The sequence below is a fragment of the Sporosarcina sp. BI001-red genome, from assembly GCF_003384035.1.
In the GTDB taxonomy this organism is placed as follows: domain Bacteria; phylum Bacillota; class Bacilli; order Bacillales_A; family Planococcaceae; genus Sporosarcina.
The window spans coordinates 403,699-461,369 of sequence record NZ_QQAK01000011.1 but is presented as its reverse complement, the minus strand read 5'-3'; the positions used below and the strand labels follow the sequence as shown (position 1 = coordinate 461,369).

Here is a 57,671-nt window from a genome sequence, read left to right as displayed (position 1 = left end):
TTTTCCACATGTGCATAACCTGTGTATGCACATGCACTAGTTATTCCGGGTTATCCACAGTTGCGTTAACTTCTTCCTAGTGCTGCTTTAATGTCTTGTACGTCTTGTTGGAGTAATTTATCCTCTTTAAGCATCTTGGAAATCTTCTCATGCGCATGGATGACCGTTGAGTGATCACGCCCCCCAAACTCCGAACCAATCTTAGGTAAAGAGGCATCCGTCAGTTCACGAGAAAGGTACATCGCAACTTGACGCGGAAATGCAATGGCGCGAGTCCGTTTTTTAGCCGAGAAATCCTCTAAGCGCACACTAAAGTGTTCCCCCACTGTTTTTTGAATATCAATAATGGTTACCATTCTTGGACGTGCATTCGGAATAATATCCTTCAATGCTTCTGCAGCAAGGTCCGGTGTGATATCCATATTGACGAGTGAAGAATAAGCAACTACACGAATCAGTGCGCCTTCAAGCTCACGGATATTCGTGTAAATTTGGTTAGCGATGTATAGCATCACTTCATTTGGGATATCAATAAGACCGTCTGCTTTAGCTTTTTTACGTAGAATGGCAATCCGTGTTTCTAAGTCTGGCGGTGCAATATCGGTGATTAATCCCCACTCAAACCTAGATCTAAGCCGATCTTCCAATGTAGGGATCTCTTTCGGAGGTCGATCACTGGAGATGACAATTTGCTTGGATTCTTCATGCAACGTATTAAAGGTATGGAAGAATTCTTCTTGCGTTTGTTCTTTTCCAGCAAGGAATTGAATATCATCAATTAGCAGCACATCTACGCTTCGGTATTGGTCACGAAATTCCCCTGCTTTGTTGTCTCGAATCGAGTTAATGAATTCATTGGTGAACTTTTCACTCGATAGATAGACGACTTTAAGCGCAGGGTTTTGCTCCAATACATAATGTCCGATTGCATGCATAAGGTGGGTTTTTCCTAGCCCGACGCCACCATAGATGAATAGAGGGTTGTATGACTTTGCAGGCGCTTCTGCTACTGCAAGCGATGCAGCATGTGCAAAGCGATTTCCTGATCCAATAACAAACGTATCAAATGTATATTTAGGATTCAGCATCGCAGCGGTCGTAGCAACAGCTGATTTCTCAGCCTTTTTAACGACTGGTTTTGGCACAGCAAAGTCTTTCTCAGCCATGTCTTCAGGAACTACAAATTGAATCAACCGGTCTTCACCAGTCAACTCAGAAAGAATTCCAGTTATTAAATGTACGTAATGACTCTCCAGCCATTCTTTTGAAAATGAATTTGGAACAGCAATTGTCACATTTTCAGATCCGTACGATAAAAGTTTTGTCGATTTCAGCCACGTTTCAAAACTGGGCCGGGAGATTTTTTGTTCTACTTTCGACAGAACTTCCTGCCAAAGGTTTTCTAAATGCTCCACAAGTGAACCTCCTTTTTGCCGAACTAAACCCGGAAGTATGTATTATACACAGTTTCCATGCTTGTGGGTAACTATTATTCAAAGTTGTTGAAAAAATTATCCACAACTTATTAACAATTGTGGATAAGAGTAAACGTATGAAATTATATACACAGCAAAATCTTTCTCATTGTATCAGCAATTCTCTTTCATCGCAAGGGATTGCATGAGTTATGCACATTGCCGGCAAATGTGGACAGGATTGTTATCCACAAGGAGGGATATGTGAAAAAGCTGTCGACAAATGTTGATATTTGAAAAAATCAGAAAGGGAAAGATCCACAGAACAAAAATTCGTTTGGGGAAGAAGTTGTGGATAACTAATATCGATGACGATTGCAAAGTAAAACCAAATCATTAGGTAGAACGCAGTTGTTGATAGAAAAACCGTTTGACATTGTTCTTTCAGACAGCTATACTTGTCAAGACTGTTATATGTAACATGTAATTGAGTCAGTAAAGCAGGAGGTGTCTTCTAATATGAAACGTACATTCCAACCAAATACACGTAAACGCGCAAAAGTCCACGGCTTCCGTGCACGTATGAGCTCGAAAAACGGACGCAGAGTCCTTGCAGCCCGTCGCAGAAAAGGAAGAAAAGTTCTTTCAGCGTAAGCCACTGACATATTCAGTGGTTTTTTTTTATGTCAAAGTCACATTATTACTACAACCCACGTGATGGAGCAGGTGCCAAATGAAAAAGAGACAACGCATTAAAAAGAACGAAGAGTTTCAGCGAGTTTTTAAACAAGGAAAGTCATTCGCTAACCGACAATTTGTTGTATACGTTTGTAAAGCTGAAAACCAGCAAAGCTTTAGAATCGGACTTTCAGTCGGTAAAAAGATCGGTAATGCTGTCATGCGTAATCGCATTAAGCGATGCATCCGGCAAGCCTTTTTAGAAATAAAAGAAGATCTTCGGCAAGACCAAGATTATGTCATTATCGCCAGACATCCGGCGGCCAATTTAGATTTCCATGAAACAAAAAAGAGTTTACAGCATGTGTTAAGAATCGCACGCGTGTTAAAGAAGAAGTAGAACTCAAATCACCGTTCGTGATACACTGACACTACGAATAACTAGAAAAAGAATGAAGGTTTGGGGGAACTATATTGAAGAAAAAGGCAGGGTTGCTGTTCATGCTAACAGCAGTGTCCGTTTTTTTAGCGGGCTGTTCAGATTTTAAAGATCCAATATCTGCTTCCAGTGAAGGTGTTTGGAGCAAATATATTGTTTGGCCACTCGTTTCCTTAATTGAAACGTTTAAAGAATTACTTGGCACATATGGACTTGGAATTATCGCAGTAACGATTATCATTCGTCTCATCTTATTGCCGCTAACATTGAAGCAAACTCAAAGTTCAAAGCAAATGCAAGCAATTCAACCAAAACTGAAAGCTTTAAAAGAGAAATACAAGTCAAAAGATGCAGTGACACAAGAGAAATACCGTGAAGAAATGCAAGCTGTCATGTCGGAAAACAAAGTAAATCCAGTTGCTGGGTGTCTTCCTGTAATTGTTCAAATGCCGATATTGATTGGTTTCTATCATGCAATAAGCCGTATGAATGCAACACCAGAAATTCCACTAGGTAAATTTCTCGTGTTCGATTTAGCTGCGCCAAGTATTGCGTTGGCTGTTTTTGCGGGGATTATGCAATTCTTCGTATTACGTACGGGACCAGCAATGGATAATCCTCAGATGAAGATTATGATGTATATTATGCCATTTTTCATTATGATATTTGGATCATTTTTACCTGCCGCACTCGCGTTGTATTGGGTTGTCGGAAATACATTCTCAATCGTGCAGAACTTCTTCATCTATAAACCATTTAAGAAAAAAGAAGTTGTTGTTGAGCAACCTAAAGGTAAAGGGGGAACTAAGCGGAAATGAGTGAGATCAGACAGACTGGTAAGACCGTTGAAGACGCAATCGCCTCTGCGCTAGAGAAATTGAATACTTTGCGGGACCAAGTCGATGTCCAAGTGATCACCAAAGGGAAAAAAGGTTTTCTTGGCTTCGGGGCAGTACTTGCCGAGGTGGTAGTTCGACCTATTCCCGAAGAGCCAGTTCAAAGTACTTCATCGATCTTAGATTTTAAGGAAGAGGTCGTTGAGGAACTTGCGAAAGAACGGGCATCCGTTCAAGTTTCCGATAATGAACTTATCGTAGAAAAAGTCGAAAAGCCAGATACTATAGAAGAAGCAGAGTCAAAAAATCTATCCGAATCCACTTTGACAGACGATGAAATCATTGCAGAAACCAGTGAATATATCGTTCAGATTGCAAGAGATATGGGCGTGGAAGACCTACAAATTAGCTACGAAACTGATGGTAAGGTCATCCGCTTTCAATTAGAAAGTGAAAAAGCGGCATATTTAATTGGTAAAAGAGGAAGTACACTCAATGCATTGCAGCAATTAGCACAATTAGTTGCCAACAAAGGCACGGGAACTTATAAAGTAGTTCGGGTCGATGTTGGAGATTACAGAGTTCGTCGTGAACTGGCACTTGAGCAACTTGCAGAGCGAATGGCCGATAAAGCTATTCGGAGTGGAAGAAAGGTTCAGTTGGAACCTATGCCTTCAAACGAACGAAAGGTCTTGCATCATGCATTAGCAGATCGGCTTGACATTGAAACATACTCCGAAGGTAAAGATCCACGTCGTTACTTAGTAATTGAACCGATTGTTTAAAAAAAAGGGCTGAAAAGCTCTTTTTTTTATGCGTTTTTTAGCTAGAAATCTCTGAAATGACTTTGAAAACCTAAGTTCCTGCATTCTCTTTTATGGAATTGTCCCGTGTAAAACCACCTTAACACGATTAGTTGTAACCCGATTAGTCATGTAAAACTTCCAGTTTCTTGAACCCTTTCAAATAGAAATAATGAACTTTTATTTAAATTTACTTTACAGAAATGCTGTTGTTTCGACATTAAAGAAGAGCCAGCCACAAAGTTTTCAAGTTATCCACATTTTTTCGTTCCACATGCTAGGACAACAGACCGATTTGTGATAAAATTTACTGTTAGATAGTTACGCCGGAAAAACAGTTGTACACATGTGGACAACGAGAAATAGGAAGGTGAGTCAGCGTGCAATTTGATACAATAGCGGCAATTTCAACGCCGATGGGAGAAGGAGCAATTGCGATAGTCCGAATCAGTGGAGAGGAAGCTGTTGAAATTGCGGACAGACTGTTCCGATCACCGTCAGGGAAACGTTTAGTAGATTCATCTTCCCATACGATTCATTATGGTCACTTAGTGGATCCATCAACTGATGAAACTGTTGAGGAAATCATGGTTTCTCTAATGAAGGCACCAAAAACGTTTACACGTGAAGATGTAATTGAACTAAATTGTCACGGTGGACTAGTATCGGTAAATCGAGTGCTTCGTCTTGTACTTCAGTACGGGGCAAGATTAGCTGAACCCGGTGAATTTACGAAACGTGCCTTTTTAAACGGTCGGATTGACTTGTCTCAGTCTGAAGCTGTAATGGATTTAATACGAGCGAAAACCGATCGGGCTATGAATGTTGCGCTGAATCAGATGGACGGAAAATTATCTCGTTTAATTGGCGATTTGCGTCAGGCACTTCTTGAAACACTTGCACAAGTCGAAGTGAATATAGATTACCCAGAATATGACGATGTTGAAGAAATGACCATTCCGCTAATGATTGAGAAGGGAGAGTGGGTGCGGAGTGAGATTATTCGTCTCCTTGCAACCTCTTCTCAAGGTAGAATTTTACGTGAAGGGCTTTCGACAGTTATTATTGGACGGCCAAACGTAGGGAAATCTTCCTTACTTAACAGCCTTGTCCAGGAAAATAAAGCGATTGTAACTGACATAGCGGGGACAACTCGTGATATTATTGAAGAGTACGTGAACGTAAAAGGCGTACCGTTAAAATTGGTCGATACAGCGGGAATTCGGGAAACGGAAGATTTAGTGGAACGAATTGGTGTTGAACGTTCTCGACAAGTACTAAAAGAAGCGGATCTCGTGATTTTGCTGTTAAATGGTGCAGAAGCCTTGTCACCTGAAGACGAACGGTTACTTGAAACAATTCGTCCAATGGATGCAATTATTGTCGTTAACAAGACCGATCTTCCTCAGCGAATTAATATAGAGTCCGTCAACCAACTGGCGGGTCAAAAGCACGTCATAACTACATCTATCCTTCAAGACGAAGGGGTAGATGAGCTGGAAGAAACAATCGCCGGTCTATTTTTCGGTGGGGGCATCGAAGCGGAAGATCCGACTTATGTTTCAAATGAGCGCCATATTGCTTTGCTGCATCAAGCGAAAACGTCTATTGAAGATGCTATTCAAGCAGCAGAAGCACGTGTTCCAATTGATATGATTCAAATCGATATTACACGTACGTGGGAACTACTCGGTGAAATTGTTGGAGATACCGTTCAAGATAGTCTCATTACCCAGCTATTCTCTCAGTTTTGCCTCGGGAAATAATCAATTGAACGCATGGTTACAGCCATGTGATTCACATATAGGAAGGATGAACGAGCATGCCACAATTTGAAGCAGGCACGTTCGATGTTATCGTAATCGGCGCCGGTCATGCAGGCGTAGAAGCAGCATATGCATCAGCAAAAATGGGGGCGAGTACGCTCGTACTTACCATGAACTTGGATATGATTGCCTTCATGCCTTGTAATCCATCACTCGGAGGTCCTGCTAAAGGGATTGTTGTCCGGGAGATTGATGCACTTGGCGGAGCGATGGGTAAAGTAATCGACAAAACACACATTCAGATGAGGATGTTAAATACAGGGAAAGGTCCTGCAGTGCGCGCACTTCGAGCTCAAGCAGACAAAGTCCTTTATCAGCAAGAGATGAAACGTATGCTAGAAGACGAGGAGAATTTGTCTCTTCACCAAGGTGTGGTAGAAGAATTGATTGTGGAAGACGGAGAAGTAAAGGGTGTGCTTACCCAAATTGGAGCCATCTACCGTGCAAAAACAGTTATTGTTACAACAGGGACGTTTTTACGGGGAGAAGTCATTATCGGGGACTTGAAATACTCTAGTGGTCCAAATAACCAGATGCCTTCTATCAAATTGGCGGATAGTCTTCGAGAACTTGGCTTCGATACGGTCCGATTTAAGACTGGAACCCCTCCGCGTGTGAATAGCAATACGGTTGATTATAGCAAGACTGAAATTCAACCTGGCGATGATACACCGCGTGCATTCAGTTTCGAAACTACTGAATTCATAACAGATCAGCTACCGTGTTGGTTAACATATACATCACCGTTAACCCATCAACTTATTAATGAAAATCTTCATTTATCGCCAATGTATTCAGGTGTCATCAAAGGTAAAGGGCCAAGCTACTGTCCATCAATTGAGGATAAAATTGTCCGCTTTGCAGATAAGTCTAGGCATCAAATTTTCCTTGAGCCAGAAGGACGGAATACACGCGAGATGTACGTCCAAGGATTATCTACAAGTTTACCTGAGCATGTCCAACGTAAAATGATTGAGAGTGTCCCAGGGCTAGAAAAAGCTCAAATGCTACGTGCAGGTTATGCGATCGAGTATGATGCAATCGTACCTACACAGTTATGGCCAACACTAGAGACGAAAAAAATCAAGAATTTGTATACAGCAGGTCAATTAAATGGAACATCCGGATATGAAGAAGCTGCTGCGCAAGGAATCATGGCGGGCATTAGTGCTGCAAGTCATGTACTAGGAAAAGAAGAAGTGGTTCTTGGACGTGCGGATGCTTACATCGGTGTCCTAATCGATGACCTCGTAACAAAAGGAACGAGCGAGCCGTATCGTCTACTCACATCACGCGCAGAATACCGCCTATTGCTACGCCATGACAATGCGGATTTACGTCTCACTGAAATTGGCCATACACTTGGAATGATTTCTGAAGATCGTTATGCGAAATTCTTAGTGAAAAAACAACAAATTGAAGAAGAAATTGAACGGTTACGGAAGGTATCCGTGAAGCCGGAAGAAGCAGTCCAAGCAATCATTGAGGCCGCAGGGGGAACACCTCTACGCGAGCCAATGAAAGCAGCCGATTTGCTGAAACGTCCGGAGATGAAATATGAGGAAATCAGTAAAGTCATTCCTCAAGAAACACCTTGTACACCGGAAGTAGCAGAACAAGTTGAAATTTCAATCAAGTACGAAGGTTACATTGAAAAAGCGATGCAACAAGTGAATCGCATGAAGAAGATGGAGAACAAGAAAATTCCAGAAGGCATTGACTATCACGCAATTACTGGACTTGCTAAAGAAGCAAGAGCGAATCTAAGTGATGTACGTCCATTGTCCATTGCACAAGCTTCTAGAATTTCAGGAGTGAATCCAGCAGACATTTCTATTCTTCTTGTTTACATTGAACAAGGTAAAATCGCTAAAATATCCGGCTAACCCCAGCTAATACGGATATCAAGTCCGTATTAGCTTTTTTGAAAGGTGGATTTCATTGAACGAAGAACAATTTATAGAAGCTCTGCAGGAAAAGGGAATATCCCTTAATGAGCAGCAAGTTGCTCAGTTTAATCTGTATTTCAAACTGCTAGTAGAATGGAATGAAAAGATGAACTTGACGGCGATTACCGATGCACCGTCTGTTTATCTTAAACATTTTTATGATTCAATTTCCGCAGCTTTTTTCACGGATTTGACACAGGAGCTTACACTTTGTGATGTAGGAGCTGGTGCAGGTTTCCCAAGTATACCGTTGAAGATTTGCTTCCCGAACCTGCATGTAACAATTGTGGATTCATTAAATAAACGTATTAATTTTCTGAATGAACTATCAGAAAAGTTGGAATTGAAAAATGTTCGGTTCGTCCATGCACGTGCTGAGGACTTTGGACAAAACCCATTATATCGAGAACAATTTGATATCGTAACAGCACGGGCAGTTGCAAGGCTTAGTGTCTTAGCGGAGTTATGTGTTCCAGCACTGAAAGTAGAGGGACGCTTTATCGCTATGAAAGGTGCTGCTGCAGCTGACGAAATGTCTGATGCAAAAAAAGCACTTGAAACTCTTGGCGTTGTGTTAGAAGATAAACATACATTCTTTCTTCCACTCGAAGAGAGTGAACGAACAGTATTTGTTTTTTCGAAGGTTAAAAAAACGCCTAAAAAGTATCCACGAAAACCGGGCATGCCAAATAAGACGCCAATCTGTTGAACTGTTTCACGTGGAACATTGTAGGTCAGAAAGAAGGAGAGTGAAAGTATTGCTCTCTTTCTTACATAGGTTTTCAGTCCATTTCAAACGAAGTGAACTGCCGTCAAAACGTTTCAATTGATAAATAAATGGAACGAATGATGGAAGGAAATCATCCTCTCTGCAGCTACTGAGCGTGTTCACAACAGAGGATAGTCTTAAAAAGGTGGTGTCTGGAATGAAAAATACGTTCTCACGTTTTTTTGGGAATGGAGAAAAAGAACTCCCCCCAATAGAAGATGCGGAGCCTATGATGAACGAGTCCATAGAACAAATTCAAATCGATCGTATTAAGCCGAATCGTTTTCAACCGCGCACCATCTTCTCTGAAGAGAAAATCGAGGAGCTGGCTCGTACGATTCATACGCACGGGATCATCCAGCCAATCGTAATACGACAGACTGAAGAAGATTCTTATGAAATTATTGCTGGGGAGCGACGTTACCGAGCAATGAAAAAGCTTGGATGGGAAGAAGTTCCTGCAATTGTCCGTAACTTGGATGACAAAGAAACAGCTTCTATAGCCCTGATTGAAAACTTACAACGAGAAGAACTTACTGCAATTGAAGAAGCATATGCGTATGAAATGTTGTTGGAGCTTCATGCACTGACGCAAGAAGCATTAGCTCAACGCTTAGGAAAAGGCCAATCAACTATTGCGAACAAAATGAGGTTACTGAAATTACCCGAGGAAATTAAACAAGCAATATTGTCGAAAGAGATATCTGAACGTCATGCTCGTGCACTTATTGTCTTAAAAGATCCTGAACTTCAGAAACAAGTATTTCAGGAAGCGATAGAAGATGGGCTCAACGTCAAACAATTAGAAGCAAGAATCAAAGAAATATTAACACCTCCTGAGCCAAAAGAAAAAAGGAAAGCTCCACGTAGGAAATCAGTGAGTAAAGACGTCCGCATAGCAGTCAATACGATTCGTCAATCGCTAACGATGGTAACTAAGAGTGGAATTGACCTAACAACCGAAGAGGAAGACTCTGAGGACTATTACACATTTACGGTGAAAATTCCGAAATCTAAATGAAGCTCGTGTAAAATGACTCTTGCTTTCAGTTGGCAAGAGTTTTTGCTATGTTATTCGTACCATTTGTAAAGCTTTTTTGGTAAACTGATAGATAGAACACGTATGCAAGGAACGAACAGCATGTATGGAAGAAAGCAGGTGCTCGTTTGGGAAGAATTATCGCAATAGCCAATCAAAAAGGCGGCGTTGGAAAGACAACTACCTCGGTAAACCTCAGCGCCTGTCTTGCACATATTGGAAAAAAGGTATTGTTAATTGATACAGATCCACAGGGAAATGCAACAAGTGGGGTAGGTATAAACAAAGGAGACGTCCAAAATTGTATTTATGACATCCTAATCGATGACGTTCCAATGAAAGACGTGATTTTGCCGACTAAAGTACCACTATTGGATTGCATACCCGCAACGATTTCATTGGCAGGAGCTGAAATTGAATTAGTATCAACTATTTCAAGGGAAGTTCGCATGAAACATGCCATCCAAGAAGTGAAGGCTAAATACGATTACATTATTATTGACTGTCCGCCTTCGTTAGGGTTGTTAACGATTAATGCACTGACTGCGTCAGACTCCATTATCATTCCAGTACAATGTGAGTATTATGCGCTAGAAGGATTAAGCCAGTTACTCAGTACGATTCGTCTTGTACAAAAGCACTTGAACGAAAACCTTGTGATTGATGGTGTGTTACTCACGATGTTTGATGCGCGTACGAATTTAGGAATTCAAGTTATTGATGAAGTAAAGAAATACTTCCAAGACAAAGTATACAAATCGATTATTCCACGAAATGTAAGGTTGAGTGAAGCACCGAGTCATGGTGAACCAATTATTTTATATGATGCACGTTCACGTGGGGCGGAAGTTTACTTAGAGCTGGCAAAGGAAGTGGTTCACAATGGCTAAAGGTCTTGGTAAGGGAATTAATGCATTGTTTCCAGGGGAGTCGCTAGTAAAAGCAGAATCAATAGAGCAAATTAATCTTAAAAGTATTACTGTAAATCCATTTCAGCCGAGGAAACGCTTTGATGAGGCGGCGATTCAAGAACTCAGTGCTTCCATTAAAGAGCATGGCGTTTTGCAACCCATCATTTTACGTAAAGTCGGATCTGCACATGAAATTGTAGTAGGAGAGCGTCGATTCAGAGCGGCAAGGCTTGCCGGATTGAGTGAAATTCCCGCAGTCGTTCGCCAGCTTACAGATACCGAGTCAATGGAACTCGCAATCCTAGAAAATCTTCAGCGTGAAGACTTATCACCGATTGAAGAGGCGGAAGCCTACCAAAACTTAATGGATAGTTTGGCGCTTACACAAGAACAACTTGCATTTCGCTTAGGAAAGAGCCGTCCTCATATAGCCAATCACATTCGTTTATTGGCACTCCCTGAAAAGGTCCGTAAAGATATTACGGAAGGGAAGTTGTCGATGGGCCATGGGCGTACGCTACTTGGTTTGCGTAAAAAGGAACAAATTAGTATTATTGCTGAAAAGACGATGAAAGAAGGCTTGAATGTTCGTCAATTGGAAGCGCTAGTACAAAAATTAAATGAACATGTTTCACGTGAAACAAATAAGAAGAAAGAAAAGAAAGATTTGTTTCTCGCTGAACAGGAGACAACGTTACGTGAACACTTTGGCACAAATGTATCTATTAAAAAGACGAAAAATAAAGGGAAAATTGAAATTGAATTTTTCTCCGAAGAAGACTTTGAACGGATACTTGATTTACTGAATGATTGAACGTGTACCTATTTCGCACTAGCGGAATAGGTACTATTTTTTAAGGGTCGGGAAGTGGTTTACATGGTGTTTTACGGTACATTAGTAAACGTAGCACTAATTGTTGCAGGTTCTTTAATAGGTAGAGTTTTTAAAAATATTCCTGACCGTATGAAACAGACAGTTATGTATGGAATTGCACTAGCCGTCATGGCAATTGGGATCCAGATGACATTTGAGAGTACACAGTTGCTCATAGTAATTATTAGCATTGTGATTGGCTCGGTAATTGGGGAATGGATAAACGTCGATAAAATGATGGAACAGGCAGGAAAGTGGTTGGAATCAAAAATGCCTGCCCAGAAAAGTGGACAAGGCATTTCTCAAGGATTCATCACCGCAACAATGATTTTTGTCATTGGGTCTATGTCGATAATCGGGGCAATTGATAGTGGGTTACGAAACGATCACGATGTGTTAATGATGAAAGGGGTAATTGATGGATTTACATCAATTATCCTTAGTTCCACACTTGGAATTGGAGTCATTTTTGCAGCAGTACCTGTATTACTATACCAAGGACTGATTACATTGTTTTCTACACAAATCAGCCGTTTCGTTCCGGATGAGCTCCTGGAGCTTTTCATATCAGAGATGACAGCGACAGGGGGTCTTATGATCTTGGCAATTGGACTTAACTTAATCGGCTTGACTAAGATCCGAGTAGCCAATTTCATTCCCGCTATTCCGGTAGTGGCTCTGATTGTAAGTATCATATACGCGTTTTGACTGTAGTCGTCCATGCGCAAGTTGTAGTGCTCGTGAGATAGTTCGTCCCATTTCATAAGTTAGGTGTAGTCTTGTGCTTTGAAGGACAGAATGTTCCATAAAGCCACCGATATTAACGACACCCTTAATAGCAATTTCCCCAACGGAAGGGAGCTCTTTGCCTACTGCCTTTCCTGGTTGTAAGGGACCGTCTTGTACAAGAAGATGACCCACTGAATCACTCTTGCCAAGGCAGGCATCGACTGCAACTAGGTATGCATCGGGATGAGTTGCGGCAAGCTCAGTAACAATCTGTTCAAGGTTTAGTGCATGTAGCGGATTTTCTAGAGTGCCGATGATACGGTAAGGAAATGATCGAGTTTCTGTAAGTAGTGACCCAACGAGCGGGCCAAGTGCGTCTCCAGTTGAACGATCTGTTCCGATACAAAGGAATAGGATTTCACGTGTTGTAAAAGGTATATTCTCTAGAAATAACGTGCTTAATTTCCAAACGGCTCCAGTTTCTTTGTAATGAATACGAGAGTTCAATTCAGCTTGTTCAAGTTTTTGCATAATCAGGCTCCTGTCTAGGAATAGTAGTAGGAATGTGTGGTGTCCTGCAGTATACTCGAAACAAAGCCAGATTATACGTACATAACTAATATAATGCGATATTATAAGAATGAATGATCGGAGTGAATAGATTGGAAGCAAAGCAATTTGGTATTAACGACGTCGTGGAGATGAAAAAACAGCATCCGTGTGGAACGAATTCTTGGAAAGTCATTCGGATGGGCGCAGACATTCGGATCAAATGCTTAGGTTGCGGTCATAGTATAATGATTCCACGTAACGAATTCACAAAAAAAATGAAGCGTGTTATTCAGCAAGGGGAAACGGAAAGCTGAATGGACAGAAAGACGTTCTCTCCTTATAATGGAAGAGCTGCATTGAATAATCGAACATAATAAATTGGTATAGATGAAAGGTTGGGAAAGTTATGGCATTGACAGCTGGTATCGTTGGACTTCCGAACGTTGGAAAGTCCACGTTGTTCAACGCAATTACAAAAGCTGGTGCGGAAGCTGCAAACTATCCGTTCTGTACAATCGATCCGAACGTTGGAATCGTAGAAGTACCCGATGAGCGTCTTCAAAAGCTAACGGAACTTGTAACGCCGAAAAAGACAATACCTACTGCTTTTGAGTTTACAGATATTGCTGGAATTGTTGAAGGAGCAAGTAAAGGAGAAGGACTTGGAAACAAGTTTTTGTCTCACATCCGAGAAACAGATGCAATTTGTCAAGTCGTTCGCTGTTTCGCAGATGACAATATTACACACGTAAGCGGTAAAGTGGATCCTTTGTCTGACATTGAAGTGATTAATCTGGAATTGATTCTCGCGGATATGGAGAGTGTGGACAAGCGTCTTCAACGTGTTACAAAAATGGCAAAGCAGAAAGACAAAGAAGCAATGATTGAAGAGCCGGTATTGCTGAAACTGGTAGATGCGTTTGAAGCAGGGGAGTCTGCTCGTTCGGTTGAGCTTACTCCTGAAGAAACAGCAGTTGTTAAAGGCATGCATTTGTTGACCATCAAACCGATGCTCTACGTAGCAAACGTTTCTGAAGATGAAATCGCTGATGCTGCAACCAACGAGTATGTTAAAGTTGTTCGTGACTTCGCGGAAAAAGACAATGCAGAGGTCATCGTTGTCTGTGCAAAGATTGAAGAAGAGATGGCAGAGCTTGAGGAAGACGAGAAACAAATGTTCCTTGACGAGCTTGGCATTGAAGAATCTGGTCTTGATCAGCTAATCCGAGCTGCGTACCAATTGCTTGGATTGGCAACGTACTTTACGGCTGGTGTGCAGGAAGTACGTGCATGGACATTCCGTAAAGGGATGAAGGCACCTCAATGTGCGGGCGTCATCCACACGGACTTTGAGCGTGGGTTCATCCGTGCTGAAACGGTTGCATATGACGATCTTATGGCAGCAGGTTCGATGGCAGCTGCAAAAGAAGCTGGCAAAGTACGTCTTGAAGGAAAAGAATACATCGTTAAAGATGGCGATGTTATGCTATTCCGTTTTAACGTATAAGTGGATTGATCAGAAAAAGCAAGGCATGGGAGGACGCAGAATCCTTCATGCCTTGCCTTTTTTTATGACTAAAGTGAATAGAACACCTCGTGCCAATCTAAGAAAATTTTGTGTGTTTAATGCTTCGTTTCCAAATACGTTTTCTATTCCATCCAATCACCCGGTTCATGCAAATAGAGACGTGGACGGTCGGGATCATCTTTTACAAGCCATTCATTTGGAAATTGCTTAAGTTCTTTGTACATCACAAAATCCCCAACGGCTCCTCCAATGAGTAGACCCCCGAGCAATAACCATACGCCATCAGACAGGTACAAGCCGACGATTGCTGGAATAACACCTGTAGTCCAAAAGGGTAAAAGCAACGCCTTACGAATAGCAGCATTGGTCATCCACTCATCTGTAGTGGCATAAGCAATCCCAAGCTTTAAATTTACCCCGACAACCATCTTTCGCCAGGGTACTCCCGCAAAAACTCGAAATCCCAATAAATGAAACAATTCATGTACCACTATCAGTATAATATATCCAATGACTACAATAAGGACTTTCCAAAAAGAGAACGAAATTGCAAGCTCACGATGGATAGCTAATTGAATTAGGATATCGAGTGTGAATAATCCAATAGTTGTCCATAGAGTTACCCATAATCCTGTTTTTGCCACTCGTTGTAAATCCAAGTCAACAATGTATGCAGGTTCACTGGAAGCAATCATTCAAACACCTCTTTCTACATACTGAAGAATTCACTTGCTATCTTTTTCTTTACTATACAGGAGAAACGCTTGAATTACGATTGAACATATGATAGTATATATTGATGTGAGTAAACAAGTTTACTTACTCCTTGCCCGCTGCATGCAGCAGGGCCCAAGTCCATAAGGAGGTGACTACAGATGAGAAAATATGAAATTATGTACATCATTCGCCCAAGTCTAGATGACGATGCGAAGAAAGCCTTGATCGAACGTTTCGACGGAGTCTTGACTTCGAACGGTGCAGAGATCATCGAGTCGAAAGAGTGGGGCAAGCGCCGTCTTGCATACGAAATCGATGATTTGCGTGAAGGTTTCTACCAATTGGTAACTCTTAACGCAGAAACAGAAGCAATCAACGAATTTACACGTCTTGCGAACATCAACGAAGGAATCCTTCGTCATATGGCTGTTCGTCTTGACGCATAATCCATAAAAGTAACGTAAAAAACGATGAGGGAGGTTGAATTCTGATGATTAACCGTGTCGTATTGGTCGGCCGATTGACAAAAGATCCTGAACTCAAATATACACAAAGTGGAATTGCGGTTACACGTTTTACATTGGCTGTGAACAGACCGTTCTCGAACCAGTCAGGCGATCGTGAAGCGGACTTTATCAATTGTGTAGCTTGGAGAAAACAGGCGGAAAACACTGCTAATTTCCTAAGTAAGGGCAGTTTAGCTGGTGTAGATGGACGTATTCAGACGAGTAATTTTGAAGGACAAGATGGTAAGCGTGTGTTCATGACGGAAGTTGTGGCAGATAGCGTACAATTCTTAGAACCTCGTAATGCGAACTCTGAACGATCTAGCGCACAAAGCGGCGCACCTGCATATGGAAACCAACAGTCAGACCGTTCGTATAATCAGAATCAGAGTCAGCAACAGAATCAGCCAACTTATCAGCCTAACCAGCAAAACTATACACGTACTGATGAAGATCCGTTCCAATCAGGCGGCGGTCCGATTGAAGTATCGGACGATGATTTGCCGTTCTGATCCGGATTTCACCCATACGGTTAAAAAGGAGGAGAAACGATTATGGCACCACGTCGTGGAGGAAAAAGACGTCGTAAGGTATGTTATTTCACATCTAATAACATTACACATATCGACTATAAAGATTCAGACTTGCTCAAGAAATTTGTTTCTGAGCGTGGGAAAATTTTGCCACGTCGCGTTACAGGTACAAGCGCGAAGTATCAGCGTAAGCTGACTTCCGCTATCAAGCGCGCACGTATCATGGCACTTCTACCATTCGTAGCAGAAGAAAGATAATTTAAAAAAACCACCTTGTCAGCCTGGGATTTCCTAGGGTGCAGGGTGGCTTTTTTGTTTCTAGGAGAAATCCTGGGAACAGCTTTATGGTTTTGGTGTCTGCACTCTAATCGTGATACAATCAGAGGAGGACATCTGGATGAAATCTACAGAATTTTTCACACGGATGATGTACTACGAACCGGAGGAATCCCAATTATGCAAGACAATGCTCGAAAACTAACATATGGAGCCATGATGATTGCACTGTTTGCAGTCTTGTTAGCGGTAAGTCTTTATATACCTCTATTTGGCAGTGTCTCTATGTTCTTTATACCGCTCCCCATTCTACTTTACAGGCTTCGCTATGATCGAAGAGCAAGTTTACTGGTCGCTGTTGCGGCTATTTTAGTCTCTTCATTACTAGGCGGTTTACTGTACATCCCCGTTGCAATTTCACTTGTATTAATTGGGTTTGTCATGGGTGAGACCATTCAGACAGGGAAATCTAAATTTTATACGGTTATGGCTGTTAGCTTGACTGTCCTTATTTCAATGGTCGTTACGTATGTAGGTGGCGTGTTGTTCTTTGAATTCAATGCGATCGACACCATGATGGATACTTTCCAAGAGGCGCAACAAAGGTTGAAGGATTTTTTATCAGGCCTTGGGGCCCTTCCAAAGGATTATGAAAAAATTACTTCTGATGCTTTTTTGTACTACCGTTCCACAATTCCTTCAATGGTAATACTAGGTTCAGTATTTGCGGGGTATTTGTTTGTTGCTGCGAGCTTTTATACAGCAGGTCGGGTAGGTGCAAAAATTCAGAAGTTCCCGCCGTTTCGGGAAATGAAGCTTCCATTTATGACGATTGTCGTTTACGCGGTGATCATTCTTTCTTCACTCCTAATGGGAAATGATACAACGTCTACGTATTACTTGTTCTATATTAATGCTGTGGTTATTTTGAGATTTGCATTTTTACTGCAAGGGCTTTCGCTTATCTATTACTTTTTAAACGAACGAAAGCTGCCTCGCTTCATCACTATAATTACTACAGTCTTTGCGATTATGCTGAATCCGATCACCATAATGCTTGGGACACTGGATACAGCCATTAACATTCGGGCATGGATAGGAAAAGACAAGGTGAACTAGGAGGATGAGACAATGACATCTTTTTTTAGAAAGAGAGCGATTCGTTATCCGCTAGCTGCCGTCTCACTCCTCGGCGTCTTGGCGGCAGTATTTTTGTTTCTTTTTAACTTTTGGATAGGGCTGATTTATACGGTGATTTTCTTTGCAATTATCGGCTCATCATGGAAAATTGAAGAACAAACTTATGTGGATACTGAAAAGCATATTGAGACCATGTCATATCGTATGAAAAAGGTCGGAGAAGAAGCATTGCTTCAATTACCGATTGGAATTATTCTGCTCAATGAAAAACAAATCATTGAGTGGGCCAACCCTTACGCTGCACAAATCTTTGAAGAGGATTCGTTAATTGGTGAAGAGCTCTTTGAGCTGTCTGAACAATTTCGTTCTTTCTTGAAAGACGATGTACCTGATGATTTGACGTTGACGGTGAAAGAACGTTCCTTCAGAATTGCCTACAAGCCAGAGGATCGCCTATTTTATTTGTTTGATGTAACCAAAAAGCGAGAAATTGAATCCCTGTATTATGCAGACCGAACAGTGATCGGTATATTACTTGTCGACAACTATGACGAACTCGCACAGACGATGGACGACCAAACGCGAAGTCAGCTAAACTCTCTTGTAACCTCGCTTATAAATAGCTGGGGTGCGGACAATGGAATCTTTGTGAAACGAGTCGCTTCAGATCGCTTCCTCGCAGTTTTCAATGAATCCATGTTAAATGAATTGGAAAAGAGTAAGTTTGCGATATTAGATGATGTTCGCGAAAAAACCGCGAAACAAAGTAATGGCCTCACTTTGAGTATCGGTGTAGGTGCTGGGTCTCCTTCTTTAATTGAATTGGGTGAGCTGGCACAATCTAGTTTGGATCTTGTGCTCGGTCGTGGTGGCGACCAGGTTGCCATTAAACGATCGGATGGAAAGTTGAAGTTTTTCGGTGGGAAAACAAATCCAGTGGAAAAGCGGACGAGAGTACGAGCACGAGTCATTTCTCATGCACTGCGTGACTTAATACAAGGTAGTGATCAAATTTTTGTCATGGGTCATAAGATGCCGGATATGGATGCCATTGGTGCAGCCATCGGTGTAAGGAAAATGGCTAGGATGAATAATGTACCAGGATACGTCGTCGTCAATTTCGATGAATTGGATGCAAGCGTAAATCGACTGATTGATGAGATTGAACAGGACTCTGATTTGTATGAGCATTTCATTCATCCGGACGAGGTTTTAGCGAAAATGACAGACAGATCACTTGTGGTTATTGTAGATACGCACAAGCCAAGCATGGTCATTGATGAGCGAGTGATAGATAAGGCAGAAAAACTTGTAGTCATCGACCACCATCGTCGTGGAGAAGAGTTTGTCCAAAATACAATGCTCGTTTACATGGAGCCGTATGCGTCATCGACGGCAGAACTTGTCACTGAGCTAATTGAGTATCAACCCAAAAACGAGAAACTTACGATGCTCGAGTCAACAGCGATGCTTGCGGGGATTGTGGTCGATACGAAGAGCTTTACATTACGCACTGGTTCCCGTACGTTTGAAGCAGCTTCATATTTACGAACGAATGGCGCGGATACAGTTCTTGTACAGCGCTTGTTGAAAGAAAATATCGAAACGTATGTAGAACGTTCAAGGCTAATAGAAACGGTAGAAATTATGGATGGTGGAATTGCCATTGCAAAAGGTGACAACGGTGAACCTTACAACTCTGTACTGATCGCGCAAACCGCTGATATTTTGCTAACCATGCAAGGTATTTCTGCGTCCTTTGTGATCGCACCCCGTTCAGATGGTAAAATCGGTATAAGTGCCCGTTCACTCGGTGAACTGAATGTCCAACGAGTGATGGAACAGCTTGGCGGTGGGGGTCATTTAACAAACGCTGCAACACAACTTATGTTAGATAGCGTAGAAGAAGCTGAAGAGCAATTAAAACAAGTAATTTTGGATGATCAGGAAAGGGGAGAGTGAACATGAAAGTTATTTTTCTACAAGATGTAAAAGGTAAAGGTAAAAAAGGTGATGTGAAAGAGGTTTCCGTAGGGTATGCTCAAAACTTCTTACTAAAGAACAATGTGGCTGTTGAAGCGACACCAGCAGCTCTCAGCAAGTTAGAAGGACAAAAGAATCGCCAGGCAAAAGATGCTGCGGGAGAATTGGATGATGCGAAAAAGCTAAAAGCACACATCGAAGAGCTCACAGTTGAATTGACAGCGAAGTCCGGTGAAGACGGCCGATTATTTGGATCAATCACTTCAAAACAAATTGCAGCAGCACTAGAAAAACAACACGGTATTAAGGTGGATAAGCGTAAGATGGATCTGCCTGATGCAATACGTGCACTTGGATATACGAATGTCTCTGTGAAGTTACATCATGATGTCAATGCGGTATTGAAAGTCCACGTAACTGAAGAATGATAAGGAGATAGTCTGATGGATCAAATGATAGATCGTATCCCCCCTCATAATAACGAAGCCGAGCAGTCTGTCATCGGCGCAATTTTCTTGGATCCTCAAGCGCTCATAACGGCGGCTGAGGTTTTGATCCCTGAGGATTTCTACCGTACTGCACATCATAAGATTTTCTTAACGATGATCGGCCTGAGTGATAAGGGGCAGGCGATCGATGTGGTCACGGTCACGGAAGAACTGTCTGCGAAAAAGGAATTGGAAGACGTTGGCGGAATCTCTTATTTAACGGAGATAGCAAACTCCGTACCAACTGCTGCGAATATTGAACACTATGCCCGCATCGTGGAAGAGAAGTCGTTGCTAAGACGTCTAATTTCGGTTGCTTCTACAATTATGGAAGACGGTTATACACGAGAAGACGAAGTGGAAGCACTTCTGTCAGAAGCTGAAAAGAAGATGATGGAAGTTGCGAATCGTAAAAATTCCGGAGACTTCCGTCACATTAAAGATGTACTTGTGGATACGTATGATAACATTGAAATTTTGCATACACGCAGGGGAGACGTTACAGGAGTTCCAACAGGTTTCACCGATCTTGACAAGATAACTGCCGGTTTCCAACCCAATGACTTAATCATTGTGGCGGCACGACCTTCAGTAGGTAAGACAGCATTTGCCTTGAACGTTGCCCAGAACGTTGCAACTAAGACAGATGAAAATGTTGCTATCTTTAGTCTTGAGATGGGTGCTGAACAGCTCGTCATGCGTATGTTATGTGCAGAAGGTAATATTGATGCATCTGTATTGCGAACAGGTAATCTAGAGGCAGAGGATTGGCGTAAATTGACGATGGCAATGGGAAGTCTTTCCAATGCCGGAATCTTCATCGATGATTCTCCAGGTATCCGTATTAATGAAATCAGGTCGAAATGCCGGCGTTTGCAACAAGAGCATGGTTTGGGCATGATTATGATCGATTACTTGCAACTTATTATGGGAAGTGGCAGATCGGGTGAGAACCGACAGCAAGAAGTATCGGAAATTTCCCGTTCATTAAAAGCACTCGCTCGTGAACTGAAGATTCCTGTAATCGCCTTGTCACAGTTGTCCCGTGGAGTTGAGCAGCGTCAAGACAAACGACCAATGATGTCTGACTTACGAGAGTCTGGAAGTATTGAGCAAGATGCGGATATCGTTTCGTTCTTGTATCGTGAAGACTACTATGACAAAGAAACTGAAAACCAAAATATGATTGAGATTATCATTGCAAAGCAACGTAACGGTCCTACTGGAACGGTGACGTTAGCCTTTGCTAAGGAATACAATAAGTTCTTGAACATTGATTGGTCACAACACGAGTCCTTTGGTGCTTAAACACGAATGTAGGAGAATAGTAGTTCTCCAACGTTCGTGTTTTTTCTTGACGCAGACCACAAAGCTTGGTACAATAATAGCTGTTTGAATGAGGATGCTTATGCATCCAGCGGAGGTGCTGATAATGCCATCAGTAGTAGTTGTTGGAACACAGTGGGGAGACGAAGGGAAAGGGAAGATTACAGATTTCCTTTCAGAAAATGCAGAAGTAATCGCACGTTACCAAGGCGGGAACAATGCGGGTCATACGATTATTTTCGGCGGGGAAACTTATAAACTTCACCTCGTGCCATCTGGCATTTTTTATAAAGATAAGACGTCTGTTATCGGGAACGGCATGGTTGTCGATCCGAAAGCACTCGTTGGCGAATTGAAAGGCCTTCAAGACCGGGGCGTCCATACGGATAATTTACGTATTTCTAATCGAGCACACGTCATTTTGCCATATCACTTGAAACAAGATCAAGTGGAAGAAGAAAGCCGTGGGGAAAACAAGATTGGAACTACTGGTAAAGGAATCGGACCTGCTTACATGGACAAGGCTGCACGAATCGGAATTCGTATGGCAGACTTGCTTGACCATGAAGTCTTCGAAATGAAACTGCGTATGAACTTGAAAGAAAAGAACCGTCTGTTTGAAAAAATGTACGATACAGAAGGATTCAATATCGAAGACATTTTAGAGGAGTACTACGGATATGGTCAAGAACTTGCGAAGTATGTAACTGATACATCTAAAGTGTTGAACGATGCACTTGACCAAGCACGTCGTGTCCTTTTTGAAGGCGCTCAAGGCGTTATGCTCGATATTGACCAAGGTACGTATCCATTTGTTACATCATCCAACCCAGTTGCAGGTGGGGTAACAATTGGTTCTGGTGTTGGTCCGACAAAGATCGATCATGTCGTAGGCGTATGTAAAGCCTATACGTCTCGTGTTGGTGATGGTCCTTTCCCAACGGAACTATTTGATGAAATTGGTGATCAGATCCGTACAGTCGGTAAAGAATTCGGAACAACAACAGGTCGTCCACGCCGTATCGGTTGGTTCGATAGTGTCGTCATTCGTCACGCACGTCGTGTTAGTGGATTGACGGATTTATCCGTGAACTCAATTGATGTATTGACAGGATTGGATACAGTTAAAATCTGTACAGCTTATGAGTACAAAGGTGAAACAATTACAGAGTATCCTGCAAACTTGCGTATGCTTGCTGAATGTACACCGATCTATGAAGAACTACCAGGTTGGACTGAAGACGTAACAAACTGTAAATCACTTGATGAGCTACCTGAGAACGCACGTCACTATTTAGAACGTGTTTCCCAGCTTACAGACGTAACTATTTCAATCTTCTCTGTAGGTCCAGATCGCACACAAACAAACGTTGTGAAAAGCGTTTGGCGTGCATAATTCATAACTTTAAGACGCTTCCTCAGCTTCTGCCTAAGGGCATACTGAGGAAGCGTTTTTAATTTCGGGGAATTTCGACAAAAGTCGGGAGATATTCCCCGGGAAATAATAGACGAACGGGAAATGAATGCTCTCTCTAAGCGGTTTAGGTAACGATTGGAACGTGCGAAAATGCATGAAGAATGGTAGAGTAAAAGGATACCAAGTAAATGCGCCGACTCGGCCGGAAAGGGTAGAATTCATGCAAAACAAAACAATACTCGTTGTAGATGACGAGAAACCCATTGCGGATATATTAGAATTCAACTTGAAAAAAGAAGGCTTCACTGTCTATACGGCATATGATGGAGACGATGCGCTGGCGAAAGTGGAAGAGGTCCAACCAGATATCATGCTACTCGACATCATGTTGCCAAAACAAGACGGTATGGAAGTGTGCCGAGAAGTTCGTAAAAAATACGACTTTCCGATTATCATGCTAACAGCTAAAGACTCTGAAATCGATAAAGTTCTTGGATTGGAGCTCGGTGCAGATGATTACGTAACGAAACCGTTTGGAACACGGGAGCTGATTGCTCGTGTCAAAGCGAACTTGCGTAGGCACCAAAAAGCTACAGCTGAGGATGCGGAAGAAGCTACTAATGATATTGCGGTCGGCAGTCTCATCATTCAGCCGGATGCTTACCTGGCGCAAAAGCGCGGGGAAACGATTGAGCTTACCCATCGTGAGTTTGAACTACTACATTATTTAGCGAATCATATTGGACAAGTGATGACACGAGAGCACTTGTTACAAACAGTTTGGGGTTATGATTACTTCGGTGACGTTCGAACAGTGGATGTTACTATCCGTAGACTTCGTGAGAAGATTGAAGATACGCCAAGCCATCCAACATGGATTGTGACACGTCGTGGCGTTGGTTACTACTTGCGAGACCCGGAACAGGATTAACGGAATGAGAAAAGTGGGGATCTTTAATTCCATTCATGTTAAGTTTGTACTAATTTACGTTTTGCTTATTCTGCTCGCCTTGCAGATTATCGGTCTGTACTTTTCACGAGGGTTAGAAACAACCTTGAAAAACAACTTCACAAACTCGATTAAAGATCGTATCAGCCTCGTTGAATTTAGCGTGCGTGAAGAAATGCTAAAAGAACGCCCCTCGGACGATCCGTCACTCGAAACGAGTTTGCGGACCGTCCTTTCAGGTTTCAGTTCAGATGACATCATTGAAATCCGAGTAATCGATTCAAAATATCGTATTTTGGCAACCTCTTTATTCGATCATCAGAAAACGATGATCGGACAAAAGTCCACGGATGACATGGTCAAGCGAGCCGTTGTATCTGAGACGTCTCCATTACCCGTCATATTATACAATAAAGAAAAACGTGAAAGGGTACAGAAAAGCACGCACCCCATCATGAATGGCAATGAAGTTATCGGAGCACTCTATGTGGAGTCCAATATTGAGAAAGTATTTCAGCAGATCGATCAAATCAATCGAATCCTTGCAGGAGGGGCTGCGGTTTCACTTACAATTACCATCATCATTGGAATCTTTATTGCCCAGACGTTCACCCGACCTATCTCGGACATGCGCAGGCAAGCGCAAGCCATGGCAAAAGGCAATTATTCGAGGAAGGTCCGAGTCTACGGTAATGATGAAATGGGACAGCTTGCGATTGCGTTTAACCATTTAACCAATCAGTTGCTAGAGTCGCAATCCACGACTGAAGCTGAAAGGCGAAAACTAGCATCTGTCCTTGAAAACATGACAGATGGGGTAATTTCAACAGATCGAAAAGGCCGTGTGAGTCTCATTAACGACTCGGCACTTGGCATGCTTCGAATGACTAGTGACCTCGTATTGAACAGACCAATCAATAATATTTTGGGGATTGAGAAAGAATACTCCTTTGAAGATTTGATAGAGATGCGCGAATCGATTCCACTAGACTTCAGTACGGAAGATGAACCGTCTATTTTACGCGCAACATTTTCTGTAACCCAGCGAGAAACAGGTTTTGTAAATGGATTGATTATTGTTCTGCACGATAATACGGAGCAGGAAAAAATAGAAATGGAACGGCGTGAATTCGTATCTAACGTTTCACACGAACTAAGAACGCCACTTACAACGATGCGCAGTTACTTGGAAGCCCTTGCTGAAGGGGCATGGAGAAATGAAGATATCGCACCTGCATTCTTGAACGTGACGCAAACTGAGACGGAACGAATGATACGTCTTGTAAATGATTTGCTGAAACTTTCAAGAATGGACAGTAACGAATACGAGCTCGACACAGAGTGGGTAGACTTCAATACGTTCTTCAACTCGATCATAGATCGATTCGAGTTTTCTAAGTCACAAGAAGTGAGTTTCCGTAGAATCGTTCCGCCAGTGGACTTGTTTGTTGAAATTGATACGGACAAATTGACGCAAGTAATTGATAACATCATTTCCAATGCGCTGAAGTATTCGCCTGATGGGGGAATTGTTCGTTTCAATGTAGCTGTATTAGAGGACTCGATCAGAGTAAGTATTTCAGACGAAGGTTTAGGTATCCCAGCTGCTAATGTGAATCGGATCTTTGATCGTTTCTTCCGTTCAGACAAAGCCCGTTCCCGTGCAATGGGCGGAACTGGCCTGGGGCTCGCAATTGCGAAAGAAATGATTAGTGCACATGGCGGCAAGATTTGGGCGCATAGTGTAGAAGGAGAAGGGACATCTATCTTCTTCACATTACCTTATGAACAACATGACGATGGGGAGTGGGATGTATGAGACATATTGAGACAATCAAATCCGTCATCCTGCTATTACTCGTCCTACTCAGCATTACGTTCACGTTTTCAATTTGGTCATATTCAACAAAGTTAGATCCAATTGATCAGAATCAGTCCGTAGATGTATCGATTACAGGCATACAACATAAGAAACCGATTTCTGAACTCGTACGTCCTTACAAGTGGGTTTTTAAATTTACAGATGATGAGTTATTTGGAACGACAGATTCTCTAGTCATTAAACCGGTCCTTGAGGAAATGATGCGCTGGAAAGTGTTTGGTCTTACGGCAGTGAATCAGAATCTAACGCCAGAAGAACTGCATAGCTTGCTCACAAAAGGAAATCAGTATGTCCTCTATTTTGAAGGTGAAGTACCGGTTTCTGTTTATGAGGATGTGCTAGAAATCGAAGACAAAAACGTTCCTGAAATTCTGTTCAATCGACTCATAGTCAATTGGAACCCTGAAGACAGTTTACCTGAAGTCCACTTTGTCAGTACCGTCAGCATGACGCATTACAAAGCCAAAGTTAAAATGGAAGATACTCAGCGCTTCCAAAAGACGATTATTGATAAGGGTAAAAGGTTGTCGCAATATAAGGAAGTTAAAGTGAATGAGACCAAAACGTTAGCCATATCAAATGAACCCATTACTGCAATCCACTCTACATACATTGAAGAGGAGATAAACCCTTCCTTGTTTAAAGACGCGTTGTTTAATGATCCAATTGTTGTCCGAAGAAATTTAGTCGGGACCAATACAGAAGAGTATGGGGACGATCATGCGTTAATGAATGTAAACACGAAAACGAAAGTCCTGAACTTCGCGTACCCTCCTGAAAGTAAGGAAATAGCGATTCCGTCTGAACTGATGACAACGACTATTGATTTTGTTAATGATCACAGCGGTTGGACTGATGATTACCGCTACTCCTACATGAACCCAGTTTCTGGTGTCATTAGGTTTCAGCTCCATGACAATGGTCTTCCAGTCTATAGTGACGTGCCGAACGGTGCAGAAATTACGGAAATACTCGGAGACAATCGAGTAGCCCGTTATATACGTCCATATATTACACTAAACTCGCCTATCAGAAGTTATGAAGTAACACTCCCTCCAGCAACGGAAGTTGCACGTCAGCTGGAAGCATCAGAAGATCTCGATTTCACTGCAATAGAAGAAATAAAGCCGGGTTATTTACTTATTCATGATACGGATGTTGGTGTCTTGAAATTTGAACCCCATTGGTTCTATTACATCAAAGGAAATTGGGAAGTGTTTCATGAAGAGTTAAATCGGAAGGGAGGCGGCCTTCTTGGATTGGAGTAAAACCAAAACGATCTTCATCATCGTGTTTTCGATATTGAATGTACTGCTGTATTCACTGTATTTGAATCGGAATGATAATATTGAAAACCTCGAAGTGATGGCGAAAACATCTATGGAAGATATCTTGAAGCAAGAAAACATCACATACAAGCTGCCTCCATTCGTAGATAAAGAAGCATCATTTGTTTCTGCAGATGTCGTCGACTTTAACAAAGAATCACTAAAAGATTTGAAGGGTCAAAAAACATACATCATGAGTGATAACCTATTAAGGTCAACACTCACCGATAAAATAACACTTGAAGAAGTAAAGAAAGATGATTTTAAATCGTTTCTCTCCCAATATGTTTTGAACGGAACAGAATATGTCCTGTGGAATATGGATGAAGAACAAAAGAAAGCATTCTTCTTTCAACAATTTGATGGACGTCCGATCTATCACAGCCCAAGTGCCATGCTTGTGGTATCGTGGAACGAGGATGAAAAGATTCAATCGTACGAGCAGCGCATGTTGCAAGACTTTGCGAATTTTAATAAGAAAAATTTGTTGTCACCATTAGAGATCATTGGGTCGCTCGCTTCACGAGGACTATTAAAGCAAGACTCTGAAGTGACGAGTGTCAAAATGGGCTATTCCACGCTTGTGCGTTTAACGGAGACTCAAGTATTTGCCCCTACGTGGGATGTTCAAGTAAAATTAAAGAACGGGGAAAAAGAGCACCACTTCCTCAGTGCCAACGAAGGTAAAGTGATTGAGTTCGAACTTGATAAGGATACGGAAGAAGACGAAGAGCAATCCGAATAAGGAGTTTTTACGATGCGATTCAGCATACTTGCCAGTGGCAGTACTGGGAATTCAATTTATATAGAAAATGAATCAGAAGCCTACCTAGTAGACGCAGGGTTAACAGCAAAACGAATAGAAGCACAGCTTGCGAAAATTGGTCGTTCGATGAAAAATGTAAAAGCTATTTTTGTTACACATGAGCACAGCGATCACATTAAAGGCGTAGGTGTCTTAGCTAGAAAGCATGGCGTACCAATCTACGCTAATCAGAAGACGTGGCAAGCTATGGATGGCCTAGTTGGTGACATTGCGCTGGAGCAACGATTTCAGTTCGACATGGAAACCGTCCAATCCTTCGGTTCAATTTCCATTGAATCGTTTGCCGTTTCCCATGACTCCGTGGATCCGATGTTCTACGTGTTTCATGAGGAAAATCGTAAACTCGCGATCATTACAGATACTGGATACGTGAGTGATCGCATGAAAGGGATCATTAAGAGTGCAGATTCCTTCGTGTTTGAATCGAACCATGATGTTGGTATGCTTCAAATGGGTCGTTATCCATGGAGTATCAAGCGTCGTATATTGAGTGATGTTGGTCACGTATCAAACGAAGATGCAGCGATTGCAATGAGTGATGTTATCGAGCAAAAAGAGACCCAGATCTATTTATCTCACTTAAGCCGTGACAATAACATGAAAGACCTTGCCCGTATGAGCGTCGAGCAGACGTTACAAACATGTGGTATTACCGCAGGAGAGTTCGTGCATTTGCATGACACGGATGCAGAAGAACCGACTGAATTGATCACAGTTTAAGGTAAAACCGTATCGCTTGAGGCGATGCGGTTTTTTGCGGTTAGAACGATTAGTCTGGAAGACCGCTTGAATGAATCATGAACCCGCTCGTTTCCACGTGTTACCCGCTCGTTCCGAGGAAGAACCCGCCCGTTTCCACGCATTACCCGCTCGTTCCGAGGAAGAACCCGCCCGTTTCCACGCATTACCCGCTCGTTCCGAGGAAGAACCCGCCCGTTTCTACGTGTTACACGCTCGTTCCGAGGAAGAACCCGCCCGTTTCCACGTGTTACCCATCCCAAATTAAAAGTTAAAAATCTCAAGCTGTTCATTATTTATAGCGTCCTAAATGGGAACGAGTTATTACATAATATCGTCCTTTTTATGGAAGTCTCCATATTTCTTTTAAATTGATCAAAATGGGGTAAAGTGTAAGGAGAGTATTGAATCGAAAGGACGAGAGCCATGGACGACTACAACCGGGATCGAGAAGAGGAACAACAGCGGCCAACTGATCCACTACAGGAGCCGGGGCCAGTGGAAAATAACGAGGTACCACCGAGTGAACCACCATACAGAACACGAACAACTACAACACCTCCACCGCCCCCAGAACCAACAAAACGAAGAGGTGGATTTTTCCCTGCATTATTTGGAGCCATCATAGGAGGTCTTCTCGTCTGGTTGCTCATGTTTACCGTGGGAGGAACGGGTGATAATGACAATAAGACAACGGGTACAGTAAAGAATTCAGGAAGCTCCAAACAAGTCAGCGTTGACATTGATAGTGATTTAACAGGAGTCGTTGAAAAGTCGACTGACGCGGTTGTTGGAATTACAAACCTGCAACGTGGTCAAGATTTCTGGTCACAATCTGACACACCACAAGCGATTGGAGTTGGATCGGGTGTCCTCTATAAGAAAGAAAATGGGAAAGCGTATATCGTTACCAATCATCATGTTGTCGAAGATGCAGAAGAACTTGAAGTAACTCTGGATGATGGAACAAAGATAGCTGGTAAGTTAATTGGGAGCGATGTTTGGACAGATCTTGCCGTTGTTGAAATTGACGGTAAAGACATAACGTCTACTATGGAATTTGGAGATTCTGATGCGTTAAAGCGTGGCGAAACGGTAATTGCAATTGGAAACCCGTTAGGTCTTGGTTTTTCTGGTTCGGTCACAGTAGGTGTAGTATCAGGAAAAGACCGTTCAATTCCTATTGACATTAACAAAGATGGGACCATCGACTGGCAAGCGGATGTCCTACAAACTGATGCAGCAATCAATCCAGGAAACTCAGGGGGAGCGCTCATCAATATGGCAGGGCAACTGATTGGCATTAACTCCATGAAGATTACAGAGGAGACGGTAGAAGGAATTGGGCTCGCGATACCTATCAATTTAGCCTTCCCAGTAATTGAGCAACTTGAACAGACAGGTGAAGTGAATCGTCCAACAATGGGTGTATCCCTACTCGACTTGCGAAGTATTCCTGTTCAGCAGCAGAGTATACTGAAGTTACCGGAAGACGTCAAAAATGGTGTAGTGGTTACAGAAGTATTCCGTAATACACCAGCGCAAACCGCAGGAGTCCAAAAATATGATACAATTATAGAGATGGACGGAGAACCGATTGAAGACATGGTGACGTTGCGCAAGCACTTGTACAACGAAAAGAAAGTCGGAGATAGTATGACGATGAAAGTCTATCGTGAAGGGAAACCTGTCACAATTGACATGGTTCTGAAAGATGGCAACTCATTCTAATGCACATGTGCATAAAATAACCACTTAGTTATCCACAGCAGGCACGATAGCAGGAAATCCGCTATTGTGCCTGCTTTTTTTATCAACAATTCTATGTTTGTGGATAAAACTGAAAATTTGTGCATAACTTTGTGGGGAATTAAAAATGGAAAAGGGGTGAATAATTTGAAAATTAATAGCTGTGAAACCCATATAAACCGGGCGCTTGACGAATTTGTTGCAAAAGAGGAGACATTTCCGAGCATGGAACCGATAACAAACGAAGAGAAGTTATCCACAACGTGTGATTACTGTGATACACTTGCTGTCTATCTTGTGACGAACACATAATCGGGCACTATATCTAGATGGACTTGTGGATATGTGCATAACTTCTGTGCATAACATTTCAAAAAAGGTGGACAACGCTGTGAATATTACAATTGTGACTGTAGGGAAACTGAAAGAGAAGTATTTAAAAATGGGCATTGACGAATATACAAAGCGGCTCGGTGCCTATGCAAAAATCGAGTTAATCGAGGTAGCGGATGAAAAAGCACCCGAACAACTCAGCGATGCAGACATGGAAATCGTGAAGAAAAAGGAAGCGGACCGCATTCTCACGAAAGTTTCTCCAGACGCCCATGTCATTGCTCTCGCAATTGAAGGGAAACAGAAAACATCTGAGCAACTAGCAGAAAACCTGCAATCACTCATGACCTATGGAAAAAGTAAAATCACTTTTGTCATTGGAGGATCCCTTGGATTGCATGCAGATGTCTATAACCGAGCGGACGAGTTGCTATCGTTTTCGAAGATGACGTTTCCACATCAGTTGATGAAGCTGATTTTGCTGGAGCAAGTGTATCGTGGGTTTAGGATTATGAGGAATGAACCATACCATAAGTAAATGAGGTTTAAAAAATGAGCGATCCAGTAATTTATCTACTGGATCGCTCATTTTTATTTAATCAACTGTACTTTAGAGTGAATGAGAATCTCCTACATCTGACCATTAATTATAGTCAATTAGATAATAATGAATGGGTCTACTGCTAACACCCGTACTTGAAGTCTGGTTCTGTTTGAATATAGTAAGCTGTTCTCACTTCAGCTACCCAGAATGCAAAAGCTTCTCTCCATGTAATGCTATTAAAAAATTCATCGACAGATTGATGATCGGAATCCCAAACTATTAATGTATTGAGTGGAGGAATTCCTCCTAACCATAATCCATTTGTTAAGTCAGTATCACTCTCCCTGACTAATAATATAGGGAGTCCCCGTTGAAAAGCCATAGCTGGTTCAATCTGTGCAAAACTTGAACCTTGCCAGAACGGTGTGGTTGATAAAGGTGGCCCTACATTGGTGTTAACTGTTTCAATCAAATAACGGCGAAAATTTACTGCCAGCATTCCATAGCTGGATGAAACCAATCGACGGACATTGGTTAAAATACTTTCTGGATAGTTTTCAGTAATAGGACCCGTCCTGGGGAAAAGCAAGGCAGTTTCCATTTCTAAAATTAGACGGTTTAGGAACTTTTGCTGTTTTGAATTCAATGTATTTGTCGTACTTAAAAATACGGGGAGGCGAAAAGCACGGTCAATACATTTTTGGTGTACTGATGATACGGTGTCTTCCTTACTTAAGTGTTCGCATTCGGACTGCTGTTTGTTAGTATTGCTTAAATAAGACGTATCTTCATACCAAGACTTATCTTTACTCATTATCTCATCTCCTTTCTTAATTAATATATGGACAATAGCTAAATATGGTTGTACAAATTTTAATCCTTTTCTATATGAAACAATCGTAACCTACGTAATTGGCTAGGCCTGCTAGATATATTTTAGAGAGTAAGAATAAAATTGAAGGGAGGGTGAGTATGGATATGAGTACAACCGTGTTCACTATTCCCTTTTAAAAAAGGGATAAATGCGATAAACCATACCATAAGTAAAAGACATTCTTAAAGTAGCAAAATCATTTAATGAGTCACATTTTTAACTTACGCTCATACAGTTAAATTCAAGTAGAAATTAGGTATTCAGACATTCAACAAGAAAAAGGTTTATACTGATAACTACAGAACAAGTGGGAAGGTAAAGGTGATACCGTTGAATAATAACGATATATTAACTCGATTGAGATATGCATTGGACATAAAAGACATTGAAATGGTGGAGATTTTCGCATTGGGCGGAATCGAAACAACAAAGGCTGAAGTGCAGGACATGTTGTCGAAGACGAAAAACAGTTCGGATGGCGAGGCACCAGACGAAGAGTATATTAAAATGATCGACAACACCACGCTAGAGTCTTTCTTAAACGGGTGTGTTACATTAAAAAGAGGGTCTCAAGAGGAAACTCCTGAAACTATCAAAAATCAGTTCTTAATGACCGCTGACAATAGAAACGTGAATAATATCTTGCTTAAGAAGATGAAAATTGCACTTTCCCTTACTAGTGAAGAGATGATTGATATCTTAAGTGACGTAGGTGTCACTGTGTCAAAAAGTGAATTGAGCGCTGTTCTAAGAAAAGAAGGACACCGTAATTATAAAGAGTGTGGCGATCGATACGCTAGAAACTTCTTAAAAGGGTTGGCAAACATATATCGAGCATGAACTAACTGGAAATCAAAAGGTAGGGTCCGAATCGTTATCGGAGCATACCTTTTTTAGTTGCTTTGCAGATAAAATGACAGCGTATACATGATAAGCTATAATCATGAAGGTTGCAGCCACCTTTCAACAAGAGAGAGGGATTATCTTTGATTTCGTTACATAATGTCAGTAAAAGTTTTAGCGGTGTTCCCGTCATACAATCCATTTCACTCTCGATTGCTCAAGGTGATATTCATGGCATCATTGGTGCGAGCGGTGCTGGAAAATCCACGTTGTTGCGATTGATAAACTTGTTGGAAACACCAGACTCAGGAACAGTGGAAGTGAGCGGTCATAAGCTGACTGCTCTTACCAACAAACAACTTCGGCAGACTCGTAAATCCATCGGGATGATCTTTCAACACTTCAACTTAGTCGCCAATAAAACTGTCTACGAAAATGTACTGGTCGCGCTTGAACTCGCAAAGTACCCTAAAGGTGAACGTCGAAAACGAGCACTGGAATGTCTTCGATTTGTTGGACTAGAACATTTCCAGACAAAGTATCCAGCGCAGCTAAGTGGGGGTCAAAAGCAGCGGGTTGCGATTGCAAGAGCACTTGCGAACCATCCAAACGTGCTGTTATGTGATGAACCCACGTCATCTCTGGATCCTCATACGACTGCTGAAATTCTCACGGTTTTAACAGATATTAATCAAAGGCTTGGGGTCACCATTGTCCTTGTGAGTCATGAGATGAAGGTCATTAAAAGCATCTGCAATCGCGTAACTGTGATGACAGAAGGAACTGTTCATGATACGTTTTCCATTACACCTAAAGGCATTCAGGAGACGGAAAGCTCAGCGGGGCACCTCGTGGAACAGCTCATGGATGACGGTGATCGCGATGCCTGAAGTACTCATTCAATACCAAGCTGAAATTTGGCAGGCGATTGGAGAAACGTTCATTATGGTGGGAGTTTCCATCCTAGCAGCCATTCTAATAGGGTTGCCTGTAGGAACAGTACTATTTATTTGCCGGAGGGGACAGGCTTTTGAAAATCAAACTGTCTTTTCAGTCGTCAATTTATTTGTAAATGTGATCCGTTCCTTTCCGTTTCTATTGTTAGTCGTCTTTTTAATTCCTTTTACGAGGCTTCTAATTGGAACAGCAATTGGCACCGCAGCTGCAACTGTGCCACTTTCAATTATCGCCATTGCCCATTATTCACGATTAGTGGAGCAAGCGTTATTGGACGTCCCGAAAGGCGTGATGGAAGCGGCAATTTCTATGGGTGCTTCTATGAAAGAGGTCATTATTAAATTTCTTTACGTGGAAGCTCGTTCCGGACTTGTCCTCGGATTAACGACCTCCATCATTAGCTTCATCTCTTATTCGACCATTATGGGAGTAGTAGGGGGAGGGGGAATCGGAGATTTTGCGATTCGTTATGGCTATCAACAGTTCAAGACGGATTTAATGGTTTATATGATTGTGATTATGATCATTTTAGTACAGCTCATTCAATTTACGGGGACGTCTGTATCTAGATGGATTGACAAACGATAAAGAACAGGAGAAAACAATGAAAAAAATTCTATTACTTTTAACGATGAGTATTATTTTAGTCTTGGCAGGATGTAACAAATCAGATTCAACTAATGAACCCGAAAAGGCTCAGACAAAAGAACACGATGTCGTTACATTGAAAGTCGCTTCACTTATCCCGCCGATGACGGAAATCCTTGAACTAGTGAAACCAACTCTTGCAGAAGAAGGGGTGGACCTTAAAATCGTCGTATTGGGCGATAATGTTCAACCGAACAGTGCACTTGCTGCGAAGGAAGTAGACGCAAACTTTTTCCAACACGTTCCGTACATGGAAGAGTTCAATCGCAATAATGACGCAAACTTAGTTCCGATTACGCCTATCTATTTTGCCAATTACGGCGTCTATTCAAAAGACTATGACTCCATGGACAAATTGCCAAAAGGTGCGAGCATCGCAATCGCCAATGACGTATCAAATATTGACCGGTCATTAGCATTACTAGCACAGCAAAACGTCATTTCGCTAAAAGAAAAAAATGGACCTTACTATACAACTGGAGATATTTTAGAGAATCCGAAGAACTATGAGTTCAAAGAGGTGGATTTACTGATGCTCGCGAGAATGTATGATGACGCAGATGCAGTCATCATGACACCTGCTTATGCAGCACCACTGAACTTGACGCCGAAAAGTGATGCACTTCTAACTGAAGGTGTTGAAAATGATTTTGCCATCACGCTAATTGCCCGAGAAGACAATGCCGACTGGGAGCCAATTCAAAAGTTATCGAAAGCAATGACATCCGATGAGGTACGTAAGTTTTTGGAAGATAACTACGATGAAACGGCAATTCCAGCATTCTGATAAAAGAAAAAGACTTTAAGAGCAGTCAATTCTGTCTCTTAAAGTCTTTTTCTATGCTTCAGTCAAGCCATTATCTTGTCATCAATTTCACGGATGAATGAGTTCAGAATGACAATCTGCTCTTCCAACTTTTCTTTATGCTGGAACAGAATCACTTTCGTATTCATATTTTCATATGACCCATTGATATCTGACAAGTTCTCTCTAATATCTTCAATGGACATCCCGAGATGACGGAAGCACCTAATTAGATTCAGGACTTCAATATCTTTATCGTCAAACGTACGGTTTCCTTGCGTGTTTCTTGAAATCGGAGGAATGAGTTGAATCTTTTCATAATACCTTATTGTGCTGGAGGGAACTTGGGCTAAGGTGCTTGCTTGTTGAATGGGATACATGGAGCATCCTCCTTGACTTAAAGTTAGGTTTAACCTTTATGGTTAATCATATCAAATACGAGGAGTGAGTGAAATGAAAAAGATTTTAGTCGTGGTCACAAATGTTTCCAAATATCCAAATCTGGAACGCGCAACTGGGTTATGGCTGGGTGAAGCAGTACACTTTGTAGACGTCTTGCAAAAAGAAGGACACAAAATAGATTATGTAAGCCCTAAAGGTGGCTACACGGCAATTGACCCGCATAGTTTACAAGCAGATCAGATGTCTGAACTCGACTGGAAGTATTACGAAGACCGTACTTTCATGAATAAGCTAGGCACGACGTTAGCTGCAAGTGAAGTGAATGCAGCTGAGTATGATGCGATCTATTACACTGGCGGCCACGGGGTTATGTGGGATTATCCAGATGATGAAAACTTACAGAACATCGCGAGCACGATTTATCAAAATGGTGGAATCGTCTCAGCAGTGTGTCACGGTTCTGCAGGTTTAATGAATATTAAAGACGCAGCGGGTGAGCCGCTAATTGCGAACAAAAAGGTAACAGGCTTCACCAATACAGAAGAAGCAGCATTAGGATTAGAAAATACTGTACCATTTTTAACAGAGGATGCTCTCGTCAGCCAAGGGGCAAACTATGTGAAAGGTGATGATTGGACTGCGTTTGCTGTCGCAGATCATCGCGTCGTTACTGGACAAAATCCGGCTTCTGGCGGTGCAGTGGCAACCGAAGTGGTATCTATTTTTAATACAACTAACTAACAAAAAACGTACCTGCTAGAAGTAGGAGCAAGGCTATGATTCATTTACATCATAGCTTTGCTTTTTTTATATTTGTGAATAAACATCTTACACAAAAAGAGGGACTTTCGCAGAAATCAGTTCTCACTGACTTTCTGGAGAGTCCCTTTTATAGATTGCCCAGTTCAATTTGTTTAATGGCCTCTTCAAGCCAATAAATGGTGTGATCAGATTTAGTTGTAAAATATCCAATTAGCAATTCATTGAGATTTTCACTTTTTTTGTCTTTATGTGTATGGTTTTCAAATTTCATGAGACGATCCCAATGGGCTTTATAATCATCCAATCTCCCTTTTAAGAGAACGACTACCTTTTCAGGATCCACGTATTTAATGTTAGCCATGCCAATGACAATGTCATTAATGTTGTTAGCTGATTCAAACAACTTATAAATCTTTTTAGGGAGCTCTTCACGTCCCTTAGCGGTAATCCCAAATACTTGTTTATCCGGTCGATGTTCTTCTTTTATAATTTCAACGGGTTCAACTAAGCCGTGTTTCGCCAATGCGTCGAAGTGATAGTACAGTTTACTTTCTGTAATTCCACCTAATTCGTCCAATGGAATGGGTTCAGACATTTGTTTTTTTAGCTCATAAGGATAGGTTTTTCCTATCATTAGTTTGCTTAATATAAACACTTGAATGCTCATTCGCAATGCCCCTTTAATAAGAATAATTATTCTTATTATAACATGATTAAGACAACACTTTAGTAATTTCTTCTATTTCAGTCTTTGTTAAGGACTTGTGAGATGGTTTGGATCTGTGAATGGTCGCAACGATTATGATATTGATGATCATTGCAACTAATCCAACAGCGGCTAGAGACCACAGGAATGGACTTGGACTAATGCTTCCATATAAATCTGCTAAGTAGCCCTGTACGGAATAATACATAGGTGTAATATGACTTGCCCATTCATATGGCTTGTACATCATATCACGTGAGATAACTGCCCCATTCGCTAAAGTCTGTACGAAGATTAGTGGGATATTGAGAATCATACCAGCAGATCCAAGTAAGAAAATAAGGATCGCTGTAAAATTGAAACTTACCATATAGATAAGGACTTGATGACCTATCATACTCAAGAACAAGCTTCCATCAGGTTGATTCACTAAGTAGGTGATCCCTATAGCGGCTAATGAGGATAACACAGCAATCAAGAGAGCCGTCAATTGTAAGTAGATGAATAAACGTGTTTTGCTAGCTTTGCCACGGCTATCTTTAAAGGCTTCCACTAATTGCATGGATCCGATCATAGCCCCAATGTAACTAGCCATTGTTAAGAACATAGGAAGCATATTATTATGCATACCATCTGGAATTTTGTTGACGGTCACTACATTACCAACATAAGCTGTTTCAATTTTTTCGGCTAATTCAGAAGCTTGCTTTTCAGGTACATTAAAGTTCATTAGTACGCTTTGAGCAGTTTGTTGAGAGAATTGCTGACTTAGCTGGTTATTGATTTCTGCAACAACTGACTTCATAGAAGAAGAAACGACTGTTGCTCCTGCGTCATTGATTGTAAAATCGATACTAGACGAGGTTTCACCTTTTTGCATATCCGAAGAGAATGATTCAGGGATATGAACGACTAAGGCTAAGTCATTTTTCTTCAACTCTTTTAACGCTTGCTTATTTTTTACGTCTGTTTTTATTTCTTTAAAAGGTAAATTTTCTTGTAGTTGACCTGCAATCTTTGCACCATATTCACCTGCATCATCATTGACGATTGCGATTGGTAACTTATCAATATTTCCTGGAATTGCCGTGTAACCTGGTAAGAAGATCCCCAGCATGGCAATCGCATAGAATACCCCCATAATGATGGCGGCTATAGAACCTCTCGTTTTTAGAAACTGTGTGAATTTCATATATTTTTCCTCTCTCCAATTCAATATACACTTCAACTCGCGAACTTTAAGAAAAGTACTTTGTTTAAAGTATCTCATCATTTTATTCTTTTTCCCTAGGAAGTCAACTAATTTGATTAGAGTAGGGATAGATGGGGGTTAAAGTAGGGGGGAAGTGAAAGTCTTAACTTAGCACAACAACTATCAAATGAGTGAAACAACTACAGCGTATACTGTTTTTTAGGAGTGATAAAATTGAAAGAGTCCATACAGCAAATGATTGATTGGATAGAGGACAAATTACAAGGGGAGTTCTCTTTAGATGGGTTAGCAAGTCATATGGGGTATTCTCCATACTACTGCTCTTTTAAGTTTCATCAGGTTACCGGTCTCAGTATAAGACGCTACATGTTGCTTCGGAGACTATATTTGTCTACAGGGGATTTAGGAATGAACCGCAAGATAATGACTGTCGCTGTCGACTATAACTACTCATCACAAGAAGCCTACAGTAGGGCATTTAAAGAAGTTTTTGGTATAAGTCCAAGTGATTTCCAACGTCATCAAATGCCGGTTCAATCCATTGCAAGACTTATGACTTATTCAGAAGAGGGAGCAAATTATATAAATATTCGAAGAGAAACAGAAGTTGCACATTTGCAAAGTGAAAAGAGCCAATTATTTGACCAGGATGTGTTGAATATCTTAAATGGACAAGTCATGTATGAGGAGTTCAAAAGTAAAAAACTGATGGGGAATTCCGATTATGCCCCATTTAATGAAGCGATGTGTGTCCATGAAACGACACTTCCAATTTTTGATTCCACGTTCATTCAAACACGTGCTTTAGGACACGAAGACTCTATTGAAAGTTACAGCGATAAAGTGATACAGCCATTAACGAAGCTCAATCAGAAAAACTATAACTATATAGTCTTGTGGTTTGGTGAAGATTTGTTTTGTCAAATGAATCTTCTGACCGTTCTTGCCTATTTGGAGCAGTCGAATTATAGAGGTACAGTCTATCTAAATAGTTTTAGGGAGGATGAGTTTAAAGTCATCCAAACAGAGCTGACCTTAGGGAATTATCAGTCTGTCTATGAAGAGGTGTTGGTGAATCATAAAAAGCCAACTCACGTACTGCTTCCTGTAATGTATCAGGCCATCAAGTTATATTTAGAAATGCTGACAGAAAATAATCCCGTAACTAACTACATTGCAAGAAATAAACAGTTATCTCAATCTGAACTGCTCAAACAGTTATTTGAGGTTTTTCCGATGATCGGGTATGGAGATACACAGTATATAGAGCTGATAAATAAAGTAAGGTTGATGAATAGTAATGACCATGTTTAGAAGAAGCAGTTAGTAGGAGTAGTATAAGTAGTTCAGCTGGAACGTGAATTATTTAAAACGCCATATCGTGTAAAACACAAATATGTATAGTTTATTAATTTGAACTTACAATCCATAAAAGGAAGCGTATCAATAGTAAACCAAAAGACCTTGAAGTACCGGTCTTTTGGGCATTAAAAGTGTCAGGTAAAACTAATTGTATTCAAAACTACCCTCAAGAACTAAATGCACACCGATACAAATTCAATTCATCAATAAGAGGTCCAGCCTCCGTCTACACCAATTACCTGTCCATTCACAAAACTTGCAGCATCCGATCCTAAGAGGATGGCCATTTCTGCAACTTCTTCAGGTTGTCCGACGCGCGGGTTCAGGGACATACCAAGTGATTGGCGACGTGCCCCAAATTCGCTTATATTTTTCATGGAAGCACTGATATTCGTTGCTACGGCTCCTGGAGCAATCCCGTTGCAGCGTATGTTTTTGTCTGCGTACATGAACGCCGTATTTTTTGTTAAACCGACGACTGCGTGCTTTGATGCTGTGTACGCAGCTCCCGCGCGACCACCGTAAAGCCCTCCTGCAGAAATGTTATTGACGATGGCACCATGTCCTTGTTCCATGAATAGGTTCACTGCAATGCGCATAGATCTCATGACAGCCGTTGTATTCACAGAGAAAACTCGTTCCCATTGTTCTTCGGTAACTTCCCCGACAGGCTCCATCCCATCCATGATGCCGGCATTGTTTACAAGGATGTCCAATTTACCAAATGCTTCTTTTGTTTCATTGAATAGCCGTTGCACATCCTCTTCTGATACCACATTTGTTTGAACTGCAATTGCATCTGCACCTAGAGCTTTAATTTCACCTACAACGGCTTGAGCACCCTCCATGTTAATGTCGGACACTACAACTTTCGCTCCTTCTTTTGCGTACCCTACAGCAATTGCTTTTCCCATGCCGGATGCTGCACCAGTGACGATAGCTACTTTTTCTTTTAATCTCATTCTACCCCGCCTCCTCTGATTTTACTGTACACCTGTTCAATAAAATTATAGTATTGAGTGGGAGTTCTTACAATAATCAAATAGTTGATAGTTGTTCATTATGTAACAGATTTATCAAAAACTGTTCAGTAAGAGGTGAAAAGGGATGCGGACAGATTTGCGTGTGATAAAAACAAAAGAGGCATTGCATAACGCTTTGCTGGAGGTATTAGATGAAAAGAGCTTGGATACCATTTCTATCTCAGAGATTTGCAGAAGGGCAAAAGTGAACCGAGGTACTTTCTATTTGCACTATGCTCAAGTTGAGGATCTATTTGAAGAGTACTTTAAAGAAATTACTGCCGATTTGGCGAGATCCTATCAAGAACCATATCGCCACGTGACTGTATTGAAAACAAAAGAACTAAATCCTGATACAATACGTATTTTCCATCACATTGAAAAGTATAAGCACTTCTACCGTATTGTATTTTCAAAGAAAGTTCCTCTACTCTACTACTATCTATTGTTTGAAGAAATCAAACAATTATTGCTTAAGGATCAAGAAGCGATAGTGCATGAAGAAATTGACCACGAGCTACATTGCTCTTATCAGGCGAATGCTATCATTGGAATCATCATCGATTGGTACCATAAGGATTTCAGCTATAGCGTGGAATATTTAAACCGCCAACTCGTCCAAATCGTAAATATACAATCAGGTAATCCCAAGGGTACTTGATTACTTTCCATTTATTTTTAAATGAAAAACTACAAAAGTAGGTGACAATTCATGTACCAAAACGTAATCGACGCACACATCCACTTAGATATGTATACGGACGATGAACGTGTCCAAATTCTAAAAGAGTTAGAAGAAACGTCTGTTAAATCACTAATTGCTGTTTCAAACAACATGGCCTCCTCACTTCGACAACTGGAATTTGCTCAAATGGACAGTCGGGTTAAACCTGCTATCGGATATCATCCAGAACAACCGCTGCCGAGTGAAAGGGAGCTTGAAGGAATTATGGAGCTCATTCATGATAATCATGAACGTCTCATCGCAATTGGTGAAGTCGGTCTCCCGTATTATTTAAGTAAGGATGAGCCAGAGGTAGATGTAGCCCCATATGTAACTGTACTTGAGCGTTTTGTGCAAAAGGCTGCAGACTATGATTTACCTATTGTGTTACACGCGGTTTACCAAGACGCGGAGATTGTATGTGACATACTGGAAAGCTATCACATCACAAACGCACATTTCCATTGGTTTAAAGGAGATGACGCAGTTCTAGAGCGTGTTCTTCGGAATGGGTATGTTCTATCGGTTACGCCGGATGTCACGTACGAACAAGAGATTCAACATATAGTCAAACAAACCCCATTATCACAATTAATGGTGGAAACAGATGGGCCTTGGCCCTTTAAGGGCTATTTTGCAGAGAAGATGACTCATCCAGCTATGATGCACCATAGTATACACACCGTTGCACATATAAAGGGATTGGGTATAGAAGAAACTTATCGTCAAATCTATGAGACAACTCGGAAGTTTTATCGGTTGTAACGTTGTGGATATGGGAACATCGAGATTATATGGTGTGCTGGTTGTACTTAAAAGACGAACAATAGAGATGAACAAATTGCTATAGTGTCGGAAAAAGTGGTCTGTAGTCCAGCTGAGTTTGCTCAACTATTAGAGGAACTGAACGAATTGGACTATTAATTTAAACTATAATCATCAGGAACACGAGACCATTAAATAGTGTTAATCTCGTGTTTTTTTGAGGGAACCAGGGGACCACCTAACATTCATACTGGGAAAAATTTTAAAGCAACGGGTTGAAATGACTCCTTTTGAGATTCTTTAATTATTCATCTGCCAATGATACGATAACGTTATAAGAAAGCAGGGAGGTGCAGAAACTTTATGTTCTTGGAGGATCTGAAGAAACATCTAGATGACAATGCGTCATTATTCATTGGAGAAGATACTGCATTTCGCGCCGCAGTCTTGGTACCACTTGTGCAAGAATCAGGAGAGTGGCAAGTGATTTTTGAAAGACGATCCCTAACAATGCGTAAACAACCAGGGGATAGTAGTTTTCCTGGAGGTCGAATTGACATAGCGGATGCTTCGCCGATGGATGCTGCATTGCGAGAAACGCAGGAAGAATTAGGGATAGATCCAGACACCGTCAACGTCATTGGAAAGTTGAGTCCATATATTGCATCCCCTTCGTTTGTCGTCTATCCATTTGTAGCGGTGTGCGACTATCATGAAATTATCCATTCTTTTAATAAGGACGAAGTCGAGGAAGTCTTTGCGATTCCTTTGAAGTGGTTACTTGAACACGAACCTGTTCTACACAGAGTCCCCGTTCAACCTTCCCCCTTGCCGAACTTTCCGTTCGATAAAATCTACAATGGTGAACAGTACCAATGGGGAAAGCGTTCACAGGAAGAGTGGTTTTATGAGTATGAAGAATATATTGTTTGGGGACTGACTGCTCGGATATTAAAACACTTTATCGATCTGATCAAATAAGTGTTATCTCACGTAAAGGAGTCATGTAGATGAAACAAAAGAAGTCATGGAAGGTAAAGACTCTTGTAGGAATTGCGGTGTTCCTGCTGATTGCGATAGTAGGTTTTTTCATTTTCGTCAGTACGTCTTATGAGGCAATCTCATCTGCAAAGAAAAGCTTACAATCTGATGACCAGGTGACTGTAAAGCGCGATGGGGACATTCTGTTTGAACCAGGTTCAGAAGCTAAGGAAATCGGATTTATTTTCTATCCTGGAGCCAAAGTAGAAGCACCTGCCTATGCACCGATGGCAAAAGAAATTGCAGCAAAAGGATATCCCGTCATTATTGCAGATCTCCCATTTAACTTAGCAATTCTTTCTCCAAATCGAGCAGGTCAAATTATTAGCGACCATCCGTCTGTAAAAAGATGGGTTATTGGCGGGCACTCATTAGGTGGTGTGATGGCGGCAGATTACGCGCTAGATCATGACAATATAGAAGGGCTCGTGTTACTCGCATCCTATCCGCAAAGTAAAACTGATTTGAGTGGTTCCTCTCTGAAGGTGTTGTCGATATGGGGAAGCCATGACTTAGTTGCTGATTTGGATAAGGTGAAAGACGCAAAGTCGATGATGCCAAGTGATGCAGAATTCATCGAAATAGAAGGTGGGAATCACGGTGGATTCGGAGAGTATGGTCATCAAAAAGGCGATGGAGACTCCTCACTACCAGGAGATCAGCAGATTCAAGATACCGTTAAATACGTAGTGGATTTTTTGGGAGAACTACGGGATTGAGGATAACCTTCCTGACCTGAAGGTGAAAAATCCTGCATGCACAAGGTTCATGCACATGCAGGGAAATATTCCATCAAGAACATAACACAACGATTTGGTATGGCGTTGTCTGCGCAGGGATACTTCGAGTGGTTGCCCCATACACAACAAGTAGATTTCGATTTCTTAGGTTTCCAGTGAAGGGCTGCCCGTTTTGCAGGATAACTTTAGTGGCGGGATTCATATTCAACTGTAACGTGTGATCACTGCTCACTAACTGATCATCAAAATGATCGACCTTTACAAATTGTCCGGATGTATTTTTATACATGATCAGCGCATTGAATTGCGGTGGGAAGATGAGCGGAGCTGGAGCATTCGCATCATAAAATCCAGTTACCTGATCCCCAACGGATACTACTTCTTGATCAACAAAGTAAGTAGTAGGTGCTACCACAAAATTCACTACGTTTCCATACCCATTATCGACAGACATGAGCTTGTAACAACCCACTTCGTTGTACTGTCCGATTGAAAAGTCATTGATGGCAGTCACGATACCCGCAAAGGGTTGATAGGTCACCATTTTCGATTCCTCCTGTTTGTTAAGCAGTATCTCCTGTTCTATATAGCCTATGTCGTTCTCGCTACATGGTGACAGTGAAAAGACATCTTATCAAGTAACACATGAAGACCACCAAAACCCCAACGCCTGTAAACGTTGGGGTTTTAGTAGTTAAAATTTTGTTTGGATTAGAGAGTTTCCAATGTAACTTCTATGTTGTCTCGCGTCGCTTTTGAGTATGGGCAGACCTGATGCGCTTTTTCGACTAATGCTTGCAACTGATCCTTTTCAATACCCGTACCTTTTACTTGCAGCTTCACCGCTAACTTGAAGCCTTGGTCTGCTTCGTCTTTCTGAAGGCTCACATTTGCAGTCACTTCAGAATCGAATTTCACTTTCTCTTTGCCTGCAACCAATTGCAGTGCTCCGTCAAAACATGCTGCGTGTCCGGCAGCAAATAATTGTTCAGGATTTGTTGAACTCTCAAGCTTTTTAGCCCTTGGAGTTCCTGGCATGGCTGTATCGAAACTGACAACGCTATCTGATGATTGAACATGTCCTTCGCGTCCACCTTTTGCAGTTGCAGTAGCTGTGAATAGTGTTTCTGACATAATATCACTTCTCCTTAAGTTCGTTTTTCGATTATAAGATATGTTTACCCAGTCTAAATTTTTTTAATCTCATTGAACGGAACGTACGTTTTTATTTCAGTGTGAACATTGTTATAATGAGTAGTATTACAAAAGAAAAGAACGCTAGTTGATATGAAACGGTGTATTCCTAAGAGAGAAAGCAGGGACTTAGAATGAATAAAAAAGATATTGCTGCGATTCGCAAACAATTTAAAGTGGATACGGACTTACTGATGATCACGGATATTTACAACGTATACGTTCGTCAAGAGAGTAATGAAATCTATCACGAAGAAAGCCAGGCTTTCGGATTAATGGAGCGGGAACAACAGGAACTATTTTTAGCGAATTTCAAAAAAGTACTTGGCGGGAAATTAGATATGAAGTTGTTCGAGGTACGGTTTGCAGAACCGAAAGAAGAACAGACAGATAATACTCAACGGTTGTTGTACGCAGGACTTAACACTAGAGAAGTCGATGATTGGAAAGAAAACATGCAAGGCATTGCACAAAAAATGGTGCAAGACGCTCAGTATGAAAAAGATTTAGTCATTACGTTCATTCGTGGAAAGTATTATAAGCCTACGAAAAAGAACCTAGAGGAGCTGGAGATGGCTGAAGGGGATGAGGCATATACAACGCCATTCATCTTGTGCAGCATGAACCATACAGAGCTTCCGAAGCCCTCTCTCATCTTTGATTTTATCGAACGTGAATTCAAGTCGAGTGAGATGGCAGATCCTGTTGTAAAACTTGCATCACCAATTGGTGGATTTCTGTTCCCGTGCTTCACTGATAACGCAGCAGACGTCAATCACATTTTGTATGCAGCGGGCAAGGCGAATAAGCCGGATTATCAATTTATCGAAAAGGTGCTGGATGGAGAAGAAATTATGACGGCGGAAGACGACAAAGCAGTATTCGAAGAAATCGTCAAGCATGTCATTGGTGATGAAGTGAACACTCAGATGCTGACAAACGTCTATGATGAAATCAATCGTATGACCACTGTAGAAGACGAGGGAGAAGATGAGGAATACGTCCCAACGTTGGATACGAAAGAACTGGAACGTGTGCTAAGGATGAGCGGCGCGGAAAATGTGGACACGGAGAAAGTGCAACAAGCATTCCAATCCGTTGTAGAAGACGACTCCTATGAATTAAAAGCGAGTCACGTCGTGCCAAGTTATACCTCAAAATCAATTAAAATCAGCACAAAAGTTGCAAATATCGCAATTAGCCCACAAGACTTGAAATATGTGAAACAAGTCAATTACAATGGCAAACGCTGCATCTTGATAGAGGTAGAAGAAGATACGATGATTGAAGGGTTTACGTTGATGGAGGAAGAATTGTTTGAATCGTAAGTGTGTAAACACGTTACTGGCGTAATCCGATTTAAAGAAACCAAAAGACGAAATACCATAATTGGCTGATTACTTGAATGTAATTAGCTTTTTTTGGTTTATAACCTATTGAAGTTGTAAAAATAGTACTATAGAGTAAAGGTATTGGTAGAGATTTGAAAATGAATTCAAAGGAATGAGCGTAATGAGAGAAACGGTGACTGCAAAGGACGTTGCAAAACTAGCAGGGGTATCACAATCCTCTGTTTCAAGAGTATATTTTGAAGGTGCATCTGTTTCTGAGAAAACTAAGAAACGGGTTCTTGATGCTGCAGAAGAACTAGGTTATCGTCCTAACGTATACGCGAGAAGTCTCATAACAAATCAATCGAATATTATTGGTCTCGTCATGAAAGGTGTTCAAAACCCTTTTTATGCAGAAGTTTTGAAACGGTTCAGTTCGATATTCAAGCAACATGGATACAGTATTTTGTTTGTGTATACGAACAATGATGAAATCCAAAAAGAGGATGTCGACACATTATTGAACTATAATGTTGCGGGCGTGGTTGTCACGGATGCAACGATGTCTTTAGCCGTTGGGGAAGAGTTTGTGAAGAACCACATTCCACTTGTATTCTTTAATAGAAAGCTAGGAATGGGTGAATTCCATTCAGTATGCTGCAACAATTTAAATGCCAGCCGATCGATTGCGCAGTATTTACTTTCAAAAGGCGCCACTGACATGGTACTAATTACCGGTAACGAACACACTTCTACGAGCATAGAGCGTGAAAAAGGTTTTTGTGAAGTTCTCGATCAACATAAAAATGACTATCGAAAATATAATTCAAATTACACATATGAAGGCGGATACCGGACAGCAATGACTATATTGGAAGAAATGCGAGTGCCATCTGCATTTTTTGTAGCGAATGACATTATGGCGTTAGGTGTCATCGATGCGCTTCGTAAAAATAATGTTCGGATTCCACAAGATACTAAAGTAGTTGGATTTGATAATATCGATATGGCTTCTTGGCCAGCATATGAACTAACCACGTGGGAACAGCCAATTAAAGAAATGGTTGAAGAGACAGTAAATTATTTAATGGATGAAGTCACCTCCTATACAGGATTTTCACGCAATATTGAAATTGAGGGGAAATTCATTGAAAGAAATACAACATAAAGTAGTTGACTTCAAGGAATAATAGGAATAGTCTTTTCACGTAGAGTTTGTTGCATACGTATGCAGGAATAAAAAAGCTTGTTGAATCAGGAATAGTTAAATCAAAGATAGTCTGTCTAAGTAGAATGTAAGCGGTTAAAAAATAGGAGGCGTAATTATGATGAAAGTAATTAAAGCTGGTAAATCACAAGAAGAAGTTGTTGCAAACGATTCCAAAGTATCACAAATCGTTGCTGGAGCATTGAAAGACGTAGAGACTCGTGGGGATCAAGCAGTCCGTGAGTTATCCGAGAAATTTGATAAGTGGAATCCGGAGTCATTCCGATTGAGTGAAACACAAATTAAAGAAATTGTGGACCAAGTACCTGCCAGTGTCATTGAGGATATTCAATTTGCTCAAAAAAATATTAAAGCATTTGCACAAGCACAACTGGATTCATTGCATGATGTAGAAGTTGAAAATATCCCTGGAGTTATTTTGGGGCATAAAAACATTGCTGTAAACAGCGTGGGTTGTTACATTCCAGGAGGACGCTATCCAATGGTTGCTTCTGCGCACATGAGCGTATTGACTGCAAAAGTTGCTGGAGTAAAACGCGTGATTGCATGTACACCACCGATCAATGGGGAAATTCCAACGGCAACAATCGCAGCGATGTATTTAGCAGGTGCGGATGAAATTTACTTGCTCGGTGGTATTCAAGCGATGGCGGCGATGGCAATCGGTACGGAAACAATTGAATCCGTAGATATGATTGTCGGACCGGGTAATGCATTTGTTGCGGAATCGAAAAGACAATTATATGGACGAGTTGGAATTGATCTATTTGCAGGTCCAACTGAGACACTCGTTGTCGCAGATCATACGGCTGACGCAGAAATGATTGCAACGGATCTACTTGGTCAAGGAGAACATGGTCCGACATCTCCAGGTGCATTGATTACCACTTCTGAGAAGCTTGCTTACGAAACGATTGAAGAAATTAAGCGTCAATTGGAGACATTGTCGACTGCAGATGTTGCAAGTGTTTCATGGGAAGATTACGGACAAGTGTTAGTCGTCGATTCAATTGAAGAAGCTCGTATTGAAGCAGATCGTCTTGCGTTTGAACACGTAGAAATTCTTACAGAGAATCCAGATTACTTCCTAGAAAACATGACAAACTATGGTTGCTTGTTCTTAGGACCTGAAACGAACGTTGCTTATGGGGACAAAGTGATTGGTACAAACCACACACTTCCAACAAAAGGGGCAGCACGTTATACAGGTGGACTGTGGGTTGGTAAATTCATTAAAACTGTTACTTACCAAAAAGTGAAACCTGAAGCTAGTGCATATATTGGCGAATACGCTGCTCGGCTCTGTCAGCTAGAAAACTTTGAAGGTCATGCGAAACAAGCACTCCTTAGAGTAGAACGGTACGGTAACAACTAAACCGTACATTTGAAGGGATAGGGGGGAGTCGCTATGTTAGGGTTTATCGGTCTTTTTGGGGGACTTGCAATACTGATCTTTTTGACTATGAAGGGGATGAACCTCCTTATTGCAGCACCGATTACTGCGTTGTTCATTACAATATTAAATGGAATTCCGCTCTTTCCACAGTTAACAGAAGAGGGCGGTGTCAATTTCCTAACGAACTATATGGGCGGATTTACAGGGTTCATCGCGTCGTGGTATTTAATGTTCTTGACGGGTGCGATTTTCGGTAAGGTCATGGAAGACAGTGGTGCTGCAGATAGTATTTCGCAATGGATTGTAAGCAAAATCGGTATGAAACGGGCAGCTTTAGCAGTTGTTATCGCCTGTGCGGTTTTAACATATGGTGGCGTCAGTTTGTTCGTAGTCGCATTCTCCGTCTATCCGATGGCGTTGAGTCTATTCAGACAAGCTAATCTTCCAAGACGATTCATACCAGCTGCATTGGCTTTTGGATCCACGACGTTTACGATGACGGCTGCAGGATCACCTGAAATACAAAACTGGATTCCAATCGAGTTTCTAGGTACAACTCCATATGCGGGTTGGGAAGTAAGCATTGTCGTAGCAATCTTCATGTTCTTGTTTGGATACTGGTGGTTGAAACGAATGATTTCTAAAGCAGTCGCAAAAGGTGAGACATTTGTTGCTAGAGACACGGACCAAGAGGTGGATGAACGAACAGAACTTCCGAATCCATTACTTAGCATGATTCCTTTAGTGGTTGTTCTTGGAATTACATTACTATTGCACAAGTCACTCGGAACTTCCGCTTTAATTATTTCTTTAAGCGGTGGTATTCTTGCTACGTATTTAATTAATAAAAAGTATTTTCGAAACTTTGGATTTGCCGTTGGAGAAGGTGCGATGGGTGCAGTCATTGCAATTGCCAATACAGCCGCGGTCGTCGGTTTTGGCGGAGTGGTGAAAGCGACGCCTGCTTTTGAAGCAGCGGTTGGTGTGATGACTGATATTCCAGGCAGCCCTCTAATTGGAGGGGCGCTTGCAGTTGCTGTTATCGCGGGACTTACCGGTTCTTCCTCAGGTGGACAGGCAATTGCTTTGCCACTTTTGGCACCGCATTATATGGATTTAGGAGTCGATCCATCTGCATTACACCGTACGGTAGCTATATCTTCAGGGTCATTGGATTCACTGCCACAAGGAGGATATGTTGTGACAACAATCCGTTCTATTGCAGGTGAAACGCATAAAGATGCGTATCCCGCATTCGGAGCCTTGTCTGTTGTTGTACCACTCATTGGTGCGGCAGTGGCGGTAATCTTATTTTCGATAGGCTTGTAAGAGTACACTACCCAACAAACTGGTGAATGGTTTGTTGGGTATTTCTCGTTTATAGAAAAGGTTAGGGGTGGATTAGATGAAAGAGCTAACAATAATTGGTTGTGGAACTATGGGGCATTCGATCGGACTGGCGGCCGCGTGGGCGGGATTCCCGGTCAAACTTGTTGGGATGAATGAGGCAGATCTTGAGACAGCACATAAGGGGTTGCAAAATAAGTTGGCCGTCATGATGGAAAATGAGCTAATCGAATCGGATGAAGTATCTCGTATTTTTGGCAACATTGAGCTATCGATGTCTTTGGAAGAAATAGTTTCTAGTTCAGATTTCATTTTTGAAGTTATTCCTGAACAAATCGAACTGAAACGGGTATTGTATGAAAGAATAGAAGGATTGGTGAGTGATACATGTATTATTGCTAGTAATACATCTGGATTTAAACCGAGTGAGCTTGCTAAGGAGATGAAGCATCCGAACCGCTTCATTGTCACCCACTTTTGGAACCCTGCTCACTTAATCCCTCTAGTAGAAGTGGTAAAGGGTGAGCATACAGACGAGCGAACTATTGAGCAAGTGATGATAGTTCTGGATCAGATGAATAAGAAAGCGGTTTTAGTAAAGAAAGAAATCGCTGGTTTCATTGGCAATCGTCTTCAATACGCATTGTTCCGGGAAGCCCAGTATTTGTTGGATATTGGTGCTGCGACGAAAGAAGATATAGACGCTGCAGTTACATATAGCATAGGGCGCCGTTTGCCGATCACAGGTCCATTGATGACGGCAGACATGGGTGGACTGGATGTGTTTTCGGCGATTTCAAATTATCTATTCAGCGAGCTAGGTACAGCTCAACAATCTGGTGAAACACTTGCTAATCTCGTGAATGCGAAACAGTTAGGTGATAAAAGCGGACAAGGCTTTTATAAATGGGACGAGGATAGATCTAAAGAGGTCAATGAAGAGCGTGAACGCACACTCATCCATTTTTTGAAAAATGATCTGAATAACCGGGAAGAGGAAAGGAAATGAGTTCATATTTCACTGAACTTGAAGGGAAAACCGTTGTCGTTACAGGTGGTAGTAAGGGGATTGGAAAAGAGATTGCGCGTACATTTGCAGAGTTAAATGCTAATGTAATTATTACAGGCCGAGATGAATTGGTACTGAATGAAGTCGTAAGTGAGCTTCAGGCACTTAATCCTAAATGCATGGGAATCCCTGGCGACTTGAGTGAACTATCGGTGATTCAACGTCTTGTTGAAACGGTAATCTCTGAATTCGGTACGATTGATGTGCTAGTGAACAATGCTGGTGTCAACATTGCGAAGCCAGCGATGGACGTGACAGAATCAGATTGGGACACGGTACTCGATCTAAACTTGAAGTCGGTTTTCTTTAGCAGCCAGGAAGTAGCTCGTCATATGCTTGCTCAAAAAAGTGGTAAGATAATTAACATTGCCTCACAAATGGCGTTTGTTGGGTATTACAAGCGTGCGGCTTATTGTGCGAGTAAAGGCGGGCTCATTCAATTGACGAAGGCGTTGGCAGTTGAATGGGCGGAACACGGCATTACGGTAAATGCGGTTGCGCCTACTTTCATTGAAACTGAGTTGACGGCAAACATGTTTACAGACGAAGCCTTTAAACAAGATGTAGAAAAGCGGATCTTGTTAAATGGATTGGCAAAGCCGAAGGATATATCAGGAGCGGTACTCTATCTAGCTTCCGACATGGCTGGTTTTGTAACAGGTGAAACCATTAAAGTAGATGGCGGATGGACAGCAATTTAACTTATGGGGATGAAGTAATGGTAGAAGGCAACGTTTTGTTCATTACAGGAGCGGCTCGAGGGATCGGCTTTGATATTGCAAAAGCCTTTTCAGAAGCCGGAGCAAAAGTGGTTCTTTCAGATCTTAGTCAACAAGCGATTGTTTTAGATGGCGGGTATACAGCTCAGTGATCGAATGGAACTCATCTATTTAGTGAAAGTCAACACGACAGAGAATCCTCAAACAGTATCAAACTTAAGAATGTAAAAACCGCACTCCAACCTGAAAACTCAAGTTGGAGTGCGGTTTTCAATTATTCTTTGTGATAGGCATCCATAAACTCTTTTACCTTGTCAGAATCAGCTACGAGCTCGTTTCCTGTATCTACGAGGGGGCTGACTGTTGAGTAAGCTTTTTTCTTGTTGCCTTGGTAATAGTTCAAAAATTCATCTTGATTGATGGAGAATAGTACAGCTTTACGTAAGTTTTCACTCTCTGAAACTTTTCGTCCGGCTGTGTTGAATTGCAAATAAGTAACGGCGTTGCTGTCGCTCTTTTGAAGTAGCAAGTTATCGTCTTTTTCAACGAGGTCGTACTTCGTTTCCGGAACTCCGTTAAAGAGATGAATTTCACCGTTACGTAAGGCCGACAGAGCACTATCAGAGTCATCGATGAAACGTACAGTTATGTTTGAAATCTTAGGTTCAAAATCACTTCCCGTACGATATCCTGGATTTTTAACGAAGTCTGCTTGGTAATCGTTTTTCTTCACAAGTATATAAGGTCCACTTGCATACAGATGGTTGTTATAAGTTGCACCTTCAGTTACTGTGCGCTGATCTCCGTATGGAATATCTTTGTCGATGTTAAAGGATGCGACGTCATATGTGTTAATACTTTTCACTTGTTTCTCTGATACGATTCCTGCAGATTGGTGAGCCAAATAGTTCAGAACTTGAGGGAAGGGTTCTGTTGTTGTCACTTTAACTACTTGGTAGTTTCCTTTACTATTGTCAGCTTCTGTTTTACTATCAACGATTTTGGATAGCTTTGTATCAATTCCATTTTCCAGTGACTCTAGAATGGTTTCTTCACTACCGGATTGTTTTGCATTCTTCAACTCTGACAAATCGGTAACAATTTCAGCGCTTTTAATACGTTCGTGTAAGCTATACGTTCTGTGATCAGGTACGGAATCCTTATCTTTTGCACGTTCCAGAGAGAATACAACATCTTCTGCTCCGACACGTTCTCCAGTGTCAGTTGCTTTTTCGTTTGATACGGATGCAAAGTTAATGTCGTCTCGAAGAAGGAAGTAGTAATCTGAATTTCCTTCAGCCATCGCATAGTTATAAGAAAGTGAACCATCTGATACGACTTCGTCTTCATCCGTCAAGTTGACAAGACGTACGTACATATTTGTGTTGAGTGTATTAATAGAACCATCATTCCCTTTAATGGGATCCAGCGAAGTCAAATCTCCTATTGCTTGTTGCGTCACCAGGGGTTCAGTTGTGCGTTGTGCTGCATCTTTAAAGTCAATGGTTTCCCATGGAATTGCACGAGATTTTGCGAGTCTTACTGAATCTGGATTTAACACTTTTTTGTTTACTCCTTGTGCTTTATAAGAGTTATAGAGGGGGGCGATGAAGGCTTTTTCTGTAACGAGTTGCTGTTCAAGTTGCTTGTATGTTTTTGTGTATTCATCCGCTGTTTCCCTACTTGCTTGGTCGATCAATTCATCTACTATAGAGTCCTTAAAAAGGCTATTCGCGCCGTCAGATTTGAATAACGCACGTACGGCATAGTCAGGGTTACCGGTAACTGTCGTCCAGCTCGAAAGTGCAAGGTCGAAGTTTCCAGCATCTTTTTGTGACGAAAAGGTTCCATAATCCGGTTGGATGTTCAATTTGACGTCAAACCCATTCTTGATGAGTTGGTCACGTACAATATTTAAGTCTTCTTCGCCTGAACCCATTCCAAGGACTTCGATTTGCACTTTCTCATTCAATCCGCCCTTACCATCGTCGCCTTTACCCTCAGTTTCAACCTCTGATTTAGTTTTGACACAGCCTGAAAGTACGAGGACGAGCAGTAAGGCTAGTGTTAATAATTTCTTTTTCATAGATGAATCCCTCCAAGTTTTTAGTAGTTAGTCTAGCTTAGGATCTAGCGCATCGCGCAATCCATCACCCAAGAAGTTGAATGAGAGAACGAGCAATATAATTGCAAGTCCGGGGAAAATTGCGAGATACGAATTCGATTCCAGATACGTACTCCCCACTTTCAAAATATTTCCCCACTCTGGAATATGAGGCTCGACTCCAAGGCCTAAGTAACTTAGACTACTTGTCGCGATGACGGCACCACCAATTGTTAAAGTAGATTTTACAATCATAGGGGCAAGTGAATTAGGTACAACTTGTTTAAACAGTATTGAAAAGTCTGATGCGCCAAGTGCTTTTGCAGAATCGACGAAATCGTAATTTGACACCATAAGGACATTCGCTCGCATCGTACGGGCATAGGTTGGAATTGCCCCAACGCTTAGTGCAATAATTAGATTGACTGTATTGGCTCCAAATGCTGCGATAATGGCAATCGCGAGTAGGATCCCAGGAATCGAATAAAGAATATCTAATAAACGCATAATCCAATTGTCGATACGATTGCTGTAATAACCAGCAATTGCACCAAGGAACCCACCAATTAGGCCCGGAACAATCGTAGCTGCAAAGCCTACGAGTAATGAAATCCTGGCCCCGAACACAATTCTTGAAAATACGTCTCTGCCAAAGTTATCCGTTCCAAACGGGTATTCAAGACTAGGAGTTTGTAAAATAGCACCGTAATTGTTTTCCACTGCGAGCGCATAATCAAATGTGAATCGGCTCGTGATAGAAATGGCAAGCATGAGTAAAATGAAAAACATGCCTAGAACTGCAGTAGAATTGCGAGTGATTTTCTCCCACATCACATTCCATTTCAACAGTCGGGAAGAATCGAAGCGCCTAGCCTTCATGAATAGGCTCCAACCTAAAAGTAAGGCAAATAAGTTACCTGTAACGGCTGTTGCCATTAAAAAAATGGCAAGGACAGACATCCAACGTGGGGCTGAATACTCTCTCACATAACGGACTGACAGGATGAGAGCTACTAGGTGAAATAGAGTAATAAGAAGAAGGCTCGCCATCGCGATAAGAAACGTATCGCTGACATACGGTTTAAATAGATTCACTGAGCTTATAGCAATAACAGCTAGTTGAGTCAGTAGCATATACACCGCAAACGTGTATTCAGGGGTCTTCCTTTTATTAATTAAGTTGAAAGCAAAAGTAGCTGCGAAAATATTACCCGTCAGTAAACTTGCTAATTGGACATAACCTAAACGCCTGGTCCCTGCATGGATTTCTCCTGTGGAGAGAAGATCCTTTTTCATCTTCAGTGTAATGAAGAGCTGAAATACAGCCGTTACCATGTAGGCACAAAACAGGGAAAATACAAACGGGTTCAGTTCTTTCGTGTTAGTTGGAAAACTGTTCCACAAGAAGATTCCAGCGAGTACTACCGAGAGAATCCATGTGAAATTGGCTTGAGGATATTCTTTTGAAATCACTAATGCATGACGATTGTTTGTGGAATCTTTCATCCTTTCACCTACTTTACGATTGGTTTATCTTAGAGCGAATTCGCGGATCTAGGAATGCATACAAAATATCAATGAGTAAATTGACTAACGAGATAGTAATTGCAATATAGACAACACCACCCATGATGGCGGGGATATCGGGTATGAATTGCTTATCAACGATGTAACTCCCAATTCCTCTAATGTTGAAGACCTTCTCCGTAACGGCAGCACCTCCAAGCATGCCCCCAAACAAAAGACCGATGACAGTGATGACTGGAATCATCGCGTTCCCGACAGCGTGTTTCCACAACATCTGCCCCTTAGAAAGACCTTTTGCTCGTGCTGTGATGATGTAGTCTTCGTGAATAATTTCAAGTAACGATGAGCGCATCATTCTCGCAATAGAAGCTGTAAGTGCAGTCCCGAGAACGACGACAGGCATAATCATGGATAGGTGATTACTAGGACTATACGTAGCTGGCAACCAATTGAGCTTAATCGAGAAGTTTAGAATGAAGATAAGTCCTTGCCAAAAGTTCGGAATGGATAAGCCAATTAATGCAATGAACATGAAGGAGTAATCCAGAAACGAATTCGGTCGAGTTGCAGAAAGAATGCCGACTGGGATTGCAATGACAACTGCCATAATGACCGAGAACAGTGCAATCGTTAACGTAACCGGGAACTTGTTGGCGATGCTCGTTGCGACATCTTCATTACCTGCAAATGAAGACCCCAGATCGAACGTAGCAATACCTTTTATCGCATTCCATAGTTGTTGCCAATAGGATAGGTCAAGACCGTGTAATTGGTTGAACGCTGTAATCTGTTCCTGTGTCGCCGATTCGCCAAGAATATTGGAGGCTGGATCGAAAGGAGAAATATAGAGAATCGTAAACACCAAAATCGCGACTCCTATAATAACCAGTACACTTTGGATAAGTCTTTCAGCGATATAGGTTAGGAACGGATTGCTAGTTAGCAGTAGTATTGCGTACATAAGAACCCCAGGTAGTAAAGTAACGAGTAAAAATTGCGGACGTTCTAGTAGGGTATGAAAGTAAACCAAATACGTTTCTTTTCGGATTCCTTTCTGCGTAAAATATTCTTCCGTACGGCGTGCAATCTCTTTTTCTACCCTTTCATCCGCCAGCTTTTCAGCCACTTTATTTATTTCTTTATCACTTGTATTCTCTTGAAGGAAGTTCCGCTTTCGTACGAGTTGATCTACATACTCAGAATGCCATTGAGCAATACATTGTTTTTCTGAGAGTTCCGAACGGATGTTGTTCAACTCAGTATCGCGCGTTTGGTCTTTTTTCCTAACCAAGTAAATAAAATAAATGACTAGATGAACGGGGAACCCCGCTAGAAAGAGCAGAACTTGAAGCACTATTTTTCCCTGGGCCTCTTTGTAAGACTGTTGAAAAAGTGAAGCTACATTCAGCGCCAATTATTCCACCACCTTTTTATATTGTTTAATTCCGATCAGTATACTAGACTATAGTCAAATAGATAATAGTTGTCAATTCTATTCTTGAAACAAAATAAACATGACAAAAGGGGGGGATTCCCTGTGGAACCCATATTGAGAGTAAAAGATTTACACGTTTCCTTTACGATGAGGGATGAAGACTTCCAAGCCGTTCGTGGAGTGAGTTTTGAGGTTGGAAAAGGGGAAACCCTTGGTATTGTAGGAGAATCAGGCAGTGGAAAAAGCGTAACTGCGCGTTCCATTATGCGTTTGTTACCTTCGCCGCCTTCGTATATGAAAGAGGGAATGATTGAATTTCAAGGAGAAAATTTAAACTTGAAGACAGAGAAGGAAATGGAAAGTATTAGAGGGAA

Annotated in this window: 60 protein-coding genes (1 of these 60 running past the window's edge); 47 read left to right on the top strand and 13 right to left on the bottom strand. The window is 41.5% G+C overall.

Features of this window, described 5'->3' with window-relative positions:
• Positions 1-65: 65 nt before the first annotated feature.
• Entirely contained in the window at positions 66-1,415 is a 1,350-nt protein-coding gene (dnaA, locus tag DVB69_RS09355) for a chromosomal replication initiator protein DnaA (protein WP_116018814.1), read from the bottom strand.
• 519 nt (positions 1,416-1,934) lie between these two features.
• On the opposite strand from dnaA, the gene rpmH reads away from it, so the two are divergent.
• From rpmH to DVB69_RS09300, 11 genes are all read left to right on the top strand, one after another.
• Positions 1,935-2,069 (top strand): 50S ribosomal protein L34, encoded by a 135-nt coding sequence (gene rpmH, locus DVB69_RS09350; protein WP_025784280.1) that lies wholly within the window; start codon positions 1,935-1,937, stop codon positions 2,067-2,069.
• Between the two features lie 79 nt (positions 2,070-2,148).
• Entirely contained in the window at positions 2,149-2,493 is a 345-nt protein-coding gene (gene rnpA, locus DVB69_RS09345; RefSeq protein WP_116018812.1) for a ribonuclease P protein component, read from the top strand.
• A 74-nt stretch (positions 2,494-2,567) separates the two neighbouring features.
• Positions 2,568-3,350 (top strand): membrane protein insertase YidC, encoded by a 783-nt coding sequence (gene yidC, locus DVB69_RS09340; protein WP_116018810.1) that lies wholly within the window; start codon positions 2,568-2,570, stop codon positions 3,348-3,350.
• The gene (gene jag / locus DVB69_RS09335; protein ID WP_116018808.1) at positions 3,347-4,153 is read left to right on the top strand and encodes an RNA-binding cell elongation regulator Jag/EloR; all 807 of its coding nucleotides are present in this window, start codon (positions 3,347-3,349) and stop codon (positions 4,151-4,153) included. Before yidC ends, jag begins: the two co-directional genes overlap by 4 nt.
• A 398-nt stretch (positions 4,154-4,551) precedes the next feature.
• The gene (gene mnmE / locus DVB69_RS09330; RefSeq protein ID WP_116018806.1) at positions 4,552-5,937 is read left to right on the top strand and encodes a tRNA uridine-5-carboxymethylaminomethyl(34) synthesis GTPase MnmE; all 1,386 of its coding nucleotides are present in this window, start codon (positions 4,552-4,554) and stop codon (positions 5,935-5,937) included.
• Between the two features lie 56 nt (positions 5,938-5,993).
• Entirely contained in the window at positions 5,994-7,883 is a 1,890-nt protein-coding gene (gene mnmG, locus DVB69_RS09325) for a tRNA uridine-5-carboxymethylaminomethyl(34) synthesis enzyme MnmG (RefSeq protein WP_116018804.1), read from the top strand.
• Positions 7,884-7,938: 55 nt separating this feature from the next.
• Entirely contained in the window at positions 7,939-8,655 is a 717-nt protein-coding gene (gene rsmG, locus DVB69_RS09320) for a 16S rRNA (guanine(527)-N(7))-methyltransferase RsmG (protein ID WP_116018802.1), read from the top strand.
• 217 nt (positions 8,656-8,872) lie between these two features.
• Positions 8,873-9,736: a nucleoid occlusion protein gene (gene noc / locus DVB69_RS09315; protein WP_116018800.1), complete on the top strand. Its 864-nt coding sequence runs from the start codon at positions 8,873-8,875 to the stop codon at positions 9,734-9,736.
• 146 nt (positions 9,737-9,882) lie between these two features.
• Positions 9,883-10,644 carry a ParA family protein gene (locus DVB69_RS09310; RefSeq protein ID WP_116018798.1) on the top strand — a complete coding sequence of 254 codons (762 nt, stop codon included), beginning with the start codon at positions 9,883-9,885 and terminating at the stop codon, positions 10,642-10,644.
• Positions 10,637-11,479 carry a ParB/RepB/Spo0J family partition protein gene (locus DVB69_RS09305; RefSeq protein ID WP_116018796.1) on the top strand — a complete coding sequence of 281 codons (843 nt, stop codon included), beginning with the start codon at positions 10,637-10,639 and terminating at the stop codon, positions 11,477-11,479. The genes DVB69_RS09310 and DVB69_RS09305 overlap by 8 nt, the downstream gene beginning before the upstream one ends.
• 63 nt (positions 11,480-11,542) lie before the next feature.
• Positions 11,543-12,247 carry a DUF554 domain-containing protein gene (locus DVB69_RS09300; protein ID WP_116018794.1) on the top strand — a complete coding sequence of 235 codons (705 nt, stop codon included), beginning with the start codon at positions 11,543-11,545 and terminating at the stop codon, positions 12,245-12,247.
• Here DVB69_RS09300 and yyaC read toward each other — a convergent pair.
• A complete protein-coding gene (gene yyaC, locus DVB69_RS09295; RefSeq protein ID WP_116018792.1) occupies positions 12,158-12,799 on the bottom strand; it encodes a spore protease YyaC in 642 nt (213 codons plus the stop codon). The genes DVB69_RS09300 and yyaC overlap by 90 nt on opposite strands.
• Positions 12,800-12,930: 131 nt before the next feature.
• Here yyaC and DVB69_RS09290 point away from each other — a divergent pair, with 131 nt between their 5' ends.
• Both DVB69_RS09290 and ychF read left to right on the top strand, forming a co-directional pair.
• The gene (locus tag DVB69_RS09290; protein ID WP_116018790.1) at positions 12,931-13,134 is read left to right on the top strand and encodes a DUF951 domain-containing protein; all 204 of its coding nucleotides are present in this window, start codon (positions 12,931-12,933) and stop codon (positions 13,132-13,134) included.
• A gap of 92 nt (positions 13,135-13,226) precedes the next feature.
• Positions 13,227-14,327 (top strand): redox-regulated ATPase YchF, encoded by a 1,101-nt coding sequence (ychF, locus tag DVB69_RS09285; protein WP_116018788.1) that lies wholly within the window; start codon positions 13,227-13,229, stop codon positions 14,325-14,327.
• A 143-nt stretch (positions 14,328-14,470) separates the two neighbouring features.
• Here ychF and DVB69_RS09280 read toward each other — a convergent pair whose 3' ends face one another.
• Positions 14,471-15,043 (bottom strand): DUF3267 domain-containing protein, encoded by a 573-nt coding sequence (locus DVB69_RS09280; protein ID WP_116018786.1) that lies wholly within the window; start codon positions 15,041-15,043, stop codon positions 14,471-14,473.
• A gap of 180 nt (positions 15,044-15,223) precedes the next feature.
• Here DVB69_RS09280 and rpsF point away from each other — a divergent pair, with 180 nt between their 5' ends.
• From rpsF to rlmH, 16 genes are all read left to right on the top strand, one after another.
• The gene (gene rpsF, locus DVB69_RS09275) at positions 15,224-15,511 is read left to right on the top strand and encodes a 30S ribosomal protein S6 (RefSeq protein WP_116018784.1); all 288 of its coding nucleotides are present in this window, start codon (positions 15,224-15,226) and stop codon (positions 15,509-15,511) included.
• Positions 15,512-15,555: 44 nt separating this feature from the next.
• Positions 15,556-16,083: a single-stranded DNA-binding protein gene (gene ssb / locus DVB69_RS09270; protein WP_116018782.1), complete on the top strand. Its 528-nt coding sequence runs from the start codon at positions 15,556-15,558 to the stop codon at positions 16,081-16,083.
• Between the two features lie 42 nt (positions 16,084-16,125).
• The gene (rpsR, locus tag DVB69_RS09265; protein WP_116018780.1) at positions 16,126-16,362 is read left to right on the top strand and encodes a 30S ribosomal protein S18; all 237 of its coding nucleotides are present in this window, start codon (positions 16,126-16,128) and stop codon (positions 16,360-16,362) included.
• 198 nt (positions 16,363-16,560) lie between these two features.
• Positions 16,561-17,499 carry a YybS family protein gene (locus tag DVB69_RS09260; RefSeq protein WP_147300771.1) on the top strand — a complete coding sequence of 313 codons (939 nt, stop codon included), beginning with the start codon at positions 16,561-16,563 and terminating at the stop codon, positions 17,497-17,499.
• Positions 17,500-17,511: 12 nt separating this feature from the next.
• Positions 17,512-19,482 carry a DHH family phosphoesterase gene (locus tag DVB69_RS09255; RefSeq protein WP_116018776.1) on the top strand — a complete coding sequence of 657 codons (1,971 nt, stop codon included), beginning with the start codon at positions 17,512-17,514 and terminating at the stop codon, positions 19,480-19,482.
• A 2-nt stretch (positions 19,483-19,484) separates the two neighbouring features.
• Positions 19,485-19,931: a 50S ribosomal protein L9 gene (gene rplI / locus DVB69_RS09250; RefSeq protein WP_116018774.1), complete on the top strand. Its 447-nt coding sequence runs from the start codon at positions 19,485-19,487 to the stop codon at positions 19,929-19,931.
• Between the two features lie 15 nt (positions 19,932-19,946).
• Positions 19,947-21,299, top strand: coding sequence for a replicative DNA helicase (gene dnaB, locus DVB69_RS09245; RefSeq protein WP_116018772.1), 1,353 nt, complete (start codon positions 19,947-19,949; stop codon positions 21,297-21,299).
• 124 nt (positions 21,300-21,423) lie between these two features.
• The gene (locus tag DVB69_RS09240; protein WP_116018770.1) at positions 21,424-22,713 is read left to right on the top strand and encodes an adenylosuccinate synthase; all 1,290 of its coding nucleotides are present in this window, start codon (positions 21,424-21,426) and stop codon (positions 22,711-22,713) included.
• 241 nt (positions 22,714-22,954) lie between these two features.
• Positions 22,955-23,665, top strand: a complete 711-nt coding sequence (yycF, locus tag DVB69_RS09235) for a response regulator YycF (protein ID WP_116018768.1) — start codon at positions 22,955-22,957, stop codon at positions 23,663-23,665.
• 4 nt (positions 23,666-23,669) lie between these two features.
• Positions 23,670-25,502: a cell wall metabolism sensor histidine kinase WalK gene (gene walK / locus DVB69_RS09230; RefSeq protein WP_116018766.1), complete on the top strand. Its 1,833-nt coding sequence runs from the start codon at positions 23,670-23,672 to the stop codon at positions 25,500-25,502.
• Complete coding sequence (locus DVB69_RS09225) at positions 25,499-26,833, top strand: YycH family regulatory protein (protein WP_116018764.1); 1,335 nt, start codon at positions 25,499-25,501, stop codon at positions 26,831-26,833. The genes walK and DVB69_RS09225 overlap by 4 nt, the downstream gene beginning before the upstream one ends.
• Positions 26,820-27,638: a two-component system regulatory protein YycI gene (locus tag DVB69_RS09220; protein ID WP_116018762.1), complete on the top strand. Its 819-nt coding sequence runs from the start codon at positions 26,820-26,822 to the stop codon at positions 27,636-27,638. The genes DVB69_RS09225 and DVB69_RS09220 overlap by 14 nt, the downstream gene beginning before the upstream one ends.
• 12 nt (positions 27,639-27,650) lie before the next feature.
• On the top strand, positions 27,651-28,439 hold the full coding sequence (locus DVB69_RS09215) for an MBL fold metallo-hydrolase (protein ID WP_116018760.1): 789 nt from the start codon (positions 27,651-27,653) through the stop codon (positions 28,437-28,439).
• Positions 28,440-28,883: 444 nt separating this feature from the next.
• Positions 28,884-30,188, top strand: coding sequence for a S1C family serine protease (locus tag DVB69_RS09210; protein WP_116018758.1), 1,305 nt, complete (start codon positions 28,884-28,886; stop codon positions 30,186-30,188).
• A 165-nt stretch (positions 30,189-30,353) separates the two neighbouring features.
• Positions 30,354-30,518 (top strand): CxxH/CxxC protein, encoded by a 165-nt coding sequence (locus DVB69_RS09205; protein WP_116018858.1) that lies wholly within the window; start codon positions 30,354-30,356, stop codon positions 30,516-30,518.
• A 79-nt stretch (positions 30,519-30,597) separates the two neighbouring features.
• Positions 30,598-31,077: a 23S rRNA (pseudouridine(1915)-N(3))-methyltransferase RlmH gene (gene rlmH / locus DVB69_RS09200; protein ID WP_116018756.1), complete on the top strand. Its 480-nt coding sequence runs from the start codon at positions 30,598-30,600 to the stop codon at positions 31,075-31,077.
• Between the two features lie 145 nt (positions 31,078-31,222).
• Here the strand turns inward: rlmH and DVB69_RS09195 are convergent, their stop codons facing one another.
• Positions 31,223-31,897, bottom strand: coding sequence for a hypothetical protein (locus DVB69_RS09195; RefSeq protein ID WP_233505361.1), 675 nt, complete (start codon positions 31,895-31,897; stop codon positions 31,223-31,225).
• Positions 31,898-32,281: 384 nt separating this feature from the next.
• On the opposite strand from DVB69_RS09195, the gene DVB69_RS09190 reads away from it, so the two are divergent.
• The 4 genes from DVB69_RS09190 (at position 32,282) to DVB69_RS09175 (ending at position 35,192) form a co-directional block, all read left to right on the top strand.
• The gene (locus tag DVB69_RS09190; RefSeq protein WP_116018857.1) at positions 32,282-32,797 is read left to right on the top strand and encodes a YehS family protein; all 516 of its coding nucleotides are present in this window, start codon (positions 32,282-32,284) and stop codon (positions 32,795-32,797) included.
• Between the two features lie 146 nt (positions 32,798-32,943).
• Positions 32,944-33,690: a methionine ABC transporter ATP-binding protein gene (locus DVB69_RS09185; RefSeq protein ID WP_116018754.1), complete on the top strand. Its 747-nt coding sequence runs from the start codon at positions 32,944-32,946 to the stop codon at positions 33,688-33,690.
• Complete coding sequence (locus tag DVB69_RS09180) at positions 33,683-34,345, top strand: methionine ABC transporter permease (protein ID WP_116018752.1); 663 nt, start codon at positions 33,683-33,685, stop codon at positions 34,343-34,345. The genes DVB69_RS09185 and DVB69_RS09180 overlap by 8 nt, the downstream gene beginning before the upstream one ends.
• Before the next feature lie 16 nt (positions 34,346-34,361).
• Positions 34,362-35,192, top strand: a complete 831-nt coding sequence (locus tag DVB69_RS09175) for a MetQ/NlpA family ABC transporter substrate-binding protein (protein WP_116018750.1) — start codon at positions 34,362-34,364, stop codon at positions 35,190-35,192.
• Between the two features lie 62 nt (positions 35,193-35,254).
• On the opposite strand, the gene DVB69_RS09170 is transcribed toward DVB69_RS09175, so the two are convergent.
• Positions 35,255-35,590: a MerR family transcriptional regulator gene (locus DVB69_RS09170; RefSeq protein ID WP_116018747.1), complete on the bottom strand. Its 336-nt coding sequence runs from the start codon at positions 35,588-35,590 to the stop codon at positions 35,255-35,257.
• A gap of 73 nt (positions 35,591-35,663) precedes the next feature.
• Between DVB69_RS09170 and DVB69_RS09165 the strand changes: the two genes are divergently transcribed.
• Positions 35,664-36,353, top strand: a complete 690-nt coding sequence (locus tag DVB69_RS09165; RefSeq protein ID WP_116018745.1) for a type 1 glutamine amidotransferase domain-containing protein — start codon at positions 35,664-35,666, stop codon at positions 36,351-36,353.
• Between the two features lie 148 nt (positions 36,354-36,501).
• Here the strand turns inward: DVB69_RS09165 and DVB69_RS09160 are convergent, their stop codons facing one another.
• A complete protein-coding gene (locus tag DVB69_RS09160) occupies positions 36,502-37,041 on the bottom strand; it encodes a PadR family transcriptional regulator (RefSeq protein ID WP_116018743.1) in 540 nt (179 codons plus the stop codon).
• A 46-nt stretch (positions 37,042-37,087) separates the two neighbouring features.
• Positions 37,088-38,272, bottom strand: a complete 1,185-nt coding sequence (locus DVB69_RS09155) for a YhgE/Pip domain-containing protein (RefSeq protein WP_116018741.1) — start codon at positions 38,270-38,272, stop codon at positions 37,088-37,090.
• 234 nt (positions 38,273-38,506) lie between these two features.
• Here DVB69_RS09155 and DVB69_RS09150 point away from each other — a divergent pair, with 234 nt between their 5' ends.
• The gene (locus tag DVB69_RS09150) at positions 38,507-39,607 is read left to right on the top strand and encodes a helix-turn-helix transcriptional regulator (protein WP_116018739.1); all 1,101 of its coding nucleotides are present in this window, start codon (positions 38,507-38,509) and stop codon (positions 39,605-39,607) included.
• Between the two features lie 251 nt (positions 39,608-39,858).
• Here the strand turns inward: DVB69_RS09150 and DVB69_RS09145 are convergent, their stop codons facing one another.
• Complete coding sequence (locus tag DVB69_RS09145; RefSeq protein ID WP_116018737.1) at positions 39,859-40,617, bottom strand: SDR family oxidoreductase; 759 nt, start codon at positions 40,615-40,617, stop codon at positions 39,859-39,861.
• 145 nt (positions 40,618-40,762) lie between these two features.
• On the opposite strand from DVB69_RS09145, the gene DVB69_RS09140 reads away from it, so the two are divergent.
• From DVB69_RS09140 to DVB69_RS09125, 4 genes are all read left to right on the top strand, one after another.
• Entirely contained in the window at positions 40,763-41,338 is a 576-nt protein-coding gene (locus DVB69_RS09140; protein ID WP_116018735.1) for a TetR/AcrR family transcriptional regulator, read from the top strand.
• A gap of 51 nt (positions 41,339-41,389) precedes the next feature.
• Positions 41,390-42,166 (top strand): TatD family hydrolase, encoded by a 777-nt coding sequence (locus DVB69_RS09135; RefSeq protein WP_116018733.1) that lies wholly within the window; start codon positions 41,390-41,392, stop codon positions 42,164-42,166.
• A 363-nt stretch (positions 42,167-42,529) separates the two neighbouring features.
• A complete protein-coding gene (locus DVB69_RS09130; protein ID WP_116018731.1) occupies positions 42,530-43,147 on the top strand; it encodes an NUDIX hydrolase in 618 nt (205 codons plus the stop codon).
• A gap of 29 nt (positions 43,148-43,176) precedes the next feature.
• The gene (locus tag DVB69_RS09125) at positions 43,177-43,926 is read left to right on the top strand and encodes an alpha/beta hydrolase (RefSeq protein ID WP_116018729.1); all 750 of its coding nucleotides are present in this window, start codon (positions 43,177-43,179) and stop codon (positions 43,924-43,926) included.
• 73 nt (positions 43,927-43,999) lie between these two features.
• Here the strand turns inward: DVB69_RS09125 and DVB69_RS09120 are convergent, their stop codons facing one another.
• The gene (locus tag DVB69_RS09120) at positions 44,000-44,491 is read right to left on the bottom strand and encodes a hypothetical protein (protein WP_116018727.1); all 492 of its coding nucleotides are present in this window, start codon (positions 44,489-44,491) and stop codon (positions 44,000-44,002) included.
• A 167-nt stretch (positions 44,492-44,658) separates the two neighbouring features.
• On the bottom strand, positions 44,659-45,081 hold the full coding sequence (locus DVB69_RS09115; protein WP_116018725.1) for an organic hydroperoxide resistance protein: 423 nt from the start codon (positions 45,079-45,081) through the stop codon (positions 44,659-44,661).
• Between the two features lie 194 nt (positions 45,082-45,275).
• Here DVB69_RS09115 and DVB69_RS09110 point away from each other — a divergent pair, with 194 nt between their 5' ends.
• The 7 genes from DVB69_RS09110 (at position 45,276) to DVB69_RS09080 (ending at position 52,383) form a co-directional block, all read left to right on the top strand.
• On the top strand, positions 45,276-46,469 hold the full coding sequence (locus DVB69_RS09110) for a DUF4317 domain-containing protein (protein WP_116018723.1): 1,194 nt from the start codon (positions 45,276-45,278) through the stop codon (positions 46,467-46,469).
• Positions 46,470-46,653: 184 nt separating this feature from the next.
• Positions 46,654-47,640 (top strand): LacI family DNA-binding transcriptional regulator, encoded by a 987-nt coding sequence (locus DVB69_RS09105; RefSeq protein ID WP_158541070.1) that lies wholly within the window; start codon positions 46,654-46,656, stop codon positions 47,638-47,640.
• A 157-nt stretch (positions 47,641-47,797) separates the two neighbouring features.
• Entirely contained in the window at positions 47,798-49,075 is a 1,278-nt protein-coding gene (hisD, locus tag DVB69_RS09100) for a histidinol dehydrogenase (protein ID WP_116018719.1), read from the top strand.
• 33 nt (positions 49,076-49,108) lie between these two features.
• Complete coding sequence (locus tag DVB69_RS09095) at positions 49,109-50,425, top strand: GntP family permease (protein WP_116018717.1); 1,317 nt, start codon at positions 49,109-49,111, stop codon at positions 50,423-50,425.
• Positions 50,426-50,501: 76 nt separating this feature from the next.
• On the top strand, positions 50,502-51,452 hold the full coding sequence (locus DVB69_RS09090; RefSeq protein ID WP_116018715.1) for a 3-hydroxyacyl-CoA dehydrogenase family protein: 951 nt from the start codon (positions 50,502-50,504) through the stop codon (positions 51,450-51,452).
• Entirely contained in the window at positions 51,449-52,213 is a 765-nt protein-coding gene (locus DVB69_RS09085; RefSeq protein WP_116018713.1) for an SDR family NAD(P)-dependent oxidoreductase, read from the top strand. Before DVB69_RS09090 ends, DVB69_RS09085 begins: the two co-directional genes overlap by 4 nt.
• Positions 52,198-52,383, top strand: a complete 186-nt coding sequence (locus DVB69_RS09080; protein ID WP_233505360.1) for an SDR family NAD(P)-dependent oxidoreductase — start codon at positions 52,198-52,200, stop codon at positions 52,381-52,383. Before DVB69_RS09085 ends, DVB69_RS09080 begins: the two co-directional genes overlap by 16 nt.
• A 122-nt stretch (positions 52,384-52,505) precedes the next feature.
• Here the strand turns inward: DVB69_RS09080 and DVB69_RS09075 are convergent, their stop codons facing one another.
• From DVB69_RS09075 to DVB69_RS09065, 3 genes are read right to left on the bottom strand one after another with little or no spacing between them, the layout of a single operon-like run.
• Positions 52,506-54,317: an ABC transporter substrate-binding protein gene (locus tag DVB69_RS09075; RefSeq protein WP_116018709.1), complete on the bottom strand. Its 1,812-nt coding sequence runs from the start codon at positions 54,315-54,317 to the stop codon at positions 52,506-52,508.
• Between the two features lie 27 nt (positions 54,318-54,344).
• Positions 54,345-55,841, bottom strand: a complete 1,497-nt coding sequence (locus DVB69_RS09070) for an ABC transporter permease (protein ID WP_116018707.1) — start codon at positions 55,839-55,841, stop codon at positions 54,345-54,347.
• Between the two features lie 13 nt (positions 55,842-55,854).
• Entirely contained in the window at positions 55,855-57,276 is a 1,422-nt protein-coding gene (locus tag DVB69_RS09065; protein WP_370452937.1) for an ABC transporter permease, read from the bottom strand.
• 123 nt (positions 57,277-57,399) lie between these two features.
• Here DVB69_RS09065 and DVB69_RS09060 point away from each other — a divergent pair, with 123 nt between their 5' ends.
• On the top strand, positions 57,400-57,671 hold the beginning of the coding sequence (locus DVB69_RS09060; RefSeq protein WP_116018705.1) for an ABC transporter ATP-binding protein. Its footprint extends 1,468 nt past the window's final position; the window shows 272 of its 1,740 coding nt (coding positions 1-272); it begins with the start codon at positions 57,400-57,402; its stop codon lies beyond the right edge, outside the window.

What these genes read in the sequence shown, in the direction of transcription:
- DVB69_RS09280 (WP_116018786.1), bottom strand. Translation starts at nt 15,043, where the DNA reads ATGATTGCTTCCAGTGAACCTGCATACATTGTTGACTTGGATTTACAA.
- DVB69_RS09215 (WP_116018760.1), top strand. Translation starts at nt 27,651, where the DNA reads ATGCGATTCAGCATACTTGCCAGTGGCAGTACTGGGAATTCAATTTAT.
- DVB69_RS09070 (WP_116018707.1), bottom strand. Translation starts at nt 55,841, where the DNA reads ATGAAAGATTCCACAAACAATCGTCATGCATTAGTGATTTCAAAAGAA.
- rpsF (WP_116018784.1), top strand. Translation starts at nt 15,224, where the DNA reads ATGAGAAAATATGAAATTATGTACATCATTCGCCCAAGTCTAGATGAC.
- DVB69_RS09160 (WP_116018743.1), bottom strand. Translation starts at nt 37,041, where the DNA reads ATGAGCATTCAAGTGTTTATATTAAGCAAACTAATGATAGGAAAAACC.
- DVB69_RS09140 (WP_116018735.1), top strand. Translation starts at nt 40,763, where the DNA reads ATGCGGACAGATTTGCGTGTGATAAAAACAAAAGAGGCATTGCATAAC.
- DVB69_RS09195 (WP_233505361.1), bottom strand. Translation starts at nt 31,897, where the DNA reads ATGAGTAAAGATAAGTCTTGGTATGAAGATACGTCTTATTTAAGCAAT.
- DVB69_RS09255 (WP_116018776.1), top strand. Translation starts at nt 17,512, where the DNA reads ATGACATCTTTTTTTAGAAAGAGAGCGATTCGTTATCCGCTAGCTGCC.
- dnaB (WP_116018772.1), top strand. Translation starts at nt 19,947, where the DNA reads ATGGATCAAATGATAGATCGTATCCCCCCTCATAATAACGAAGCCGAG.
- DVB69_RS09300 (WP_116018794.1), top strand. Translation starts at nt 11,543, where the DNA reads ATGGTGTTTTACGGTACATTAGTAAACGTAGCACTAATTGTTGCAGGT.
- DVB69_RS09165 (WP_116018745.1), top strand. Translation starts at nt 35,664, where the DNA reads ATGAAAAAGATTTTAGTCGTGGTCACAAATGTTTCCAAATATCCAAAT.
- DVB69_RS09135 (WP_116018733.1), top strand. Translation starts at nt 41,390, where the DNA reads ATGTACCAAAACGTAATCGACGCACACATCCACTTAGATATGTATACG.
- DVB69_RS09095 (WP_116018717.1), top strand. Translation starts at nt 49,109, where the DNA reads ATGTTAGGGTTTATCGGTCTTTTTGGGGGACTTGCAATACTGATCTTT.
- DVB69_RS09175 (WP_116018750.1), top strand. Translation starts at nt 34,362, where the DNA reads ATGAAAAAAATTCTATTACTTTTAACGATGAGTATTATTTTAGTCTTG.
- DVB69_RS09240 (WP_116018770.1), top strand. Translation starts at nt 21,424, where the DNA reads ATGCCATCAGTAGTAGTTGTTGGAACACAGTGGGGAGACGAAGGGAAA.
- mnmG (WP_116018804.1), top strand. Translation starts at nt 5,994, where the DNA reads ATGCCACAATTTGAAGCAGGCACGTTCGATGTTATCGTAATCGGCGCC.
- DVB69_RS09225 (WP_116018764.1), top strand. Translation starts at nt 25,499, where the DNA reads ATGAGACATATTGAGACAATCAAATCCGTCATCCTGCTATTACTCGTC.
- DVB69_RS09120 (WP_116018727.1), bottom strand. Translation starts at nt 44,491, where the DNA reads ATGGTGACCTATCAACCCTTTGCGGGTATCGTGACTGCCATCAATGAC.
- rpmH (WP_025784280.1), top strand. Translation starts at nt 1,935, where the DNA reads ATGAAACGTACATTCCAACCAAATACACGTAAACGCGCAAAAGTCCAC.
- ssb (WP_116018782.1), top strand. Translation starts at nt 15,556, where the DNA reads ATGATTAACCGTGTCGTATTGGTCGGCCGATTGACAAAAGATCCTGAA.
- rplI (WP_116018774.1), top strand. Translation starts at nt 19,485, where the DNA reads ATGAAAGTTATTTTTCTACAAGATGTAAAAGGTAAAGGTAAAAAAGGT.
- DVB69_RS09145 (WP_116018737.1), bottom strand. Translation starts at nt 40,617, where the DNA reads ATGAGATTAAAAGAAAAAGTAGCTATCGTCACTGGTGCAGCATCCGGC.
- DVB69_RS09110 (WP_116018723.1), top strand. Translation starts at nt 45,276, where the DNA reads ATGAATAAAAAAGATATTGCTGCGATTCGCAAACAATTTAAAGTGGAT.
- walK (WP_116018766.1), top strand. Translation starts at nt 23,670, where the DNA reads ATGAGAAAAGTGGGGATCTTTAATTCCATTCATGTTAAGTTTGTACTA.
- yycF (WP_116018768.1), top strand. Translation starts at nt 22,955, where the DNA reads ATGCAAAACAAAACAATACTCGTTGTAGATGACGAGAAACCCATTGCG.
- DVB69_RS09085 (WP_116018713.1), top strand. Translation starts at nt 51,449, where the DNA reads ATGAGTTCATATTTCACTGAACTTGAAGGGAAAACCGTTGTCGTTACA.
- ychF (WP_116018788.1), top strand. Translation starts at nt 13,227, where the DNA reads ATGGCATTGACAGCTGGTATCGTTGGACTTCCGAACGTTGGAAAGTCC.
- DVB69_RS09115 (WP_116018725.1), bottom strand. Translation starts at nt 45,081, where the DNA reads ATGTCAGAAACACTATTCACAGCTACTGCAACTGCAAAAGGTGGACGC.
- DVB69_RS09210 (WP_116018758.1), top strand. Translation starts at nt 28,884, where the DNA reads ATGGACGACTACAACCGGGATCGAGAAGAGGAACAACAGCGGCCAACT.
- rpsR (WP_116018780.1), top strand. Translation starts at nt 16,126, where the DNA reads ATGGCACCACGTCGTGGAGGAAAAAGACGTCGTAAGGTATGTTATTTC.
- DVB69_RS09130 (WP_116018731.1), top strand. Translation starts at nt 42,530, where the DNA reads ATGTTCTTGGAGGATCTGAAGAAACATCTAGATGACAATGCGTCATTA.
- noc (WP_116018800.1), top strand. Translation starts at nt 8,873, where the DNA reads ATGAAAAATACGTTCTCACGTTTTTTTGGGAATGGAGAAAAAGAACTC.
- DVB69_RS09155 (WP_116018741.1), bottom strand. Translation starts at nt 38,272, where the DNA reads ATGAAATTCACACAGTTTCTAAAAACGAGAGGTTCTATAGCCGCCATC.
- DVB69_RS09180 (WP_116018752.1), top strand. Translation starts at nt 33,683, where the DNA reads ATGCCTGAAGTACTCATTCAATACCAAGCTGAAATTTGGCAGGCGATT.
- DVB69_RS09125 (WP_116018729.1), top strand. Translation starts at nt 43,177, where the DNA reads ATGAAACAAAAGAAGTCATGGAAGGTAAAGACTCTTGTAGGAATTGCG.
- DVB69_RS09305 (WP_116018796.1), top strand. Translation starts at nt 10,637, where the DNA reads ATGGCTAAAGGTCTTGGTAAGGGAATTAATGCATTGTTTCCAGGGGAG.
- hisD (WP_116018719.1), top strand. Translation starts at nt 47,798, where the DNA reads ATGATGAAAGTAATTAAAGCTGGTAAATCACAAGAAGAAGTTGTTGCA.
- DVB69_RS09090 (WP_116018715.1), top strand. Translation starts at nt 50,502, where the DNA reads ATGAAAGAGCTAACAATAATTGGTTGTGGAACTATGGGGCATTCGATC.
- rnpA (WP_116018812.1), top strand. Translation starts at nt 2,149, where the DNA reads ATGAAAAAGAGACAACGCATTAAAAAGAACGAAGAGTTTCAGCGAGTT.
- DVB69_RS09260 (WP_147300771.1), top strand. Translation starts at nt 16,561, where the DNA reads ATGCAAGACAATGCTCGAAAACTAACATATGGAGCCATGATGATTGCA.
- DVB69_RS09105 (WP_158541070.1), top strand. Translation starts at nt 46,654, where the DNA reads ATGAGAGAAACGGTGACTGCAAAGGACGTTGCAAAACTAGCAGGGGTA.
- DVB69_RS09075 (WP_116018709.1), bottom strand. Translation starts at nt 54,317, where the DNA reads ATGAAAAAGAAATTATTAACACTAGCCTTACTGCTCGTCCTCGTACTT.
- DVB69_RS09170 (WP_116018747.1), bottom strand. Translation starts at nt 35,590, where the DNA reads ATGTATCCCATTCAACAAGCAAGCACCTTAGCCCAAGTTCCCTCCAGC.
- jag (WP_116018808.1), top strand. Translation starts at nt 3,347, where the DNA reads ATGAGTGAGATCAGACAGACTGGTAAGACCGTTGAAGACGCAATCGCC.
- DVB69_RS09080 (WP_233505360.1), top strand. Translation starts at nt 52,198, where the DNA reads ATGGACAGCAATTTAACTTATGGGGATGAAGTAATGGTAGAAGGCAAC.
- yyaC (WP_116018792.1), bottom strand. Translation starts at nt 12,799, where the DNA reads ATGCAAAAACTTGAACAAGCTGAATTGAACTCTCGTATTCATTACAAA.